The organism is Okeania sp. SIO2B3 (assembly GCF_010672525.1).
Lineage (GTDB): Bacteria > Cyanobacteriota > Cyanobacteriia > Cyanobacteriales > Microcoleaceae > Okeania.
In genome coordinates this window covers 269,431-327,101 of record NZ_JAAHGH010000008.1, presented here as the reverse complement: position 1 = coordinate 327,101, position 57,671 = coordinate 269,431, and the positions used below count along the sequence as shown (strand labels likewise).

At 35.2% G+C, this 57,671-nt stretch carries 45 protein-coding genes and 1 tRNA gene (2 of these 46 only partly in view); 29 read left to right on the top strand and 17 right to left on the bottom strand.

Going from position 1 to position 57,671, the window contains the following annotated elements; translation table 11 throughout:
* A protein-coding gene (locus tag F6K15_RS10620) for an SPFH domain-containing protein (RefSeq protein WP_293060543.1) crosses the window boundary here: on the top strand, positions 1–102 show its 3' portion. The gene continues 864 nt to the left of window position 1, outside the view; only the last 102 of its 966 coding nucleotides appear in the window; its start codon lies beyond the left edge, outside the window; it ends in the stop codon at positions 100–102.
* Between the two features lie 402 nt (positions 103–504).
* Here F6K15_RS10620 and F6K15_RS10615 read toward each other — a convergent pair whose 3' ends face one another.
* Positions 505–888, bottom strand: coding sequence for a Fur family transcriptional regulator (locus F6K15_RS10615; RefSeq protein WP_293060541.1), 384 nt, complete (start codon positions 886–888; stop codon positions 505–507).
* Positions 889–969: 81 nt separating this feature from the next.
* Between F6K15_RS10615 and purS the strand changes: the two genes are divergently transcribed.
* Both purS and purQ read left to right on the top strand, forming a co-directional pair.
* Positions 970–1,245, top strand: a complete 276-nt coding sequence (purS, locus tag F6K15_RS10610) for a phosphoribosylformylglycinamidine synthase subunit PurS (protein WP_293060539.1) — start codon at positions 970–972, stop codon at positions 1,243–1,245.
* A gap of 312 nt (positions 1,246–1,557) precedes the next feature.
* Positions 1,558–2,253 (top strand): phosphoribosylformylglycinamidine synthase subunit PurQ, encoded by a 696-nt coding sequence (purQ, locus tag F6K15_RS10605; RefSeq protein ID WP_293060537.1) that lies wholly within the window; start codon positions 1,558–1,560, stop codon positions 2,251–2,253.
* A 253-nt stretch (positions 2,254–2,506) separates the two neighbouring features.
* On the opposite strand, the gene F6K15_RS10600 is transcribed toward purQ, so the two are convergent.
* Positions 2,507–2,797 (bottom strand): Mo-dependent nitrogenase C-terminal domain-containing protein, encoded by a 291-nt coding sequence (locus tag F6K15_RS10600; RefSeq protein WP_293060837.1) that lies wholly within the window; start codon positions 2,795–2,797, stop codon positions 2,507–2,509.
* A gap of 216 nt (positions 2,798–3,013) precedes the next feature.
* Here F6K15_RS10600 and F6K15_RS10595 point away from each other — a divergent pair, with 216 nt between their 5' ends.
* Positions 3,014–3,187 (top strand): hypothetical protein, encoded by a 174-nt coding sequence (locus tag F6K15_RS10595; RefSeq protein WP_293060535.1) that lies wholly within the window; start codon positions 3,014–3,016, stop codon positions 3,185–3,187.
* A 68-nt stretch (positions 3,188–3,255) separates the two neighbouring features.
* Here F6K15_RS10595 and F6K15_RS10590 read toward each other — a convergent pair whose 3' ends face one another.
* Positions 3,256–3,453: a hypothetical protein gene (locus tag F6K15_RS10590; RefSeq protein WP_293060533.1), complete on the bottom strand. Its 198-nt coding sequence runs from the start codon at positions 3,451–3,453 to the stop codon at positions 3,256–3,258.
* Between the two features lie 1,687 nt (positions 3,454–5,140).
* On the opposite strand from F6K15_RS10590, the gene F6K15_RS10585 reads away from it, so the two are divergent.
* Positions 5,141–6,835: a tetratricopeptide repeat protein gene (locus tag F6K15_RS10585; RefSeq protein WP_293060531.1), complete on the top strand. Its 1,695-nt coding sequence runs from the start codon at positions 5,141–5,143 to the stop codon at positions 6,833–6,835.
* A gap of 298 nt (positions 6,836–7,133) precedes the next feature.
* On the opposite strand, the gene F6K15_RS10580 is transcribed toward F6K15_RS10585, so the two are convergent.
* On the bottom strand, positions 7,134–7,304 hold the full coding sequence (locus F6K15_RS10580; protein ID WP_293060529.1) for a hypothetical protein: 171 nt from the start codon (positions 7,302–7,304) through the stop codon (positions 7,134–7,136).
* A 367-nt stretch (positions 7,305–7,671) separates the two neighbouring features.
* Between F6K15_RS10580 and F6K15_RS10575 the strand changes: the two genes are divergently transcribed.
* The 8 genes from F6K15_RS10575 (at position 7,672) to F6K15_RS10540 (ending at position 17,991) form a co-directional block, all read left to right on the top strand.
* Positions 7,672–7,881, top strand: coding sequence for a hypothetical protein (locus F6K15_RS10575; RefSeq protein WP_293060527.1), 210 nt, complete (start codon positions 7,672–7,674; stop codon positions 7,879–7,881).
* A 934-nt stretch (positions 7,882–8,815) separates the two neighbouring features.
* Positions 8,816–10,555 carry an ATP-binding protein gene (locus tag F6K15_RS10570; RefSeq protein WP_293060525.1) on the top strand — a complete coding sequence of 580 codons (1,740 nt, stop codon included), beginning with the start codon at positions 8,816–8,818 and terminating at the stop codon, positions 10,553–10,555.
* Between the two features lie 412 nt (positions 10,556–10,967).
* Positions 10,968–11,363: a DUF1622 domain-containing protein gene (locus F6K15_RS10565; protein ID WP_293060523.1), complete on the top strand. Its 396-nt coding sequence runs from the start codon at positions 10,968–10,970 to the stop codon at positions 11,361–11,363.
* A 341-nt stretch (positions 11,364–11,704) separates the two neighbouring features.
* Positions 11,705–11,938, top strand: a complete 234-nt coding sequence (locus F6K15_RS10560; RefSeq protein WP_293060521.1) for a hypothetical protein — start codon at positions 11,705–11,707, stop codon at positions 11,936–11,938.
* Positions 11,925–12,350: a hypothetical protein gene (locus F6K15_RS10555; protein WP_293060519.1), complete on the top strand. Its 426-nt coding sequence runs from the start codon at positions 11,925–11,927 to the stop codon at positions 12,348–12,350. Before F6K15_RS10560 ends, F6K15_RS10555 begins: the two co-directional genes overlap by 14 nt.
* Before the next feature lie 119 nt (positions 12,351–12,469).
* Positions 12,470–12,634, top strand: a complete 165-nt coding sequence (locus tag F6K15_RS10550; protein ID WP_293060517.1) for a hypothetical protein — start codon at positions 12,470–12,472, stop codon at positions 12,632–12,634.
* A gap of 1,079 nt (positions 12,635–13,713) precedes the next feature.
* Positions 13,714–16,386: a glucosidase gene (locus tag F6K15_RS10545; protein WP_363267683.1), complete on the top strand. Its 2,673-nt coding sequence runs from the start codon at positions 13,714–13,716 to the stop codon at positions 16,384–16,386.
* Between the two features lie 1,161 nt (positions 16,387–17,547).
* Positions 17,548–17,991 carry a globin domain-containing protein gene (locus F6K15_RS10540; protein ID WP_293060515.1) on the top strand — a complete coding sequence of 148 codons (444 nt, stop codon included), beginning with the start codon at positions 17,548–17,550 and terminating at the stop codon, positions 17,989–17,991.
* 348 nt (positions 17,992–18,339) lie between these two features.
* Here the strand turns inward: F6K15_RS10540 and F6K15_RS10535 are convergent, their stop codons facing one another.
* A complete protein-coding gene (locus F6K15_RS10535) occupies positions 18,340–18,513 on the bottom strand; it encodes a hypothetical protein (protein ID WP_293060513.1) in 174 nt (57 codons plus the stop codon).
* Positions 18,514–19,351: 838 nt separating this feature from the next.
* Here F6K15_RS10535 and F6K15_RS10530 point away from each other — a divergent pair.
* From F6K15_RS10530 to F6K15_RS10490, 9 genes are all read left to right on the top strand, one after another.
* Positions 19,352–20,851 (top strand): cobyrinate a,c-diamide synthase, encoded by a 1,500-nt coding sequence (locus F6K15_RS10530; protein ID WP_293060511.1) that lies wholly within the window; start codon positions 19,352–19,354, stop codon positions 20,849–20,851.
* Positions 20,852–21,066: 215 nt separating this feature from the next.
* Positions 21,067–21,417: a photosystem II reaction center protein Psb28 gene (gene psb28 / locus F6K15_RS10525; RefSeq protein WP_124147349.1), complete on the top strand. Its 351-nt coding sequence runs from the start codon at positions 21,067–21,069 to the stop codon at positions 21,415–21,417.
* 281 nt (positions 21,418–21,698) lie between these two features.
* A complete protein-coding gene (locus F6K15_RS10520) occupies positions 21,699–22,190 on the top strand; it encodes an ureidoglycolate lyase (RefSeq protein ID WP_293060510.1) in 492 nt (163 codons plus the stop codon).
* 617 nt (positions 22,191–22,807) lie between these two features.
* A complete protein-coding gene (locus tag F6K15_RS10515) occupies positions 22,808–24,304 on the top strand; it encodes a bifunctional orotidine-5'-phosphate decarboxylase/orotate phosphoribosyltransferase (protein ID WP_293060509.1) in 1,497 nt (498 codons plus the stop codon).
* A gap of 451 nt (positions 24,305–24,755) precedes the next feature.
* Entirely contained in the window at positions 24,756–25,691 is a 936-nt protein-coding gene (locus tag F6K15_RS10510) for a hypothetical protein (protein WP_293060507.1), read from the top strand.
* A gap of 930 nt (positions 25,692–26,621) precedes the next feature.
* A complete protein-coding gene (locus F6K15_RS10505; protein ID WP_293060505.1) occupies positions 26,622–27,419 on the top strand; it encodes a pantothenate kinase in 798 nt (265 codons plus the stop codon).
* Between the two features lie 760 nt (positions 27,420–28,179).
* The gene (locus tag F6K15_RS10500) at positions 28,180–29,049 is read left to right on the top strand and encodes a DUF4231 domain-containing protein (RefSeq protein ID WP_293060503.1); all 870 of its coding nucleotides are present in this window, start codon (positions 28,180–28,182) and stop codon (positions 29,047–29,049) included.
* 282 nt (positions 29,050–29,331) lie between these two features.
* Entirely contained in the window at positions 29,332–30,765 is a 1,434-nt protein-coding gene (locus tag F6K15_RS10495) for an S-layer homology domain-containing protein (protein ID WP_293060501.1), read from the top strand.
* A gap of 98 nt (positions 30,766–30,863) precedes the next feature.
* Positions 30,864–30,936 (top strand) — tRNA-Glu (locus F6K15_RS10490).
* 180 nt (positions 30,937–31,116) lie between these two features.
* On the opposite strand, the gene F6K15_RS10485 is transcribed toward F6K15_RS10490, so the two are convergent.
* On the bottom strand, positions 31,117–31,299 hold the full coding sequence (locus tag F6K15_RS10485) for a hypothetical protein (protein ID WP_293060499.1): 183 nt from the start codon (positions 31,297–31,299) through the stop codon (positions 31,117–31,119).
* Positions 31,300–31,763: 464 nt separating this feature from the next.
* A complete protein-coding gene (locus tag F6K15_RS10480) occupies positions 31,764–31,910 on the bottom strand; it encodes a hypothetical protein (RefSeq protein ID WP_293060497.1) in 147 nt (48 codons plus the stop codon).
* 195 nt (positions 31,911–32,105) lie between these two features.
* On the opposite strand from F6K15_RS10480, the gene F6K15_RS10475 reads away from it, so the two are divergent.
* Positions 32,106–32,792, top strand: coding sequence for a PEP-CTERM sorting domain-containing protein (locus F6K15_RS10475; RefSeq protein ID WP_293060495.1), 687 nt, complete (start codon positions 32,106–32,108; stop codon positions 32,790–32,792).
* A gap of 154 nt (positions 32,793–32,946) precedes the next feature.
* On the opposite strand, the gene F6K15_RS10470 is transcribed toward F6K15_RS10475, so the two are convergent.
* The 4 genes from F6K15_RS10470 to F6K15_RS10455 all read right to left on the bottom strand — a co-directional run bounded on the left by F6K15_RS10470 (position 32,947) and on the right by F6K15_RS10455 (position 40,408).
* Positions 32,947–33,417, bottom strand: a complete 471-nt coding sequence (locus tag F6K15_RS10470) for a phosphate-starvation-inducible PsiE family protein (RefSeq protein WP_293060493.1) — start codon at positions 33,415–33,417, stop codon at positions 32,947–32,949.
* 175 nt (positions 33,418–33,592) lie between these two features.
* Positions 33,593–33,784 (bottom strand): hypothetical protein, encoded by a 192-nt coding sequence (locus F6K15_RS10465; protein ID WP_293060491.1) that lies wholly within the window; start codon positions 33,782–33,784, stop codon positions 33,593–33,595.
* Between the two features lie 805 nt (positions 33,785–34,589).
* Positions 34,590–36,548, bottom strand: a complete 1,959-nt coding sequence (locus tag F6K15_RS10460) for an ATP-binding protein (protein ID WP_293060489.1) — start codon at positions 36,546–36,548, stop codon at positions 34,590–34,592.
* 416 nt (positions 36,549–36,964) lie between these two features.
* Positions 36,965–40,408 carry a response regulator gene (locus F6K15_RS10455; RefSeq protein WP_293060488.1) on the bottom strand — a complete coding sequence of 1,148 codons (3,444 nt, stop codon included), beginning with the start codon at positions 40,406–40,408 and terminating at the stop codon, positions 36,965–36,967.
* Positions 40,409–41,781: 1,373 nt separating this feature from the next.
* Here F6K15_RS10455 and F6K15_RS10450 point away from each other — a divergent pair.
* Both F6K15_RS10450 and F6K15_RS10445 read left to right on the top strand, forming a co-directional pair.
* Positions 41,782–42,714 carry an NAD-dependent epimerase/dehydratase family protein gene (locus F6K15_RS10450; RefSeq protein ID WP_293060487.1) on the top strand — a complete coding sequence of 311 codons (933 nt, stop codon included), beginning with the start codon at positions 41,782–41,784 and terminating at the stop codon, positions 42,712–42,714.
* Between the two features lie 384 nt (positions 42,715–43,098).
* Positions 43,099–43,281, top strand: coding sequence for a hypothetical protein (locus tag F6K15_RS10445; protein ID WP_293060485.1), 183 nt, complete (start codon positions 43,099–43,101; stop codon positions 43,279–43,281).
* 448 nt (positions 43,282–43,729) lie between these two features.
* On the opposite strand, the gene F6K15_RS10440 is transcribed toward F6K15_RS10445, so the two are convergent.
* Together F6K15_RS10440 and F6K15_RS10435 are read right to left on the bottom strand one after the other, a co-directional pair.
* Entirely contained in the window at positions 43,730–44,761 is a 1,032-nt protein-coding gene (locus F6K15_RS10440) for an LD-carboxypeptidase (protein ID WP_293060484.1), read from the bottom strand.
* Positions 44,762–45,175: 414 nt separating this feature from the next.
* A complete protein-coding gene (locus F6K15_RS10435; RefSeq protein WP_293060482.1) occupies positions 45,176–45,574 on the bottom strand; it encodes a hypothetical protein in 399 nt (132 codons plus the stop codon).
* Positions 45,575–46,052: 478 nt separating this feature from the next.
* Between F6K15_RS10435 and F6K15_RS10430 the strand changes: the two genes are divergently transcribed.
* On the top strand, positions 46,053–46,370 hold the full coding sequence (locus F6K15_RS10430) for a hypothetical protein (protein ID WP_293060480.1): 318 nt from the start codon (positions 46,053–46,055) through the stop codon (positions 46,368–46,370).
* A gap of 173 nt (positions 46,371–46,543) precedes the next feature.
* On the opposite strand, the gene kaiC is transcribed toward F6K15_RS10430, so the two are convergent.
* From kaiC to F6K15_RS10410, 4 genes are all read right to left on the bottom strand, one after another.
* Positions 46,544–48,103, bottom strand: coding sequence for a circadian clock protein KaiC (gene kaiC / locus F6K15_RS10425; protein ID WP_293060478.1), 1,560 nt, complete (start codon positions 48,101–48,103; stop codon positions 46,544–46,546).
* A gap of 249 nt (positions 48,104–48,352) precedes the next feature.
* Positions 48,353–48,667 carry a circadian clock protein KaiB gene (kaiB, locus tag F6K15_RS10420; RefSeq protein ID WP_293060476.1) on the bottom strand — a complete coding sequence of 105 codons (315 nt, stop codon included), beginning with the start codon at positions 48,665–48,667 and terminating at the stop codon, positions 48,353–48,355.
* Between the two features lie 748 nt (positions 48,668–49,415).
* Positions 49,416–49,604, bottom strand: coding sequence for a hypothetical protein (locus F6K15_RS10415; RefSeq protein WP_293060474.1), 189 nt, complete (start codon positions 49,602–49,604; stop codon positions 49,416–49,418).
* Positions 49,605–50,265: 661 nt separating this feature from the next.
* Complete coding sequence (locus tag F6K15_RS10410) at positions 50,266–51,237, bottom strand: circadian clock protein KaiA (protein ID WP_293060472.1); 972 nt, start codon at positions 51,235–51,237, stop codon at positions 50,266–50,268.
* Positions 51,238–51,673: 436 nt separating this feature from the next.
* Between F6K15_RS10410 and F6K15_RS10405 the strand changes: the two genes are divergently transcribed.
* From F6K15_RS10405 to F6K15_RS10395, 3 genes are all read left to right on the top strand, one after another.
* Entirely contained in the window at positions 51,674–55,069 is a 3,396-nt protein-coding gene (locus tag F6K15_RS10405) for a hybrid sensor histidine kinase/response regulator (protein ID WP_293060470.1), read from the top strand.
* A 1,228-nt stretch (positions 55,070–56,297) separates the two neighbouring features.
* Complete coding sequence (locus F6K15_RS10400; protein WP_293060469.1) at positions 56,298–56,462, top strand: hypothetical protein; 165 nt, start codon at positions 56,298–56,300, stop codon at positions 56,460–56,462.
* 268 nt (positions 56,463–56,730) lie between these two features.
* Positions 56,731–57,671, top strand: partial view of a caspase family protein gene (locus F6K15_RS10395; protein WP_293060467.1) — the 5' portion only. It continues 556 nt past the right edge of the window; only the first 941 of its 1,497 coding nucleotides appear in the window; its start codon is at positions 56,731–56,733; the stop codon falls past the right edge of the window.

Here is a 57,671-nt window from a genome sequence, read left to right as displayed (position 1 = left end):
GACAGTAGTAAAGTTATGTTCATGGACCCCCGCAATATTCCAGCAACCTTAGAAGGTATGCGTTCTATTGTGGCAGATGGCAAAAATTCAGTTAATAGTTAAAGGAGCACTCAGCACTCAGCAACAAGGAGGCAGGAGGCAGAAGGCAGGAGGCAGAAGCGGTGCGACCCCGCGTCGGCGTCAGACGCAAGGGAATGCGCACCAAGAGAGGGAAGAAAGGTGATTGTACAAGCTTTTGAACCTTAGAATTTTTGGGCTTTGCTCATCGGAGCTGGCTCCTGGCTGGAAGCTTTATGGGGTATAAATCCCCACATCACCCGCAGTGTCTACAATTGTTTGGGGTTTAAATCTCCATGTAATTGATTTTGTCTACTGTCTTCTGACAAAAAAATAAGGTCAATAGCCTCCTATTTCAAGGGGACGGGTAAGAAATCAAGTTCAATATTTTAATCCCAATACTTTAGGCAGAGGTACTGATAACTGATAACTGAAATGACTCCTTCTTCAAGTTAAAGTGCATTGGTCACAAAGTCCAAAAAACTCTAAAGTGTGATAAAAAATCTTAAAGCTGTGGGACTTCTGTAATTTATTTTCTAAATTATGGACAGGACATTCATTAATCGGAATAGAAGTCCCACATTTTACACAGGTCAAATGATGTTGGGCTTGCTCTAAGGAACTATACACAGATTCGCCATTGGCCAAAGTCCGGACAATCACTACCCCTTCTTGTTTGAGGGCATCTAAAGAACGATAGACTGTTGCTAATCCCAGAGGTTGGTCACATCCGCGCAGTGCTGAATAAATATCCTGAGCAGATAGCGATCGCTTCTGGATTTTTAATAGCTTCAAAATACGCTCTTGAGACCGGGTACGATTGGATTTCATGGCCAATTTTGTTAACTATAAATATAACTTAACTGATAATATCTAAACGTGTTCAGTTGAAATCTAAAATTTTTTAATCACGTGACAAAACAATATCAGGCACATATATATGTTACCCTAAGACCATCTGTTTTAGACCCTGCTGGTACTGCAGTTAAATCTGGGTTGGCACAAATGGGATATGACAATGTAGAGCAAATTAGAATTGGTAAATATATTGAGTTGATGCTTCAGGCAACTGATGAAGCAACAGCTAAGGAACAACTAGAATTAATCTGCGATCGACTATTAGCTAATCCTGTCATTGAAAATTATCGTTTTGATTTAATGGAAACTATCAAAGAAGGTGTTCATTAATGGATAATGAATAATAGATAATTACCTCGGGTTTTAACCTTTACAGAATTGAATATCAGGAAATCTGATTTCTTTTTTCTCCTTAAAAGGAGAGGCTTTAAACTTTTGGGTATAAATTATAAATTATAAATTATCCATTGGTAAACATAATAATATAATAATTAATGCACTCTTAGGGTGCTAATTATCAAAAAGGCGATCCTGTTTGTGTTAATTACTTCATAATTGAAGTGCTATCTAAGTTAAGCATTAATGCATGGTAATTGGTATTACCCTTCGGAGTATAGAAACGATAATTGAAATTAAATTAATATGAAATTTGGTATTATTGTGTTTCCCGGTTCCAACTGCGATCGGGATGTAGCTTGGGTAACTCAAAGTTTATTAGATCAACCAACTCGCATGGTTTGGCATCAAGAAGAAGATATTTCCAGTCTAGATGTAATAGTTATCCCTGGAGGTTTCAGTTATGGCGACTATCTCAGATGCGGAGCGATCGCTCGTTTTTCTCCAGTCATGGCAGCAACTGTTGCTCATGCCCAAAAAGGTAAGTTAGTCTTAGGCATTTGTAATGGTTTCCAGATATTGACAGAAATAGGACTGTTGCCAGGAGCATTAGTCAGAAATCAGCAATTAAATTTTATTTGTGATCGAGTTCCGGTCAAAGTAGAAAACTCTGATACTCCTTGGACTTCTGATTATCAAAAAGGAGAAGTAATTCGTTTACCAATAGCTCATGGTGAAGGTCGTTATTATGCTGATGCAGAAACGTTGCAAGAATTAGACAATAATGGTCAAATTTTATTTCGTTACTGCACAGAGAATGGTGAAATTAGTCAAGTAGCTAATCCCAATGGTTCTGTTAATAATATTGCTGGAGTCTGCAACCGTCAAGGCAATGTGTTGGGAATGATGCCTCATCCAGAGAGAGCATCAGACCCAATGTTAGGCGATACAGATGGCATCAAATTATTTAAGGGATTATTAATGTCTGTAGTTGGAATTTAGCTACATTTAATAATTAATAATTAATAATTAATAATTATTAAAAAGAAGAGGATTGACTCAAAGGAAAAATCTTTCTTGTTTCTCCTTTAAAGGAGGGGTTTTAAACCTTAATTATTCGGTAATGTACCTCATAGCTTTCCCATAAAATAAAAGTTGATTTCAATTGATTAATTCTTAACTGGGAAAGCTTTACCTTTTGAGCTATCGCCAATATGAAAAGCAGTGGCAATGAGTCCCATTATTGTTCCCCAGACTAGCAGTATGAGGTTACATCTTCTCCACAAACATCCGCTAAATAACACAAAGCTCTAAATCTCAAACCAATTAATTCATCATAAAGAGGGTTGAGTTTGCACATGGGAGGAATATGAAACAAGATATGACCAAAAAAAGTGATATCACGCTCAAAGGGGCACTGACTGGGAATTAATTTACACAGAAATTTGGCTAATTTGGGGTTATTAATTTCTATATGGTCTAGCCATTGTCGCAAAGGTTTTAATGGCGTAAATTTAGGTACTGTAGTATACATACGAGTAGTCATAGCATTTAGAATGTTAATAGTTTGGGGTTTCATCCACGCCCCTGTTTTTACTAGATTTTGCATAGGTCTAAAGACTCTCTATAAGAGTTCTACAGTTTATTTTTTTACTTTACCGGAAAGGTAAGATGTGAATAGTCATTATCAACTGATGGGCAAAAGTCAAAAGTTATATCATGCCCGGTTGAGTAATTAGATTTTGGTAGAAGGAAGGCGCTTATGCTATTTGCGCAGCATGACAAACGAAAAGGCAGAAGGTTTTTTCCCATTGCTACCTTATTTTATACACGCTCTGATGCTACTGGATATGATATTAATTATCTTTTCCTTATGGGTTTAGTACCTCACTGTCTACAGGGTACAAATACTCTTGGTGGGGTGAGAATTCCATAGACCGCATTCTACTGACTTTTGTACCTCACCGATCCAACAACTTCTCTACCTGACTCCTGACTACTTCTTCAAGATATTAACTTTTGATTTTCCAGTACAAATTTTCCCCACACACTAATGTGGAGAGGTTTAAGCAACCAGAGAGGTTGATTGCAAATAGCCAGAGGATGCTGCAGGGGATTTTTACTGTCCTCAACAGCAGAAGTTTTCAGACTAACTTCTTTATTTATGGCATCAACAAGTTTGACATATTCCCGACGTTGCACTTACGCGACAACACGAGATTCTTCAGCCCGGAAAACCCTGACCGCAATTTTGACAGAGGTGATGTCCTACCCCTAGATTAAAATGAGCGGCATTGCTGAATTGAAGTATGAATCAGCGATTGTTTGGTTCTGGTCAAGCCCCCTAAATCCCCCAATTTTGGGGGACTTTTAGAGTTTTATTACACCCAAAATTGGGGGGCTAGGGGGGCAAAATTATATCCAGAATCAGCAACGCCAAATGAGCGACAGTAATATTTTTGAGAGACCTACTACTTAAAGTCTCTAGTTCCAATTTTCAGAACAACATAAAGGAACATCTAAGATTGCTGAGGCAAATAAATTTACCTAAAAATAGGTTAGTTATATTTTTAAGCTCTTTATTTAAAAGTGGATAATAACTAACCTGTTTTTGTCACCTATTTGATTGTTACACCAATTGAGCTAATTGTCGCGTCTTAACTATTCACAAGTATAAATATTATATATGAATTTGATTAGTTTTTCTGATGATAACCAGATTGAACAAAAATAATATATATAGTATGCTAAAGTGTTGGTTAAATAGTTACAGATGTTGTCCCTTGGCCAAGTATAGAATCGCAGGTAACATCATTATCATGTTTTTCTATAAAAATTTTATCACAATTTGATGGATGATACTACTGACGCAACGCTCCACATTAACGTAGTTGTGCCCTAGCAAACGCCATATCTAACCCTGTTTTTTTCTTTTGTAGTGAAACTTTGCTCAAATCCTCCTTTGTTTTCGATCTTGATGTTCTCAGTACTTATGCAGAAGATTAAATTATACACTATTTGTAGGGGTTAATGGTGGTTAACTCCTACCATAAGTGGTAGGTTGTGCGTAAGTTCTGTTATCTCAAATCCAGTTAAACAACTTCACTTCAATTCAAATTTAGTAGTCAGTAGAGCATACTAAACTCTTAAGGTTTTTTAGTATTGCTAGAAATTTTACTATTCCATATTGGTCTTGCATTGAATCTATAGCAGTCGCCATTAGACCATTTTGAAAAAAGAATGTTACGAATAATAAGCGTGAGAAAAAGACAAATGCAGGAGGTCTCCCTTTGACAAAGCGGTGCGACCCCGCGACGACGCCAGCTCGCTTGCGGTCAGACCCCGCGTCGGCGTCAGACGCAAGGGAATGCTGACCAAGAGAGGGAACGCGCACCAAGAGAAAAATAGAATTTATTAGCTCAAAACTGCTATTGAAACTATTCCCATACGACTCGGTCCTCCTGACTCCTGACTCCTAAGAAATAGCCTAGCTATTTGTAGCAAAAATTTATCTAATTGGTATTAGACCTCTCCAGAAAAGAGGGAGTAGGAAGCAGGGAGCAGGGAGAAAGAATTGATAATTTCTGTGGGATAATTGATTTGATTTTTTATTATTGGAAACTTCTATTACTGTAATTTGATATAAAATCCGGTTATACAGTATATGTTCATAATTCTATAATTATTTCAAGCCTTCAATCTCTCTACTTGCCTATCTCCCCATATTCCCCAAGTATATAATAAGTATTCAACCGGATTTGAACTGACATATCAAAAGCTTAAAACTCAGACAACGCCAGGATTTTTCTTTTTTGTTTCTTCCTTCTTCTTTCTGCATTATATAATACTATTTTCAGATAGACTCTATCAAGCTCAAGGGAAAAAAATTATGACCAAAACTGATTTTCAATCATCCCAAAAATTGACATTTTTAACAACATTAGACAATACTAATAGCCAAAGCATCTCCGTGTCTAACGGAATTTTTAGCATATTTTCTGCATTTCCAGAGTATGACCGTGGCAACAGAATGTATAACATGGGCAGATATGAGTCAGCTATATCCTACTACGAAAATGCCGTTAAAATTAAGCCAGACTGGGCTATAGGTTGGTTAAAACTCGCTCATAGTTTCTATAAACTACAAAAATATGAACAAGCAATAGAGGCTTATAAGCGATCGCTATCTATCAAGTCAAATGATGATGAAGCTTGGAATTGTTACGGTGTTGTATTATCTAATTTAAAGCAGTATGAAGAAGCGATAATTTGCTTTAACAAAGGAATAAAAGTCAACCAAAATAATTATGAACTCTGGTACAATAAAGGTATTATTTTAGCTGATTTTAAACAGTATCAAGCTGCTATCCACTGTTATAAAAAAGCACTGAAAATACAACCGATGATGGGAGAAATTTGGTATGCTCAAGGTCAAGCTTTATTAAATGTAAAAAAATATGCTGAAGCATTAGCTGCTTATGATTGTGCTGTAAAATTGCAACCTGATAATTACCATATTTGGTTAAATAGAGGATTAGCTTTAGTTGAAACTTTTCGTTATGCTGAAGCAGTAGCTAGTTACGACCATGCAATAGAATTACAACCTGATAATTATTTAGCTTGGTTTAACCGAGGAATTGCTCAAAGTAAACTACATAAATATCACGATTCTGTCTCTTCTTTTAATAAAGTAATTAAATTAAATCCAGATGATTATGAAGCTTGGTTTTATAAAGGATTAGCTTTAAAAAATCATTGGAAAGAAGGAGGAATTGCTTGTTTTGATAAAGCAATTAATCTTAATGCTAATTTACCGGAAGGTTGGATTAGTCGTGGTCATACTTTATTAGATTTATTTAAGTATGATGAGGCATTAGAATCTTTTAATCAGGCAATTACAATTAATCCTAATTATCCAGAATCTTGGTTGGGTCGAGGCAAAGCATTCATGGCACTTAGTAAGTACAATGAAGCTCTTATTGCTTATGGTAATGCTATTACTACCCAACCAGATTTTTTAGAAGCTTGGAATTGTCGAGGAGAAGCATTAGAAAAACTCCAGCAGTATGAAGCAGCATTAGCCGCTTATGACAAAGTAATAGAAATGAGTGTGAAACAAGGAGTTTCTGTTGCTAAAGTAGGTTTACAAAGAGGAGCTGCTTTAGAAAAGTTACAAAAATATTCTCAAGCAATAGCAGCTTATGATTTGGTCATAGCAAAACAGTCTCATAATTTTGATGCTTGGTTACAACGAGGATTATGTTTAGCAAAAATGGGAAATGATCGAGAGGCTGCTATGAGTTATAATCGAGCTATTAAGATTTGGCCTAATAATTATCAAGCTTGGTCAGAACTAGCTACGATTATGGAGAAATTAGAGCAGTATGAAGAAGCGATCGCTGCCTACGACCAAATAGTTTCTTTAAGACCAGGTAATCATCAAATATGGTTTAAAAGAGGATTAATTTTGGAAAAATTAGGATATATTCAAGAAGCAGTTAGTTCTTACAATATAGCTTTGGAAATTAAGCCTGATTACCAAGAAGCACTTAATAGAAAAGATCGGTTAAGGATGCAAGGCTAATTTAAAAAAATGTTGAGTATAGTCCCCACCTCAAAATAAGATTAGGTGGGTTATTCAATAATTAATAATTAATAATTAATAATTAATAATTACCTCTCCTTGAAAAGAAGAGGATTGACTCAAAGGAAGTTTTTTCTTTTTATCCCCCTTAAAATAGGGGTTTTAAGCCACAATTTTTTTTTCGATAAAACTAATTTGATTTGGCTTGTTTTGACTTCTGACATATTGTATTCATCTGTCTGAAAATACTTGCACTACTACTATGAGAAATATTTTTTTTACCAAAAAGAATATTTAGTTATGAAGCAGTTTTTCCAATAGTATTGTTGTTTTTATTCTTATTTTCCTGTAATAAATCTGCCCAAGACCAAGCAAAACTGACAATCATAGCTTGAGCGATGGCATTCATCTGTTCTTTGTTATAATTTTTGGAAGTTTGTTGTGCTTCTTTAGATGTATTATTATTCATTTTGATTAATCTCCTCACATTAAAATCCATACTTATAGATACAACTTCTATTAACTCTTGTCCGCAAAAATATAACTGTGACAAATAATAAACTGGATAGTGATATATATCATCAAAAATTTACCGAAATATCAGTTTATAGATTTTTACTATCAGAAAAATATTGAGATAAAAATGTGCTAACTGTATAAGATTATTAAAGTAGAGATTTTCCACAAGTGAAGTAGAGGAATTACGAACTTTTGAGTACTTGCATTATGCCAATTAAAAATCTGGTTAAATACGGTTTCACCATAAGCTAAATCCTGTTTAAATAGCTTATCTCAAATCCGGTAGCATCGGTGTAATTAGATGGGGAGATGGGGAGATGCGGGTTCTTGAGGACACGGAGATGGGGAGATGGGGAGATGGGGAGATGGGGAGATGGGGAGATGGGGAGATGGGGAGATGGGGAGATGGGGAGATGGGGAGATGGGGAGATGGGGAGATGGGGAGATGGGGAGATGGGGAGATGGGGAGATATTTGGTAATGGTTGGAGATGGAACATTTCGTTATACCGAACCCGAACGGATTTGATATTATTTATAGGTATTGCATAAATGTGGGATGATTTTAATAGTTTTGTGGAATGGGCAAGATGCCCATTCCTTATATTTTCACAGCAGGCAGGATGCCTACCCCACTTATACCATTTCTCAAAAACTTTTCTACATTTTGTTGAGCAGGTGAGTTACCCCTAACCCCTCCCAGGAGGGGAAGTGGGAGAGTGAGTGGGGGAGAAGCAAACATCAGAATAATGTAAGCATTCTAGCTGTCAGCTATTGCTTTTAGTTTTAGATAAAACTTTGCTAAGTAGTGCCAGAATTTATACTTACGCCTAAAAGCTTGAAACAGTCTATATTCTATTTAAACCTCCTTATGAGAGCTGACAACTGACTGCTAATAGCTGAATGCTTACAGAATAATTAATATCATGTCCGCTTGAACAGTGATAAATAAATAACTACGGAGTCCTGAGGAGTCAACCCACCCCTCGCCCCTCCCAGGAGGGGAAGTCAGGAGTCAGGGGGAAAGAGGGAAGAAAGAAGAAGAACTGGAGTTGAAGGAGAAAGTTTTTTTATAACTAATTATCCGGACATGATATAACACGTTTCGCAGGCTAAAATTAACAAAAAAGTGCTAACTGCTTGTGCTGATTAGTTGACAACTGAAGTATTGCCCAACTATAGCACTAATGCATGGGAATTGGTATTATATTCATCCCACCCCTCCGGTAGTAATTTTCATTTTCATCGGTAAGGAAAAATCTGGCGTTGTCTGAGACTGCTATAACTTGAAATTTTCAATCATTTCAAAAAGTTAAGTTCTTGTCGTTGGGAGTATAGTTTGGAGATTTGACAGTTTACCTTGAGTGGAGAATAGCAGATCTCTACTTTCATTTAATTACTCTCAATAGCTAATAAAAATGGTATAACTTGATATAGCATTCTAAAGTAATGAAGTAATTTATATGGATTTTGAACAACCATTAGGTTCAGTAATTCAAGGTTCTCTCAGTCAAGGATTAGAAGTACGACTACATCCAGACATATTAGTAGAAGATATGCGGGTTGGTAAATTTTTGGTAGTAAAAGGAGTACGCGTTCACTTTTTTTGTATGCTAACTGATGTTTTATTAGGAACATCCAGTGAACGAATAATGATTAATCCTCCTTTACCTACAGATGATTTTTTACAATCTGTTTTAGCTGGAGGTAGTACTTATGGCACTATCGAACTTGCACCAATGTTGATGTTAGTTATTTCTTCAGAAAAGTCCCCAGTATATTTCAACGCTAATAACGATAATGGCAATAACAAAAAATCTCAATCTATAGAAAATTTAGCATCTTTTGAAGCTCAAACCAGTGCTGAAATTAAATTAATGCCAGTGAAAACTATTCCTAGCCATTTTTCCCAAGTATTTGACGCAAGTGAGAGAGATTTTAGTCTGGTTTTTGGTAGGGAAGATGACCAGAGTCGGCGCAATTTTGCTGTAGGTAAACCTATTGATATGGATGTACCTGTTTGTTTAGATTTAGATAGATTTGTAGAACGAAGTAATGGCATTTTTGGTAAGTCAGGAACAGGTAAATCTTTTCTAACTCGTTTACTTTTATCTGGGATTATTCGTAAAGGAGCTGCTGTAAATTTAATTTTTGATATGCACTCTGAATATGGTTGGGAAGCAATGGCGGAAGGAAAACAAGTTAATACTGTAAAAGGTTTAAAACAATTGTTTCCAGAACGAGTGGAATTATGGACTCTCGATCCAGAAGCGACTAAACGTAGAGGTGTACGAGATGCACGAGAATTGTATTTAAGTTATAACCAAATTGAGGTAGAAGATATTGGGTTAGTGCAACGGGAATTAAATTTATCTGAGGCAAGTATTGATAGTGCAAATATTTTGAGAAGTGAATTTGGTAAGTCTTGGATTGCTCAATTACTGGAAATGACTAATGAAGATATCCAAACATTTTGTGATGAGAAAAGGGGTCACAAAGGTTCAATAATGTCTTTACAAAGAAAGTTATTGCGACTGGATAATCTGAAATATATGCAGACCAAAAATACTAATAATTATATTGAAGAAATTTTAGAATCTTTGGATGCTGGTAAACACGTTATTATTGAATTTGGTTCCCAGTCGAATATGCTTTCTTATATGTTAGCTGCTAATATGATTACTCGCAGAATTCATAATAGTTATGTACGGAAAGCTGATAAATTTTTGAGTTCTAAAAATCCAAGCGATCGCCCTCAACCATTAGTTATAACTATTGAGGAAGCTCACCGTTTTCTCGACCCTGCGATAGTACGTTCAACTATTTTTGGAACAATAGCTAGAGAAATGCGGAAATATTTTGTGACTTTATTGGTAGTAGACCAGCGACCTTCTGGGATAGATGCGGAAGTTATGTCTCAAATTGGTACAAGAATTACAGCTCTATTAAATGATGATAAGGATATAGATTCTATTTTTACAGGAGTTTCTGGCGGTCATAGTTTACGGTCTGTATTGGCAAAGTTGGATTCTAAACAACAAGCTTTGGTATTAGGTCATGCGGTACCAATGCCAGTAGTTATTCAAACTCGTGCTTATGACAAGACTTTTTATCAAGAAATTGGAGATACAGACTGGCGATATGTGTCTGATGAAGAGTTATATGAAGCAGCTCAGGTTGCTCTGGATGATATTGGGTTTTAAAGTGCGAAGTGCAGGCAATAAGGTAAGCATTCAGCCGTCAGCCATCAGCTATCAGCTATCAGCATTAATCCAAAATATCTTATGCCTTTGAACCCTACTCTCTACTCCCTATTCCCAAGGAGATGTAGCAAAACTTTTGAGAAATGGTATGACAGCTAATAGCTGTTTGCGCAGCAGTCCGCAGGAAATTCTTACACAATAAGGGGAATATAAATTAAACTTCAGTTATTAAGTAATAATAATACTTCAGCAATGTTTATAACTATTCTCGACATTAATTCAAAACATATTATGTTTTTTAAGCCTACTCCCTACTCTCAAGGGAATGTAGCAAGACTTTTAATTTCTGGCATGATATACTTAGAAAATTAAAATATTTACTCAATTTTAGAGGCAGTAGTAACGAATAATTATGACTTCTATTGTATGTTTTTATCTAGCTATAAATTTAATAGAATTAGCTGAGAATTTTTTAGATGAGTTTGTACTTATTCTGAAGATTTTTATTGAGGCAGTTGCAGTTTTTATTATTGCTTTTGCAGTGCTAAAAGCACTAGCACAAATGTGGAAAAGACGGAAAAACAAGAGGCTTTTTGCACAAGAGGGAACAATCAGACTTGACTTAGGTATCTCCCTAGTTCTAGCTTTAGAATTTCTGTTAGCTGCTGATATAGTAGGAACTGCCATATCTCCAAGTTGGAGTGATATTGGAAGGTTAGCAGCAGTTGCTGGAATTAGAACTTTTCTCAACTTTTTCCTAGAAAAAGAAGTGAAAGAACTGGAAGAAAAAAATAACCTCAATAGATAAAATTTTAAGAAGGAAAAAGGAAAAAAGAATGGGAATAGTGCTCGATAAGGAACAAGAATTAAATAGGGTTTGCTGAAAAAGTATTTTTTGAGGAGTAGGGGAGTAGGGAGTAGGGGAGAATTTTTTTGCCCAACTCTTGCTTGAAATGCGCTCCTTTTTGAGCATGAAGAGCTGAAAATCATATACTTTTTTAATAATTTACCCCTTCTTCCTTCTACCATTTGTAACAAGTATTTATCAAATTGGTATAATAGCAAAAGTTAAGAATAAACTATCTATCTCATATCAAATCTGGTTTATTGCTAAAATTCAATATTGTAATGGTTATGTAAAATGTAAAAATGGCTTACAGTGATTTTAAAACTATTAATCAAGCTCAAGCTACTTTTGACCTTAGTATTAATATGGTTAATTTGTTTCCTAATATAGAGTTAGTTGAACCGAGTGAATATTTGAAAATGACTCTGAAACGTAATCTCAAAGTTGCTTTTGATAATAATACTGAAAAAGCTCGTTTCCTGACGGAATGCTCCGCAAACGGAGTTAATTATTGCACCATTGTTGATAGAAATTAGAGAAATATTTGATGGTAAAATAAGTTTGTTTTCTGGCAGAGATTTTAATGTCGATATTACCAGCGGGCTAAATGGGTTTTGTGACTACATTTTGAGTGCTTCAGAGTTCACTTTAGAAATAGAAGCTCCAGTAATAACAATTGTTGAAGCTAAAAATGAAAGTACAAACGTAGGTTTAGGTCAATGTATTGCGGAAATGGTAGCAGCACAGAGGTTTAACCAAGCAAGAAATAGAACAACTGAAAGTATTTATGGTGCTGTTACAACTGGTCGCATCTGGCGTTTTCTGAGACTTTCTGGTCAAAATGTGGCTATTAATAATCAGGAGTTAGTTATTGAAAATGCAGAAGATATAAATGTGTCTAAGATTTTAGCAATTTTCAGTTTACCTATTAAACAATTGAACAGTTAATTTTTTTGATTCATCTATTGGTTTAGGTGCGTTATATTATGTTCGGTTGAATACTTATAAATAACTGTTGTGAGGAGTCAGGAGTCAGGAGGGAACAAAGGAGGAATACATAGAAAATATTGGAGAAAAGCATTTGTGAGGAGTCAGGAGTCAGTAGTCAGGAGTCAGGAGAAAAGAGGGAAGAAAGAATAACAACAGGAGAAGAAGGAGAAAGTTTTTTTATAACTAATTATCTGGACATGATATTATGTCTCAAATTGGTACAAGAATTACAGCTCTGTTAAATGATGATCAGGATATTGTCTTACAGAATAGTTGAGCAAAATTATCATAAATTGATATTTATATTTTAAACTGTTCCGAAACATTAATGATGATGAATGTTCAAAGTAATAACCTATCTGTTAAATGATGATCAGGATATTGTCTTACAGAATAGTTGAGCAAAATTATCATAAATTGATATTTATATTTTAAACTGTTCCGGAACATTAATTATGATGAATGCTCAAAACAATAACCTATCTGTTAAATGATGATCAGGATATTCTGTTACAGATAGTTGAGCAAAGTTATAATAAATTGATATTTATATTTTAAACTGTTCCGAAACATTAATTATGATGAATACTCAAAACAATAACCTATCTGTTAAATGATGATCAGGATATTGTCTTACAGAATAGTTGAGCAAAATTATCATAAATTGATATTTATATTTTAAACTGTTCCGAAACATTAATTATGATGAATACTCAAAACAATAACCTATCTGTTAAATGATGATCAGGATATTGTCTTACAGAATAGTTGAGCAAAATTATCATAAATTGATATTTATATTTTAAACTGTTCCGAAACATTAATTATGATGAATACTCAAAACAATAACCTATCTGTTAAATGATGATCAGGATATTGTCTTACAGAATAGTTGAGCAAAATTATCATAAATTGATATTTATATTTTAAACTGTTCCGAAACATTAATGATGATGAATGCTCAAAACAATAACCTATCTGTTAAATGATGATCAGGATATTGTCTTACAGAATAGTTGAGCAAAATTATCATAAATTGATATTTATATTTTAAACTGTTCCGAAACATTAATGATGATGAATGCTCAAAACAATAACCTATCTGTTAAATGATGATCAGGATATTGTCTTACAGAATAGTTGAGCAAAATTATCATAAATTGATATTTATATTTTAAACTGTTCCGAAACATTAATGATGATGAATGCTCAAAACAATAACCTATCTGTTAAATGATGATCAGGATATTCTGTTACAGATAGTTGAGCAAAGTTATAATAAATTGATATTTATATTTTAAACTGTTCCGAAACATTAATTATGATGAATACTCAAAACAATAACCTACCTACTCAAGAAGAACAAAGATTAGAAGCAGACCTCAACCATGAAGCATACTGGAGACGTTGGGGGCCATATTTGAGCGAAAGACAGTGGGGAACAGTACGAGAAGACTATAGCGAAGATGGTTCTGCTTGGGATTACTTTTCCCACGAACAATCTCTTTCTCGTGCTTATAGATGGGGAGAAGACGGTATTTGTGGTATTTCAGATAATCATCAACGACTGTGCTTTGCGATCGCTCTCTGGAATGGCGAAGATCCTATTATCAAGGAACGACTTTTTGGTTTAACGGGAAGTCAAGGAAATCATGGGGAAGATGTTAAAGAATATTATTTTTACTTAGATAATACCCCCAGTCATAGTTACATGAAGGCACTTTATAAATATCCTCAAAGTGCTTATCCTTACGCTGACTTAGTAGCAGAAAATCAACAGCGCGACCGCAAATCTTCAGAATACGAATTACTCGACACTGGAATATTTGCAGAAAATCGTTATTTTGATGTTTTGGTCGAATACGCTAAGGCAACAACAGAAGATATCTTAATTAAAATCACAGTAAATAATCGAGGTTCAGAAACTAAGACGTTACACTTATTACCCACTCTCTGGTTTAGAAATACTTGGTCTTGGGATAATCAATCAAAAAAACCTCTCCTCAAAAAAATTAATCCTGGTCTGATTGAAACAGACCACCCAACTTTAGGAAAAAGGTGGTTTTATTTTCCTCAGACAATGGAACTATTTTTCACAGAAAATGAAACTAATAAGCAAACTTTATTTGGAGAAAAAAATGATTCTCTTTATACCAAAGATGGCATCAATAATTATCTAGTTAATGGTCAAAAAGATGCCATTAATCCAGAAATGTATGGAACTAAATTTTCTCCACATTATCGTCTAGAACTAGAACCAGGTGAAACTAAAATTGTTAAATTAAGACTTGCTAACTCCCCAGAAATTAAACAGCCTTTCGAGACAGAATTTGAAGAAACTTTTCAAACAAGAATTCAAGAAGCAAATGAATTTTATCAGCGTCTTTCCCCTTGTAAAATGAAGGATGAATGGCGTAATATTCAGCGTCAAGCATTTGCCGGACTACTCTGGACCAAACAATATTATCATTATATTGTTGAAGAATGGCTAAAAGGCGACCCTACCCAACTGAAAATATCAGAAAACCGTAAATATATTAGAAATTATGAGTGGGTTCATCTATTTAATGATGATATAATTTCCATGCCTGATAAGTGGGAATATCCATGGTATGCTGTTTGGGATTTAGCATTTCATGCCGTACCTTTAGCAATAGTTGACCCTGATTTTGCTAAACGTCAATTAGACTTAATAACTAGAGAATGGTTTATGCATCCAAACGGTCAATTACCAGCTTATGAATGGAATTTTAGTGATGTAAACCCTCCCGTTCATGCTTGGGGAACTTGGCGAGTTTATCAAATAGAAAAAGAACTTTATGGTCGTAGCGATCGCAAGTTTCTTGAAAGAGTATTTCAAAAACTTTTACTCAACTTTACTTGGTGGGTAAATCAGAAAGATGTTGAGGGAAATAATGTGTTTGAAGGAGGTTTTTTAGGCTTAGATAATATTGGAGTATTTGACCGGAGTTCGGAACTACCAACCGGGGGTCATATTGAACAATCAGATGGTACAAGTTGGATGGCAATGTACTGTCTAGATATGTTAACTATTGCTCTGGAACTTGCTAAAGAAAATGATGTTTATGAAGATATTGCCTGTAAATTTTTCGAGCATTTTCTCTACATAGTTGATGCTATGAATCATTTAGGTTCAGATGGAACTCAACTCTGGGATGAAACTGATAATTTTTATTATGATGTTCTCCACCAACCGGAGAAAGAAGATATACATATAAAAATCCGTTCAATAGTAGGATTAATTCCATTATTTGCTGTGGCAATTATTGACTCAGAAACTTTACAACGATTACCTAAATTCCAGAAGCGGGTAAAATGGTTTATGGCAAATAGGATAGATCTTAGTGCTAATATTGCTTGTATGGAAGCTTGCGGTATTGACTCAGAACGTTTATTAGCAATTGTTAGTCCTGATCGCCTGCGAATAATCCTCGAAAAAATGTTAGATGAAAATGAATTTTTCAGCGATTATGGCATTCGTTCCTTATCTCATTTCCATACCGAAAATCCCTATATTTTTAATGCTAATGGAGAAGAATATAGAGTTGATTATGAACCTGCCGAATCTACCAGTCAAATGTTTGGAGGAAATTCTAATTGGCGGGGTCCAATCTGGTTTCCAATTAATCATTTAATGATAGAATCTCTACAAAAATTTCATAACTATTTAGGTGAAGATTTTCGAGTGGAATGTCCGACAGGTTCAGGTAGGATGATGAATTTATGGGAAGTATCATTAGAAATTGAAGCGAGACTAATTAAAATTTTCCTCAAAGATAAAGATGGAAAACGTCCGGTTTATGGTGAGACAGAAATATTTCAAAATAACTCCCACTGGCAAGATTTAATTTTGTTTTATGAATATTTTCACGGCGATAATGGCGCGGGTTTAGGAGCGAGTCATCAGACTGGTTGGACTGGTTTAGTAGCAAAGTTGATTCAGCAACGGAGCGAATATGTCTGTGAAATTTAGTCTTGGTTCTGATAGATATCTCCAGAAAAGAGGCAACAGACAACAGGGAGAAATAATATCAAATCCGGTTGTTATTATATAGTTGAGAGTGGGGGAGTGGGGGAGTGGGGGAGATTAAATAGACATCTTCAATAATAAAAAATCAAATCAATTATCGTACAGAAATTATCAATTATTTCCCTGTAGGGACGTTGCATGCAACGTCTCTACTCTTTTGGAGGAGATGTCTAATATTGAAGTAATATCATGTTCGGTTGAATACTTATAAATAACTTAGCGAGGAGTCAGGAGTCAGTCCTCAGGAGTCAGGAGGGAAGAAAGGAGAAAAATCAAGATAATTTCAGTATTTCAAGATAATTTTAGTATTTATTCGGTACTGTCAGTTCTGAAATTTTATTTATAACTGACCCGTCCGAACATGATATAATTTAAGAAATTATAAACAGATATTATATAACCGGATTCTATACATGATATTACATATTGATCACCTAAATTATCAAGCACTTTTTTTCAGATAGTTTATTAAAAATTTATCCTTTTGAAAGCTTGATATTTTCTGAATTTAATTCTCTAATAAACCTCATAATAATTATCTTTATAAAGCCTATTTTTATGACTTATATTATTTTACTTGATATGTTTAATTAATTAATAATTGATAATGAATAATTGATAATTACAAGAAAGTTAAAACCTTTCTTGATTGAATATAAGGAAATATTATTTCTTCTCTTGGTCGATGGTCGGACAGCTCCGAGACCTCGCCATCCTACCCTTCGGGAAGCTACGCAACGACCGCTGTCTTGGTCGATTGGATATGGCGAGGAGACCTCGCCATCCCTCGACCGCTTTTTTCCCCGATCAACCCGATCAAGGGGAGGCTTTAAACCAAAATTATTTAATTATTAATAATTAATAATTAATAATTCGGTAATTACAGAACTTTTGAGGATAGTGAGGTACAGTTATAAGATTATTTATTCCTATATTCCCTGTTGCCTTCCGGAGCTGTTGCCTAGAGCAATAAAACTTTGTACCTCATAAACTCGATAACTGCTGTAATTTTGTGTGACTACTTATAAAGAAAAAGTGGATTTAATTCCATAACAAATTATCGAAAGGTACAATTATTTTGGTATCAAGCTATTAACAAAATATATGGTTAGTCAACAAACAATCGATATTGTCAAATCCACCGCACCAGTACTGAAAAAACAGGGAAAGCAAATTACTACTCGGATGTATGAAATAATGTTTGAAAATCATCCTGAAATCAAATCTCAGTTTGATATGTCTGCTCAAGCTGATGGATCTCAACCTGCAAAGTTAGCTACTGCAGTTTATAGTTATGCTGCTCATATTGATAATTTGACTGGTCTAAAATCAATGGTTGAAAAAATTGCTCACCGCCATGTGCAAACTCATGTACTACCAGAACAATATCCAGTGGTGGGAGAATGTATGTTGCAAGCTATGCAGGATGTTTTGGGAGAGGTAGCTACGCCAGAAGTGATATCTGCTTGGACAGAAGCTTATCAGGCGTTGGCAGAAGTTTTTATTCAACGAGAGCATGAAATTTATGAAGAGGAAAGTGCTTCCTGATTTCATTTTTTTTGAGTTAAAGAAGCTGTCAGCGGTCGGCACTCAGTAGGATCATTTTTTTGAGGCTCTCCTTTACCGAAAAATTAAGGTTTAAAGCCTCTCACTCGCCGTGGAGAAACAAGCGGTCGATCTTCGGGGCTTCCCGAAGGGTGAGATGGCGCCATTCGGAGCGGGTCTGCAAGAACGGGTCTCCTCGCCATATCCATGAGACCAAGAGAGAAAAAATTTTCATGATTAGTCAATCAATTCCGTTTTCAAGGAGAGGTAATTATTAATTATTAATGGCTTTGTTGCATGAAAGTAGCGTTCTTAACATCCATTCCGCAGCTATATCGCTCTGTTTGGCGATTATTGATGTTCTATCGATACTATTGTCCAATAGTTATTGCTGTGCTGAGAAAGCGTAGGCTCTGTTTCACGATTATTGATGTTTGATCGATCTATTGCCCAATAGTTATTGCTATTGCGTTCAAAACTCAAAGCATTTACAGGTAAAAGTTTCAGCCTTTTTATGTCAAACATTGAGCTTCTATCGATCTATTGTCCAATAGTTACAGCAGTTTCCGCGCCTTATCAAGTACATATGTTTAATAGTTATTGCGGTGCACAGAAAGCGTAGGCTCTGTTTCACGATTATTGATGTTTGATAAATCTATTGTACAATAGTTATTGCTCTGGCGGTCGAAGCTCAAAGCATTTACAGGTAAAGACTTCAGCCTTTTTATGTCAAACATTGATCTTCTATCTATCTATTGTCCAATAGTTACAGCAGTTTCCGTGCGTTATCAAGTACATATGTTTAATAGTTATTGCGGTGCTCAGAAAGCGTAGGCTCTGTTTCACGATTATTGATGTTTGCTCGATCTATTGCCCAATAGTTATTGCTATTGCGTTCAAGACTCAAAGCATTTACAGGTAAAAGTTTCAGCCTTTTTATGTCAAACATTGAGCTTCTATTTATCTATTGTCCAATAGTTACAGCAGTTTCCGCGCCTTATCAAGTACATATGTTTAATAGTTATTGCGGTGCACAGAAAGCGTAGGCTCTTTTCGCGATTATTGATGTTCTATTGATCTATTGTCCAATAGTTATTGCTCTGGTGATTAAACATCAAAGCCTTTACAGGTAAAAGTTTCAGCCTTTTTATGTCAAACATTGATCTTCTATCGATCTATTGTCCAATAGTTACAGCAGTTTCCGTGCATTATCAAGTACATATGCGGAGCAAGTGCGGCAGCTATATACTTTCATGCAACAAAGCCATTATTAATTATTAATTATTAATTATTAATTATTGAAGGAGCATTCCGGTACGGAAATGCTAAAAGCTGATACCTAGTTAAAAAGACGGGGGGAATATTGAGTTTAATAGTTGCGGGAGAGCGTAGTGGGGTTGGCAAAACTACTGTTACGTTGGCTTTACTTTCTTATTCAAAGTGGCAAAATTTGCAGGTGCAATCATTTAAGGTGGGACCTGATTATATTGACCCGATGTTTCATCAGTATGTCACGGGTAAGTCTTGTCGGAATTTAGACCCGGTGTTGACTTCCGAGGTTTATGTGCAGCAATGTTTTGCACAAAATATTCAAGATGTTGATTTTGCCTTGGTTGAAGGGGTGATGGGTTTGTTTGATGGAGTGAGTTTTGATCCCCCCTCGCCTGCCTTACAAAGGGGGGTAAAAGATGAAAGTGGTAGGTGTTTTCCTGATTTTGCTTCTACTGCTCATATTTCTCGGTTGCTGAACGTACCTGTATTATTGGTGCTTGACTGTAGTCGTTTATCAGGTTCTGTGGCAGCGATCGCTCATGGTTTAATTTCTTTTGACCCTAATATTAATTTTGCTGGTTTGATACTCAACCGGGTCGGGAGCGATCGCCATTTACAGTTACTTCAAAATTCCCTTAAATTTATAAATTTACCTGTACTTGGGGTACTGCGACGACATCAAAATATTACTATTCCTGACCGACATTTGGGTTTACTTCCTACCGATGAAATGCCTGATTTAGATAATTTAATTAATGACTTAACCGATATGGCAAAAACTTGTTTTGATTGGGAGAAATTACTACCACTTTTAAAAATTCAGAATGAGGGGTCTCAGCACTTTTCATATAGCCAAGTTCCCCCTAATAACAGAATACATTTTTCACAATCAAATGTCAAGAATGTTGAGAAAAAAAAGTCGCAATTTTTGATAGGAGTAGCTCGCGATCGCGCATTTAATTTCTATTACCAAGACAACTTAGATATTCTGGAAGAGTTAGGAGCAAAAATAGTATTTTGGAGTCCCCTAAAGGATGACAATTTACCTGCGGGAGTGGAAGGTTTATATTTTGGTGGTGGATTTCCAGAAGTTTTTGCCCAACAGTTAAGCGAAAATATTTTAATGAGAAAAGCTATTCAGACAGCAATTATTTCTGGAATGCCAACTTATGCTGAATGTGGTGGGTTGATGTATTTATCTCAGGCAATTATTGACTTTAATAGCAAGTCTTGGGAGATGGTAGGAATTTTACCAACTACGGCAGTAATGGGTAAAAATTTAAAGTTAGGATATCGGCAAGCAATTACTAATATAGATACTCCTTTATTAGCAGCAAATACACAAGTTTATGGACATGAATTTCATCGTTCTGAATTAACTGAAGCTCCCGCAAGACATCTATATAAAATGTGGCGAATTGATGAGGATAAAAATCGGAACAAAGCAACTGTTGAAGGTTGGAATTTTTATCAACTTCATGCTTCCTATTTTCATATTCATTGGGGAAGTAGGGTAGATATTCCTCGACGATTTATTAATTATTTGGAAGAGGGAAGAAGGAAGAAGGAAGAGGGAAGAAGGAAAAACTGAAGTTGATTTTTCGGTACATTTAGAGACAACTGGAGTTTAGCTAATACCTAATAGCTTTTTGCTGATAGGAAGCATTAGTATAAAGGCAGAGAGGAAAATAGAAATCTCACAAATAAATTTATGAGTATGAGTAGGAAGACTTTTTTCTTCTACTCCTCACTTTCTGCTTTTTTTTGGTAAAATAATAACTGTTCAATATCAGCTTGAGAAATAAAATGACAGTATCTGTGGAATTTATTGAAGGATTGAATGAGAAAATTACAGAAGTTAGTCTGAGAAAACGTCGTAACTCTGACACAAAAATAGTTGTACTAATGTTTGACCGTCTCCAAGCTACAGAAAGCTTTCGTTCCTTCACTAATAAAATAAATAAATTATGGTTGAAAGACGAGGAAGGAAATATTGAAGTTGCTCCTAGTGGGATTAAATTTTTGTCTGCTGATGAAAGTGATTTTTCTCAAGTAGAATGTTCTTTTGAAGTTGAATCAGAGGAAAATTTTGAGAGAGTGATGCGATTTTTGCACCGTTACGCTGAGGCGAATGGTTTTGAGTTTAAGTCTAATTAAGTAACTTTGAAGAAGGAAAAAGGAAGAAGTGGATAGGGATAGTCATTTCAGTTATCAGTCTTTCAAATCAGAATTAGGAGGCAATAAAATACTGAAGTTGATTTTTTTCATACCCTTAAAAGGGGAGGTTTAAAACCTTAATTTTTGGTCAAGGGCACGCCACTTTGTGTCTTATAAACCCAAACAATTTTAAGCATCCCTTGTCAGGTGGAGTATTAGTATTAAACCCGCCACATAAAAGATCAAAAAACTTGTATAGCTAAATTTTAGAAAAATCAAAAATGAGTAAATCAATAGTAGTTAAACAACTGTTTACCCAAGAAATTACACCAGAGAATTTTCGACCTTTTGGGCAGGTAATTTGGGCTGCAAAAGATGGCAAAAAATATGACCAAGACGATGCTCTATTAAATTTAGAAAATGGTACGCCACGATTCTATATTATGCGGTTATTTGGAAAAGGTCGAAAATTTACTAAAATTACTCGTCATATAAAATGTACTCAATGTTTGGGTTCTCTAGAAGGTAAGGAATGGTTAATGGCAGTTGCTCCACCTTGCGTAGAGAATGCACCAAAATTAGAAGATATAGTTGCTTTTAAAATTCCCGGGAATTGCTTTATTAAATTAGAGGTGGGAACTTGGCACGCAGGACCATATTCAGATTATGAATTTGTAGATTTTTACAACTTAGAATTGAGTGATACAAATGAGGTAGATCATTTTTCTCACGACTTTGCTAAAAGTTATAATTTAGAGTTGGAAATTGTTTAAGATTATTCTCCTTTTTTGACCAAAAAATGGGGTCTCAAGCCTCCCCTTGGCTGCGCCGCGAGCTACCGCTCTACAAGGGGATGAAAAAAAATCAAGTTCAATATTTCAAGCCTCTGACTTTCTTGCGGAATGCTGCGCAAACAGACAGAGGTGCTGATAACTGATAACGCAGTTCCTCCGGAGGAGGCTAACTGATAACTGATAACTGAAATGACATCCTCCCGACGCTGCTCTACTAGACAGCGCGGGATTCCCGATCCATTGCTGATAGGGGATAGTTTCATCTAATCATAACTTGATCGTTTTTATTTCGCAACAAGTTTTATACCAATTTTATGAATGTTTGCTACAAATAGTTAGGCTATTTCTTAGGAGTAAACTCACCCCTAACCCCGACCGTGGAGGGGAGGGTAACTCAGGAGGACCGAGTCGTATGGGAATAGCTTCAATACCAGTTTTAAGCTAATAAATTCTATTTTTTGTCAAAGGGAGACCTCCTGTAAAATCTTTTTCTCATGCTTATTATTCAAACACATTCTTTTTTCAAAATGGTATTATGTATTGAAAATGAGTAGAGCAATAATATAAAAATCATCAAAGGATAGAGAGAAATTATTATGAACTTTTTTGATAAATTATTAATCAGTATAGAACGGAATCAAAGTTTACTCTACCTCGAATTAGACCCAGACCCAGAAAGTTTACCCAAAGAAGTTGCCCACCAAAATATTCCAGCAAAATCTTTATTTGCCAACCCTCCAGAAAAAGATGATCAAGAATTAATTCAAAATTGGAGTGAGTGGCTCTATTTTTTAATAACTCAAACAGAAAAATATGTATGTGCTTATAAACTTTCTCTAGGTTATTATCAATCTTTGGGTATACCAGGTTTAGAACTACTTCAGCAAACCATAAAAACTATTCCTTCTGAAATTCCAATTATTTTAGATGCGAAACACGGCGACCTTAATACAAGTACAGTATTTGCTAGGACTATTTTTCAAGATTTACAAGTAGATGCTTGTACAATTTCACCTTATACTGGTCTTGATTTAGTTGCACCTTTTTTACTTTATCCAGGCAAAACAGTCTTCCTGCTTTGTGCCACAGCAAATTCTTCAGCAGCAGTATTACAAGAATACCCAAATCAAGGGCAACCTCTTTATCTCAAATTAGTAGAAGAAGCTCAAAGTTGGGGAAGTATTGAACAGCTAGGTTTAGAAGTAGGAGTAATGCCGGATATTCTCGCTAGAATTAGAAAAATTGCTCCCGAAAGATTAATACTAATTCAGGGAGATATAGCGGAAGAAAATGATATTACTAATCCAGAAGAATTAGCTCAACTTTTAGCTGCTGGTTTGAATATTAATGGTGAAGGGTTATTATTACCAATCCCACCAAAATTATTTGGTACAGCACATCCTAATCAAGAAATTGAAACCTTAAGAAATAGGATTAATGAACAACGTCTACAAGTAGTTGAAGGTAGTCCGACCTGTGAATTGTGGTTGCCAGATGTTTGTTTTTTAAAGCATGAACCACATCGGGATTTAATCTTACAACTTTACGATATTGGCTGTATTATTTTTGGCGACCATGTACAAGCATCGGGGGCGACTTTTCCTTATTATATAGACTTACGAAAAATCATTTCTATTCCTCAAATATTCCATAAAATAGTCACTGCTTATGCAGAAATTCTCAAAGATTTGGAATTTGATAGAATTGCAGGTATTCCTTATGGTTCATTACCCACTGCAACAGGTTTAGCTTTGCGTCTAGAACGTCCGATGATATTTCCTCGGAAAGAGGTGAAAGCTCATGGTACTGGTCGATTAATTGAGGGACATTTTCAACCAGGGGAAAAAATTGTTGTTGTGGATGATATTATGATTAGCGGTAATAGTGTAATGAAGGGAGCAGATAAACTTAAATCAGTGGGATTAAATGTAGAAGATATTGTTGTTTTTATTGACCATGAACGGGGAGTAAAAGATAAGTTACAAGCAAATGGATATCGGAGTTATTCAGTATTGACTTTGACAGAAATTGCTCAAACTTTATATGAGTCTAGTAAGATTAATTCCGAACAATTTGAACTTCTGAAAAAGTAAGCATTTCCTGCGGAATGCTGCGCAAACAGCTATTAGCATTCAGCTATTCTTAGGTCATGCTGCCCAAACAGCAATAAAAATGAATGAAGCAAGCATTTGCTTAACTTATACTACATTTTTAAACAAAGAATTGAAGCACAAAAACAACAAGCTTAAATTGTCTACTAATACCAGTTTTATATGAGGTTGCATAGAATTATGAAATTCATTAAATCGATCTATCTCTATCTACTCCTTTCTGCAGTCAATTATGCTTGAAATATTATTCTATGCAGCTTCATTTCAATTTGGTATAAAGGTAATAAAGCTGATAGCTGTTAACGTTTGCGTAGCATGACCTAGGAAAGTTCCGACCATAGGAGGCTAGCTGACTGCTGTTAGCTCCGCATTCCGCAGGAAATGCTTACCTGAAAAATAATCATTAATATAGCAAATATTTTAGATAATTACTATGAAAAAGTTTTTCTTGGCAATATTTATTAGTGGTTTTCTATCTATCTTAAATATACAATTTCAACCTGCTCTAGCTAATCGAATTACCAGAGCTGATTATAACAATTTAAAAATTGGCATGACCTATCAAGAAGTTAAGCAAATATTGGGAAGAGAAGGTAAAGTTTATACAGAATATAATAGTCCGACACTTAAAGAATTTGGTGTAGCATATCGCTGGCTAAATAATGATAATACAGGTATAATTGCCATATTTAATTCAGAGAATAAACTGATTAAATTATCTGCTCAAAATTTGAACGCTACTAACTTCGGAGTTAATCGAAAACCTCCTGTAGTTACCAGTACAGATTTTGAAAATATTAAAGTTGGGATGACTTACGATGAAGTGAGAGAAATTATTGGTAATGAAGGAATAAAACAACCAACAAGAGATAATCCTTTAACTAATGCTAATACTGTTGTATATAATTGGGTTAATCCTGATGGTACAAGCATGAGTATAATTTTTGATTCTAATCAGAAAGTGGTTACTATTCGGACTAAAAATATGAATACTTATAATTTTGGTAATCCTTTCTGGAATCAACCAAAACCAGTCTATTCAATTACGCGACAAAAATATGAAAAATTGCAGCTAGGAATGACATACCGAGAAATAAGAAATATTCTGGGAAAAGAGGGAGAAATAGACCCAGAATTTGACTCAGAAGCTTTTGTACAATCTAGAGAAGCAAGGGAAATGCAAATTAATAATACTCTTGGTAGAGAACAAGAAGTTACATCAGATGAGTCACAAGCAGAAAATCAAATTAAGGGTGCTTATGAATGGAAAAATCCTGATAATACAGGTATAAAAATAGTTTTTAATATGCAAGACCAAGCAGTTGCCATATATACTTCTGGTTTAAATGTAGGACTTCCTTACAAATAGACATCTCCATCAAAAGAGGGAGTAGGGAGTAGGGAGTAGGGACGTTGCATGCAACGTCCGTACAGGGAAATAATTGATAATTTATTTGGGATAACTGATTTTATTTTTGATGATTAGAGATGGCTAATAGTGAAAATTTAGCCTAAAAACTGTGGTTTAAAGGCTCCCATTTTAAGGGGATAATAAAGAAAAAATTTCCTTTGAGTTAATTCTCTTCTTTTAAAGGAGAGGTAATTATTAATTATTAATTGTCGAACAGATTTATATAGGGTTTTCAAATGATATCTCAAACAATAGTTAGTAAATAACTAACAGTAAAAAAATCGGCCAACCTTCTTGCCGAAAAAATTGTGGGTATGCGCCTCCCCTTTTAAGGGGATAATCAAGAAAAATTTTCATCTCTTTGTCAATCCTCTTCTTTCAAGGAGAGGTAATTATTCATTATTCATTATTCATTATTCATTGTTGAACTGTTGCCTGTTGCCTGTTGCCTGTTGCCTAAAAGCGACCATTAGTGAAAATTTAACCTAAAAATTGTGGTTTAAAGCCTCCCATTTTAAGGGGATAATCAAGAAAAATTTTCCTTTGAGTTAATTCTCTTCTTTTAAAGGAGAGGTAATTATTAATTATTAATTGTCGAACAGATTTATATAGGGTTTTCAAATGATATGTCAAACAAGAGTTAGTAAATAACTAACAGTAAAAAGTTCGGCCAACCTTCTTACCGAAAAAATTGTGGGTATGCGCCTCCCCTTTTAAGGGGATAATCAAGAAAAATTTTCATCTCTTTGTCAATCCTCTTCTTTCAAGGAGAGGTAATTATTCATTATTCATTATTCATTATTCATTGTTGAACTGTTGCCTGTTGCCTGTTGCCTGTTGCCTAAAAGCGACCATGTTTTTTACGCAACTCAAATGAAATTACTATATATGTCTGAAAATCAAGAATGGCTCGCTTTAATGATTGGAAATACCCGGTTACACTGGGGATATTTTGTGGGTACAGTACTTCAGAAAACCTGGGATATAGATCGTCTTCAAAAATTGGAAAATCAGGGAAATATTAATGGAGAAACAGTAGTAATAACACTACTCAAAAGTATATTAGAAACTCAGAATATAAAATTCAATCATCAGATGCCTTTATTAATAGCATCAGTAGTTCCTCAACAAACAGCACTTTGGCAAACTTATCCTTGGTCTGATATGATTACTTTAGAAAAACTGCCACTGCAAGGACTTTATCCTACCTTAGGAATAGATAGAGCTTTAGCAGTTTTGGGTGCAGGCACAAAGTTGGGTTGGCCTGTGCTAGTAATAGATGCTGGAACAGCAATTACTTTTACTGGTGCTGATGTCCAAAAAAAAATAGTGGGGGGGTCTATTTTACCAGGGTTAAGGTTGCAATTATCATCTTTGATAGCAGGAACAGCTATGTTACCTTTGGTTGATATACCAGTAGAGTTACCTCCACGGTGGGCAAAAGAAACAGCAACAGCCATTCAAAGCGGGATAATATATACAGTATTAGCTGGTATAAAAGATTATATTGTCGCCTGGTTAGAAGAATTTCCTGAAGGGAAAATAGTATTTACAGGAGGCGATCGCACCTTATTATTAAGTCATTTCACAAAACTTTTTCCTGAGTTAGGTGCAACTATTATTGATGCACCGGAAGTAATTTTTTTGGGTATGGCAAAAATTTGGGGTTTGCACATTATGAAATGATATTGTAAGCATTTCCTGCGGAATGCTGCGCAAACAGCTATTAGCTGTCAGCTAGCCTCCTCCGGAGGAACTGCGGACTTCAGCAACAATACTCTCTCATATAGGACAGGACAGTGTTTAAATTAATATAGACTTTAAGGGCAAAGGAGCCAACTTTTCTAGTAAGACAATTAAATATTGCTTTTATCGTAAACTAAAAGCAATAGCTGTTAACGTAGTTCCTCCGATAGGAGGCTAGCTGATGGCTGACGGCTGAATGCTTACATGATATTGCCAAAAATTAGTTTAGATTTTGACTAAAAAAACCTAATATTAATCATTCTAGCAATTGATTAATCCAACATCCTGTTCATCAAAAATCTAACATTATTCGTCACTATGCAACGCCAAAATTTAGCATCAAATATACTAATTTAAAATATAAAAATAAGGTGTTGGTGAATTTAGCTATGATTTTCGTGGCTGTAAGAATAGGTAGGGACGTGATATGCAACGTCCGTACAGTACAGATTAGTTCGTTCAGTATGTTGTTCGGGAACAAGTAATGAAAGGGGTATTAATAATTCTTATGTTGATTATGGTTAGTCCAAATATTTTAATTCTTATGTTGATTCACCAACGCCAAAAATAAATATAAGTAATTTGCTCGGTAAAATAATATATTAATAATAGATTAAGGTAATTCTGTCCTTACTTTCTCATTAGCAAGAGAATATTTTAGTCCACTTATCAAATCACAAATCAAAGGAATAAACAGAATATGACAAGTTTGGAAACCCTAGATTCTCAGTTAAACATCAAGGCCGATAATTATAAATCTCCACCATCCAGTCCTGGCATCTTATCATTTTTGAGAATACTTGAATATCTATCTTTTGCCACTACTATTGGCTCAGGAATTAGTGTTTATTTATTTCGAGATTTGATTCAATTGCCGATAGTTTTAGTAGTTTCTATTGCTCTGTTTATTTTTTTGTATCTCCTAAATCGGCAATTACAAATCAACTACACTCAAAAAATAAAGGATTCTAATGTACTTAAAAAAGCAACCTTATACGGTAATGTTTTACAACTAGAAAATTCTCCAGAAAATATTCAGATAACTCAAGAAGTAGAAAAAGCTTTACGTTATACTCAAGAGTTAATAGACGATTACAAAAAGACCAGGCAAAAAGCTAGAAATATCTACTATATTTTGCAGTTAGGCACAATAGTTTTTTCCGGAGTTACCCCCATTTTAGTCCTTGTTGATAAATTAGAAACTGGTCAGGCTTGGTTAAAATGGTTGCCTGTAATTTGTCCAGCGATCGCTTCTATAGTTGCTAGTGTTGTAACTTCATTTCCTTTCCAAGAAAATTGGATTTCTGCTAATCGAGTTGTGGAACTCCTAGAAGCAGAACAGGAGAAATTTATCTTAGGGGCAAATTTATCTTATAGAATTTATGATGTAGAAGATACAACTGAACGTGGCAAAAAAGCAAGAAATTCTATAGCTAATTTTATTACTAAGGTAAATACTATTCATCTCAAACAAGTAGAAGGACAGGAATCAACACAACAGGAAGAAAAAAAGGAAGAAAAAAACAACTTATCTACTGAACAGGCAAAATCCTTGTTAAAGAATACCTGAAAAATATAGTTTTAAGAATTAAGGGAGGAAACAAAAACCTCCCTGAAAAATAGCATAAGCATTTCCTTCGGAATGCTGCGCAAACAGCTATTAGCTGTCAGCTCTCTGCAACAATACTCTCTCCTTAAGGACAGTATTTAAATTAAAATAGACTTTAAGGCTAAGGGAGCCAACTTTTGTAGTAAGACAATTAATAAGGCTTTTATAGTAAACTAAAAGCAATAGCTGATTGCTGATGGCTGACGGCTGAATGCTTACAAAATAGCAACTAAATTTATATTAATGAATATGTTATTAAATAGACCTTCTATATTTACCAGCTTAACTATTTGTTTATTAATGTCAGTCAGTGCTTGTGCAAATAATCCCGCAAGTAAAGAGCTAGAAAAAGTTTTTGCAGCAGACCCCCAGTTAAAAAATAACCCTCCTTTTAACCAATTAATTCAAACCTCCAGTCAAAACAACCAACAACCTGAACAACCAACACAAATTCCGGCTAATTTTCCCTCAGAAATATCCCCATATCCCAACTCTCAATTAATTGAAAAATCCGAACAAGAGCAAAAAACAGTTTGGAGTAGTTCAGACCCTACTAACGTAGTCCAAAATTTCTATCAAAAAGAATTTCGAGACAAGAATTGGGAAATTATTAGCAACCCTACCGAAGAGGGTATTGGATCTCTGGTAGCAGAAAAAAATGATTTGCAAGTAGAGATATCCCTTAAACCAAGCCAAACTCCAGGAATAGCCACAGAATATGAGATAGATTATCAACTCAAGAATCAAGAAACTGCTAATGTCCCCTCGTATCCTGTTATCCCAGTTTCTCCATCAACTACCCAGCTAGAAACTCAGCCATCTCCCAATTTCACAGCATCACCCATTACTGAGCCATCTCCAACTACATCATTATCGACACCTTTGCCCACTCCCGGAGTAGCGGCATTACCGACTCCCACAACATTCCCTCCCAATAACATCCCCCCAATGTCCATCCCCACTTCTCCAGACTCCCCTGTCTTAAAAAAAGCTCTCAGAGATGTGCCTTCAGGATTACGTCAATACATCGCAGATTTGTCCAAACTGGGAATATTTCAGCAGTCACAGCCCAAAAATCAAAATAACCCAGATGCTACTATTCTTTTAGTCGATCCTCAGAATCTTGTCACTAGGCGGGAATATGTTCGGTGGTTGGTAAATACTAATAATCAGATTTTTACTAATAATTCTGCTCAACATATTAGACTAGCAGGGGTCAATGAAACACCAATTTTTGAAGATGTCCCGAAAAACGACCCAGACTTTGCTATAATTCAAGGTTTGGCAGAAGCTGGTTTAATTCCTAGTCCTTTGTCTGGAGATATTAATGTAGTTAAATTTCGTCCAAATGATTTTTTAACCCGTGAGGATTTGATTCTTTGGAAAGTACCTCTAGATTTTCGCAAGGCATTGCCAGAGGCTACAGTAGAGAAAGTTAAAGAAGCTTGGGATTTTCAAGATGCTTCTAGGATTGACCCTGCTGCTTTGAGAGCTGTATTGGCAGATGCTCAGAATGATTTTTCTAATATTAGGCGGGTTTTTGGTTATACTAAGTTATTTAGGCCAGATAAAACAGTGAGTCGGGCTGAAGCTGCTGCTGTTTTATGGTATTTTGGGGACCAAAAAGAGGGTATATCGGCTCAGATGGCTTTACAACAAAGCCAAAATCTTCAGTAGTCAAGAGAACCAAACAGTTTAGCGAATTTTTTTTTTCATACCCCTTGACATTTATTTAGGAATTCGCTAAGTTAGTAAGAGTGAAAAGAAACAAACAAGCCCCCATCGTCTAGAGGCCTAGGACACCTCCCTTTCACGGAGGCGACAGGGATTCGAATTCCCTTGGGGGTATTTTTAATAATTAATAATTAATAATTACCTCTTCTTTATAATAAGAGGATTGGCTAAAAGGGTTTTTTTTATTTTTCTCCATGAATGGAGAGGCTTTGTACCTTAATTTTGAGGTAAATTCAGGTTAATGGTTTGCGATACAAAGCTACTAATTATCCTATAATTTGACAAGCTGAATAGTTAGGGGTGCAAAATCAGACCACCCTTGTGGCAGCCATCCTGATAAGTCAATGCTAGTCTGGTTACGCAACGCCAGAAGCTATAATAGTTAAGGTCATTTTCAACAATTATAGCAGTCGCCACTATAGCTAGGACATCGGGTAATACATAAAATGATTTATGACGCGAGCAAGATGCTTGCACTAATAGTTTTCACCAACTTGGTGGTCGCTATAATAATTAGGGTTTGCGTATGGAAAGTCTTTTTGCTGGGGTAAGAGACAGGAGACAGGAGATAACCCACCCCTAACCCCGACCAGGAGGGGAAGATAGGAGATAACCCACCCCTAACCCCGACCAGGAGGGGAAGATAGGAGACAACCCACCCCTAACCCCGACCGTGGAGGGGAGAAATGGGAATAAGTGAGGAGGTAGGAGTAAGAATTGTCTCTAAATTTTTCTGCCATAATCATCCCAAAATACTACCTTTATGCAGCTCTTACCACCGAAAAGCTGGTACTTTTTTCAATTCTAAAACGCTAAAACCTTTATCAGTCAATACTTTTAGAATTAATCAGCAGAGCAATAATTAACAATTAATAATTATAGCAGTGGAAGGAAAGGACGCGGACAAATCAAAAGCTTATAGCGGTTTTAATTTCAGTAGATTATAGTAGGGGCGAATGGCCATTCGCCCCTAAACTATTTTTGTTGTGATGAGCTGGTTCAGAGATCGGCAAAAGTGCTGTAAAACTCAGACAACGTAAAGTTTTTCCTTCTTCCTTCTTCACTTCTGCTATACCTGTGAGTTTCATATTTTTAATTCAAATATCAGTTATTAAAAAGTCAGTAAAATTGATAATAACTCAACAATAAATTATACTTTTTAATTAACTAGAAAAAGTATGACATTTTGTCATAGATAAAAATCAGATCAAAGCAGTTGTAATTTCAGAAATTCAGTGCTATTATCTCCATGATTAATTTACTGAAATTTAGGCATTAATAATATGATCTTCAAAAGATTAAAAACTACGGGTATTAGCTGTTGTGCAACTTTAGCGATACTATTTGTTGGTAGTGGGCAAACTAACGCAGCAACAATTACTTATGATTTTGAAATATATGATAATTCCAATCCCAATACTTGTACTTCTCCATTGAGTGCGGGTAAATGTTTCATGGAAAATGGGTTTAATGTAGCAGCATTTTCAGCACAGGAAATAGGCAGTTCATCAGCTTATTTTAGTGATAGTTCACATTTTCATCCTAGCGAGAGTTATGAAGCTCAACATTTTACTAATGAATTCGGACTTTTAGGTTCATTTATAACTTTAAAAAATGGTGGCATCTTCTCTTTAGAAAGTTTAGATTATCAATTGCGGAATAATGTAAATGCAATTACTGGTTATACAACAGATGATACTAAAATCTTAATTTCCACAACATTTGATCCGACAATGCAAGTTTCTGGTCAATTTATAGAATATTCCATTGGTGACGATATATCTTCACCTTTTCAAACTTTATCAATAGATGGTTTTGAAAATATTACTCAAGTTTATATTGCTAGTTCTGGTGATGTAAATTTTGATAATATCATGTTAACTCCTGTTCCCGAACCTACTTCAATATTAGGTTTATTAGCTTTCGCAACATTTGGCGCTACTTCTATACTGAAGCGCCAAGATAATTGAAGTAGGTTGTAGGTTGTAGGTTCAATCTTAAATTTTGGTTGTTCTCAAATACGGTAGGATTGGCATTATTAAGTATTTGAGAAATAAGTGTTGTTAGGGTTTTTCGACCGTTTCGTAAAACCCAAAACCCTAGGACAGAGTAGCGACGACAATATTAATGATTAGATGGTCTATTTTTTTGCGATCGAATAATCCAGAAACTAATTGATAGAGCAATAATAGCAATTCCTAATCCGATTAAATCTTCTCCTGTTTTTTTATCAATATCAAAAATAATAATTTTCCTAGCTACAGCAATTAAAGAAGTAGAAATTACTAATTCTACTTGAAAGACGTGCCTGCGGAGATAAGCTGTAATATTTTCTAAAATTTCTAGGGCAATTAAAATATTTAAAAATAGTCCAAATATTTCAAATAATGTATCTTTAAATAAAGGATGGGATGTAAAAAAAAGTTGTTGAGAGATAAAAACTATCACGTCAAAGACGGCAAAAAGAATTACAGCGATCAATGCTAAAGATAGAATTTTAGATACTACGAGTTCTATATTTTCAACAAATGCTAGAAAAATATCATCTTTTTCAGGAAAAAAAATATTTTTGATAGTTTTAAGGAAATTATTCATTTTTAGATTTAGTTATACTATTTGAATCAATATTCTATTTTCTTTCTATTCCCTATTTCTGATCGTCACAGTTTTGAAATATTCTTCGATCTAATTGGTATTAGGGACTTGAGTTAGAATTCGGAAACTGAGAGAATGTTATTTTTTGTTTTTAACTTTTTGAGTATGGAGCAGTCTATTTTCCTTCTGTTGTTTCAATGTCATTAACATTGTTTTGACTAGCAGCAATAATCAAAGAACTTACTCCAACAAAAGCTATTATTCCTACCAAGGAAGCAATTGATAAATTTTTGATGAAAGAAGATAATTCGGAGGTATTAGGTACCACCGAATCTTGTTCTGGTAAATTATCGGAATTGGATGGCATATTTTCACTCTAGATTTTAGTTTTGTCTAATTAGGGTTTGCTTATGGAAGTCTTTTAGTAGAGACAGGAGACAGAAGACAGGAGACAGGAGACAGGAGAAAACCCACCCCTCGCCCCTCCCCCTCCCCTCCTGGGAGGGGAAGACAGGAGAAATGGGAATTTACAGGAGGTAGGAGCGGGCGTTTTGTCCCTTAATTTTTCGGCCCAAATATTGACCAAAATCCGCTCCTAATTGAACAATTACCACTTAAAACCTCGAACTTTTTGATACTTAAAAAGGCACTTACCTTTATCTATAAAGACTTTTAGATTAGATCGGTAAGCCCTAATTAGAATAAGGTTACATCAAGTTGGTAATTTGTTATATAGCAGTGGAAAGAAAGGATACGGAAATATCAAAAGCTTAAAACTCAGACAACGCTAGATTTTGCCTTATTCCTTCTTCCTTCTGCTGTAAAAAAAACCATATCTTCCCTCTTATGGAAAAATTGGCGTTGGTGATTTGAGGTATGATATTATGTCTGGATAAGAGCACGATAGAACTCCGTTCTGTGCTCCGCGTTTTCGGTGCAGAATGCTGCGCTTGACCTGTCGCGTAGCGTTAACGTGCGTTGTGCACCAGCAAACAAAAAGCTTTCTCCTTATATTCCTTCTTCTTCCTTCCCCTCCTGGGAGGGGTTAGGGGTGGGTTGACTCCTGAGGACTGACTTCTGAGGACTGACTCCTAAGTAATGCGCGATTAATATCATACACGCGCTTCAGCAACGCCGAAAAATTTAGCTACTATCGCCACTTTCCCTATCCCTTATTCCGTAGTTTTGAGAGTAATGGGTAAAGAGATAGAAACTGTAGTACCTTGATTTTTTCCAGCACTTTCTAGAGCAATATTACCTCCCATCAATTCCATCAAACTACGAGAAATTGATAATCCTAAACCACAACCACTATAAGCACGAGTAGTCGAACCATCTACCATTACAAAAGATTGAAATAGTTTATACTGTTCGCTTGGTTCTACCCCAATTCCTGTATCTTTAATAGTTACTACTACAATGGGTACTTGATCTATATCATAAGTATTAACACCTGGTTTAATCTGAGCATCAATAGTAATACTACCAGTTTCAGTAAATTTAATTGCATTATCAATAACGTTTAAGAATACTTGCTTTAGCTTATTGGCGTCAGCTTCTACAAATATAGATTTAGAGATATTAGATTTATATAGTTGCAGATTTTTTTGTTGAATTATAGGTTGCTGAGAATCAATTATTTCATTTAAACAATCATACAAATTTACTGACTTTTTGTTGACCGGAAGTTTGCCTTGTTTAATTTGCACCAAATCTAAAAGTTCATTAATTAGATTCAGTAAATGAATGGCAGATTTATCAGCTTGACTTAATAATTCTATTTCTTCTTCTTGACTATCACAAAAGCCATCAAGAATTAATTTTATAGAACAAATAATACTATTCAGTGGAGTCCTCAGTTCATGGGAAATATTCTTCATAAATTCATCCTTAAACTGATCTGCCTGTTGTAAAGCAGAGTTGTTGTTCTCCAATTCAACAAATGATTTTTGTAATTGTTCGGTCATTTGATTAAATGCTTGAGCTAATACTGCTAGTTCTTCAATGGGAACTTCTTTTACTCTTTGCTCCCACTTTCCAATTGATACAGAAGTTGCTGCTTGCTTTAAATTTTTTACTGGTTTAATAATCAATTCACAACTGAATAAACCAAAAATAATTGCTATTATTAATGCAATCAAACATAGAACAATAGTAATTCGGGTATTGGTATTAATACGTTCTGTAAAATCTGCTTCAGGAATTACTACCAAAATCAACCAATCTAAACCATATTTATCACTAAAAGGTACGACTTGTAAAAATTGTTGTTGACCATTAATATCAAAGTTCAGTAATAAATTGCTTTGGATTTGATTGAGGTCCTCAAACCTGTCTTTTAGATGTTGACTTGCGGAATTAACTAAAGGATCGTTACTGTTGGCAGCGTCAATTAATTCTAGATTCCCATTTTCTTGAATAAAAGACTCAGAAGTAGCGGAACTAGCTATTAATTGTCCATAACGATTTAAAATGAAAGCTTCCCCAGATTTACTAATTTTTAGCTGTTTGAGAAAGTCATGAAGTTGAGAGAAAGTGAGAGTAGCAGAAACTAAGGCGATCGCATTATCATCATTATTAACGACAGGTTGAGTTGCCATAATTTCTACTCTTTCATCAATTAGCGATCTAAACATTTCACCCCAACCTGCTTTACCTGTAGCAATGCCATCTTGATACCATGGTCGTATACGGGGATCGTACTCCGGAACGACTTTTGTGAGATTAGTCCGTACCCCTTGAGGGTTGGTAGCATATTCCTGCAGTTCTCCTTCTGTAGATTCATCTGTAATGATGATATTAAATGTATTATTCTGTTGGCGACTGACTGCAATCATAGATCCTGATGTAGATGTAATACCAATAACACCAATGGAATCAAAAGAATGAATTTGTTGCCATAAATGACGCTCTAAATCATTAATTTCTTGAATATTAAGTTGATTAAGACGAATAGCATTTACATTCAGTTGATTAACCAAATGAGGAGTATCTAAAAAAATATTCAGTTTCTGCTGAATGCGAGCTGTAATTTCGCCTTGTAACTGATTAGCTAGGTCGTTGATAGCGCGCTTACCATTTGTAAATGAAAGATACCCCACTAATCCTACTGTTGCTATGATTTGCAGCACAAATGGGACAATAACTATGAATCGTAAGGGGAGTTTTGGTGAGGGTTGGCAAAATAGAGGGTTTAGTGGTAACTTTGGCATAATAGCGATCGCTAATTTATTCAATTATACAGATACAATTTGCTCAAGTTTTTGATTATTGGGCGTTGGTGATTTAAGGTATGATATCATGCCTGGATTAGAGAGCGATAAAACTCCGTTCTGCTTACAGGTTTTCGGTGCGGAATGCTGCGCTTGACCTATTGCGCAGGGTTAACGTGCGTTGTACGCCAGCTAAACAAAAAACTGTCTTCTTCTATTCCTCTTTTTTCTTCTTTCTTCCCTCCTGACTCCCCCTCCCAGGAGGGGAGGGGTTAGGGGTGGGTTGACTCCTCGGTAATTAAGATAATATCATACACGCGCTTCAGTAAAGCCGATTATTTTTTATTCCAGATTGTAACTCCTTGCCAGTTTGTAGGTGTGCCCTCTGATAAAAAATTATTCACTCGTTCTAAATAAATTTCTGCGACTCGATCGCTTGGATTTACTGTTAATACTTTCTGGAAATATTCCTTTGCCATGGTAAATTCTTGTTGTTGATAATGTAAAATTCCTTGGGCAAAATTTGATTGAACCTGTCTTTTTAAGTTTAGCAAAGATTCGGTTTCTCCATCCATAACTTCATAAATTTTAATGGGATGATTCCGCCCTTTCACCTGGACTCGGTCTAAAAATCTAATTTGATATTGATTTGCATCTACTAAATTATCAAATACTGCTTCACTAATAATTATAGAAACGCCATAAAATTTTGTTAATCCTTCTAAACGAGCAGCTAAATTTACACTATCTGAAAAAGCATCACCTTGCATTCTTGCTTGCTCTCCTACTATACCTACCATCATTTGTCCAAAGTGAATGCCGATGCCAATGGAAATAGGTTTATTGCCTTGATTTTTCCTAATAATATTGTATTCTGCAACTTCTTTGATTTTAGAAATACCTGCCTTGACAGCATCATCTGCTCTATTAGGAAATACAGCCATCATTCCATCTCCTAAATATTTAACTATAAATCCAGAATTGTCTCTAATTTTTGGACTGACACGCCCTAAATATGAATTAATAAAGTTAAAGTTTTCTTGGGGTGTCATTGTTTCTGAAAGAGCGGTAAAGGAGCGAATATCAGAAAACATTACTGCCATTTCTTTACTTACATGATTGCCTAATTCCACATCAATTATAGAGTCTTTTTTGAGGAATTTTAGAAATTCATAAGGCACAAATCTACTATAAGAACTATTGATTTGAGATAGTCTCAAATGAGTTTTAAGTCTGGCATTTAGTTCATTTTTAGAAATTGGTTTAGTCAGATAATCATTAGCACCAACATTCAATCCTTCTACTAGATCGTAAACTTGATTTTTAGCAGTTAACATTAGAATTGGTAACTCACTAGGTAAGAAATTTTGTCGCAATTTTTGTGTAACTTCATAACCAGTCATTTTTGGCATCATTACGTCTAATAAAACTAGATCTGGCTGAAAACCTTGTTCAATTATTTTTAAAGCTTCTATACCATTCATTGCTTGAACTATGGAATAATTTTCGAGGGATAAAATATTGACGAGTACCTGTAAGTTTACTGGTTCATCATCGACAATCATAATTTTAAATTTTTTTTCTGTTTCTAGGGAATTTATAGAATCATCTTTTGACTCTTCTTGAATAACAATCTCTTCTTCTTTTTCTTCAGTTATAGCTAGATTATTAGCATTTGTAAATCTTGATATAACGGAATTATTACTAATAGCAAGTTCTGTCGATATTGGCAGAGTAAAAGTAAATTGAGAACCTATGTCAATTTGAGATTTTACCCAAATATTTCCTCCGTGTAATTCCACCAGTTTTTTAGTAACAGCTAAACCCAAACCAGTACCTCCATATTGACGTGCTGTGGAACCATCAGCTTGTTCAAATGATTCAAATATTCTGTCTAGTTTATCTTCTGCAATACCAATACCAGTATCAGAAATAGTAATTGCTAATTGTTGGTTTTGGAGAATTGGATGCTGACTATTGAACTGCGAATTTTCTTGTCGATCAATAATCTCTACCGATATTTCTACTTTCCCAGTATCTGTAAATTTAATCCCATTACCAATCAGGTTATATAAAATTTGATGCAGACGATTTTCATCAGCATAAACCGCAGGTAAATCAACAGGAATATAATTAACTAACTCTAAATTTTTAGAACCTACTAAAGATTGACAGAGAGTGACAACTACCTCTGTTATTTCTCTGATTCCTATAGGTTTTAACTGCAACTCCAGATTTTGATGTTTTAGTTTAGAAAAATCAAGAATATCATTGACTAAATCTGTAAGTCGATGACCACTTTGAGCAATCATTAATAAGTTTTTTTGCTGTGTTTTTGATAATTTTCCTGTTGCTCCATCTAACATTGATTCAGCAATTCCAATCATTCCATTCAGAGGAGTACGAAGTTCGTGAGATGTATTTGCCAAAAACTCATCTTTAAGTTTATCTAATCTTTGTAAGTCATAATTTTTAGTTTCTAGGGTACTAAATGATTCTTGTAATTGCACAGCCATTGTATTAAATGAATTGGCTAATTCTCCTAGTTCGTCAGAGTGTTTAATATCTACTTTTTGTTGCCAATCTCCTTCAGCAAAACCCCTAGCTGCTTTATTTAAACTGATAATTGGTTTAATTACCCATCTAGAGGTTAAAACTCCACCAAGTATTGCTAATCCCAAAGCTGCTAACCATAATAAAATTGTATTACGTCTTTGAATATTAATTTCCTCCATAAAATCTGCTTCTGGAACTACTACCACAATAATCCAGTCAATACCTAAACCATATTTTACGGGTTTGATTTCTAGGAAGTGACGTTGATGATTAAATTCAAAACTTAGCTGTTGACTTTGATTTATTTTAGTCAGACCAAGGAAGGTTTTTTGTAAGTATTGAGCTGAAGCTTTAATTACAGGTACACTACTTTCTAATGCTGGCAGTCGTTGTAAATTTTGTTCATTATCTGGAGTCATAAATAGCTCTTCTGAAATGGATGTGGCCACTATTAATCCAGAGCGTTCGACAATAAATACTTTTCCTGATTTACCTATCTTTAGTTTACTTAAAAATTGACTAATTTTATCAAGAGTTAAATGTACATTAAGTATACCTTGACGAATACCTTGTTCATCATAATAAGGTAATCCATTAGAAATGCCAAAATTGACAGTGGAACCATTGCCATCTATCCAAGGATAAATTTTACTCCAGGTAGGATTTCCTGCTTCGATAACAGCTTGATACCAAGGTTGACTTTTGGGGTCGTATGGAAAACTTTTAATAGGTGGTTCAATAATCTTTCCCTGTTGATCGATAGTATATTGTTCTATATTTCCTGCTGTTAAATAATCGCTAATTCCTAATTGTAATCTTCGATCTTCTAATCTAAATAACCATACTGCTTCTCCTTTTGTAGAGCCAAAACTAATACTACTAATATTTGGAAATAGTTGCATTTGTTTCAATAAATATGGTTGCCAACTCCAGAGATTTTCTATATCTAAATTATTGAGACGAATAGCATCTCTATTAACTTGATTAATCAAAGGAGAAATTGCTAGATAGCTTTCTAAATGTTCATCAACACGGGTTGTCACTCCATTGAGTAATTGACTAGCAACATTATTGACCGCTTTTTGTCCATTGCGTAACGATAGCCATCCGGTTAAACCTACAGCAAACATAATTTGCAGCACAATAGGTAATACAAAAACTTTGCGTAGAGAAGTTTTTCGAGATGTTTTTTGATTTGAATTCTCTAAATCTTGAGTAGACATAAGTAAGTTAACCCTGGTATTACTATAAATTTTAAATCGTCGAAACAAAAATTAAAATATAATACTTACCATAGCAATTTTGAAATTAATTTGATAAATTTCTTGATGATTCAATTGAATTGCCTTGAATAAATATGCATTGAAAACTCTACTTATTAGTTTATTTCATTTTCCATCTTCCCTATTCTCTAAATTTTAATATTTATCTCGAATTTAAGTCATTTGGACAAAACAATTCATACCAATTCCCATGGATTAATGCTATACTTAGGTCGCACTTCAGCTATTAATTAATTAACACAATTTGAATAGCTTTTTTGCTAATTAGTAGCTCAGTTAATGTTAATTATTATTATGTTTAATTCCCCTCCTGGGAGGGGTTAGGGGTCGGTTAACTCCCTGTACAGACGTTGCATGCAACTTCCTGTAAGGGCAAACGGCCGTTTTCCCCTACTACCCCTTCTGGGAGGGGTTAGGGGTCGCTCTCCTAATAAAGCTTTTATCGTAATACCATTTCTCTGTAAAAATGCGCTTAATAATTATTGCTCAGACCTTATTAAACTGACTATTCTCATCTTTATATTAAGTGCAACTTCATGGAGAAATGGTATAAACTAAAAGCAATAGCTGATGGCTAATAGCTGACAGCTGTTTGCGCAGCATGACAAACGGAAATGCTTACGTCGGAACTGCGGACTTCAGCAATTAATTTTGTGGAATATAAAAGCAACCTTTGAAATTGAGAAAGAATAAAAAGTGTAAGCATTCAGCCATCAGCTATCAGCTATGAGTTGTTAGCTCATTATCAGCCCAAAATAGGAATTAGTCTCCAAGGAGAATTAAAACTTATAAAAAAAATGTCTTCAGCTAACCTTAGTAATTTCTTGAATATGTTCATGTATCTGTTTGCGCAGCATGACAAACGGAAATGCTGAATGCTGAATGCTTACTAAAAAGTTACAGCTAAAGTACCCTTCCTAAACCTTAGAAGTAATGATTAATTACTAATTGCTGTCTGCGTAGCATCCCGCAGGGAAGTGCTAAATGCTAATAGCTAAATGCTTACCTGTATTGAGAGATTTAATCAAGTTAAAAAATCAAAATTCAAGGTTGTTTATGTATTCAAAATTAACTATGGAATCTAACTTTTGACTTTTGGCTTGGTAAATGGGTATGATGAAATCTATTGAATAAGGCAGAAGGCAGGTGGCAGAAGGCAGAAGGAACTTCGCAGAAGGCAATTCAGACCCCTCCTGAGAAGGAGCTACTTAACTCCCTTTAGTGGGGTCGCAAGAAGTCCCAGGCAGATTGCCTTCTGCCCTTTGCCTTCGTACTTCTGCCTTCTCGTTAACTGTTGCTGAAAAAGAGGAAAAATGCGAATACTGATTATGGGTGGGACTCGATTTATTGGAGTCTATTTAACTAAAATTCTAGTAGAACAAGGACATGAAGTGGTGCTATTTAACCGCGGTAATAAACCAAGTCCAGTTCCAGAAGTTAAAGAAATTCATGGCGATCGCACGGATGCCACTCAACTCAAAGAAAAATTAGCACCAGAAAAATTTGATGCTATTTTTGATAATAATGGCAGAAAATTAACTGATACAAAACCCTTAGCTGAAATCTTCAAAGACCAGGTACAACATTTCGTTTATATGAGTTCTGCGGGGGTTTATTTAAAGTCTGACCAAATGCCTCATATTGAGGGAGATGCTGTAGACCCAAAAAGCCGTCATTTAGGAAAATATGAAACAGAAACAGAATTAACAAATCAAGGTTTACCCTGGACTTCAATTCGCCCTACTTATATTTATGGACCACAAAACTATAACGATCTAGAAGCATGGTTTTTTGACAGAATTGTACGCGATCGCCCGATTCCTATTCCGGGAAATGGACTCCATATTACCCAATTAGGTCATGTCAAAGATTTAGCAATGGCAATGGCAAATGTATTAGGAAATAATCAAGCAATTGGGCAAATTTATAATGTTTCTGGAGAGCGTTATGTGACTTTTGATGGTTTAGCTCATGCCTGTGCTGAAGCTGCTGGAAAATCTCCTGATTCTATTAAGTTAGTACATTATGACCCGAAGCAATTTGACTTTGGAAAAAAGAAAGCCTTTCCATTACGAACTCAACATTTTTTTGCCAGTATAAATAAAGCCATAACTGAACTAAATTGGCAGCCAAAATTTGATTTAGTTTCTGGGTTAAAAGATTCATTGGAAAATGATTTTATTGCCTCTGGTCGTGACAAAAAAGAAGTAGATTTTTCAATTGATGATGAAATTTTGAAGGTGTAAGTTGATAGTAACTAAAGGCTTGTCAGCAGAATATTGAACTTATCCGGAATGCTCCGTCAAAGAGGGTATCTCAAAAAAAATCTGCTGATTGCTGATACCAATTCACTTTAAAAATGCCACAAATAGTTTCAAATTTTAAATGTTCAATAATTTCCTGAAATTACTGTATCATCAAAGTTTTGTGGCTCTATAAAATCTTACTTTTGACTGTCTTGAGTGCGTCTTACATTTTGAGGTTTCCTCAGAATTACGCACTCGATACCTGACTTTTGACTTATATAGCAATGAGCGCTGGTATATTTACAAATTGCAGGAGGGCCAAATAGCTAAAAGTCTTATATTCAGGACTTACGCAAAGACACTATATATAGCGTATTCTAAACAGTGGAAACAATTGCTTTTTCTGCGATCGGTACGGGTGTATTGGGCTGTCCTGCCGATGTGTCAGCCAAAGTTGCTATCGAACAGGTTGCTACTTTTTTGTATCGCGATCGCTCCATCCAAAAGGCGATTTTTGTCTGCTTTAATCCCAAAATTTATCAAAGCTATTTGAATGCAGTTTCTTAGAGGTTGTCTGAGAAGTCTCATTTGCTACATCACGCGCCCCCGCGCATCCCCCGCGCATTGGGGGACTTTTACCAGCTAATGGATTCTTGTTCCCCCCAGAATTGGGGGGCTAGGGGGGCAAAATTCATTATTAAACAACTTTTCAGATATCCTGTTAATGGTACAAAATCTGGGGATTTTTAGACACGAAAGTTGCTTGTCGAAGACTATCCCCATCAGGAATTACGCATATTCTTAGACAATACGCTATCCGTCAGCGCTTTTCAAGTTGATGAACCATATCTTCACAAATAAAACCTTTTAGAGACATTCCATGGAACGTCCCTACTGTGCTTTACCCAAATGAAAACCGCTGCGTAGAGGGCGAATGCAATTCGCTAGATATAGCGGTTATGCGCTATGCAATTTTCTATTCTGCCTTCTGCCTTCTTCAATCCAACTCCGTTCCCTAAACCACAGCAGTTTCCAACATCTGAATCGTGCCGCGATCGCTATCTATCTCTACCTCTACTCCCAATGGCACCGTAAACTTATTCCGAATATGACCGATCGCTGTACCATACCAAGCAGGAATACCTAGAGGTCGAATAAGGTCTACCAAAACTTGCCATAAAGTTAATGTGGGAAAATCATCCTCCTCATCCAGACATCTAGTACATTGCGCAAACACAAAACCCTCTAACTGTTGCAATACACCTGCCAAACTCAAATGAGTCAACATCCTGTCTACCCGATAAATATCTTCTCTTATCTCCTCCACAAACAAAATTTTCCCTCGCCAGTCTGGCAAAAAATTAGACCCCACCATTGCCGTTAATACAGACAAGTTTCCTCCCACCAGTTGCCCCCGTGCTTTTCCACTTGTAATAGTTTCCACAATATTTGTGGGAGGTTGCAAGGTCATCGCTTTTCCTTCAAACAGGATATCTTTGAGATAACCAACAGAAAATTTATTCCAGGTAGATGTACCAAAGAGACCGTGAAATGTCACCAGACCACTGCGTGCGTATATCGCTAATAACAGAGCAGTAATATCACTGTAACCAATGATAATTTTGGGATTTTTCCGAATTAAGTCATAGTCTAATAATGGCAAGATGCGACTACTACCCCAACCACCTGTAGTTGTTACCAATGCTTTTACTTCGTCATCTGCAAACATGGCATTGATATCTGCTGCACGGTCTATATCTTTACCTGCTAAATATCCATATCTATCGAGAACGTGGGTACCAACTTTTACTTTAAACCCTTGTTGCCCTAAAACAAAATTGATATATTTGAGTTGATTTTTATAAATCATAGTTGCAGGACTAACTACTGCTACGGTATCGCCTACTTTGAGGCGGGGTGGTTTGAGGATAGGTTGGGGGGATACTGCTGAGGCAACCCGGAGCGATCGCTTATTTGTAGCAGCGAGTTGGGTTGTCAATAAACTTAGACCTAGAAATTTTAAAAAGTAACGGCGATCGCTCATCATTAAAATAGGAATAAAAAATATAACTTTCTTGATGATATTCTATAGTAAAAAGGAAAATTCAGAGTTTGACAAAGGTATGAGAATTTGAAAATCTCTAATACCATTTTGAAAAAAGAATGTTACAAATACTTGGATGCGATCACTTTTGAAATATTGGATACTGACAGGCGATCGCTACCTAAATATTGGCCATGGATAAAGCATTAATATCATGTCCGGTTGAACAGTGATAAATAAATAACTACGGAGTCCTCAGGAGTCAGGAGTCAGGAGGGAAGAAAGAAGGAGGGAAGAAAGAAGGAGGTTGAATGCAAATCGCTCCACCACCCGACAGCAGCTCTAACCCAAATAAGTACTCTTTTGCTCATAGAAGTTGTAGTGTTTGCTAGCCGCCAATTTCTGTACACTTCAGCATCATCGATACAAAACTGACCAGGAATCCATCTTTATAATAGTGTTCTTTAGATAAAGAGAGGTTGAATCCTTCCATCTGTAGCGATTAGCTTTTAAGAATTCTTCCCAGACAAATATTATTAAAGGGGATTTCACGATCGCCTCTGTTGGCACTTGCAAAGTGGGGCGATATCTTTCCAGGCTGAAATCAAATTTCCCAGCAGAGATATCAGCGTTGATTAAGGCCAAGACAGATTTTGCTTGAGGATAATTATCTAGAGAGTCGGCCAGCCTTAAGGCCATTACCTTATCTTGGCCGAATATCTGTTTAGAAAACCTTATTTCTAGTCGGCCTTTTTTGCTTTGTATTTTGGCCTTTCCTCGTCCACCGCTCTCAATTATATTGTTGGCCTTTTTCATTATATTGTTGCCTTTTCTGGGGTCTTACACTTTTATATTCTTAGCCCCGTCTGAAAAGCCCTAGGGCGTGTCATCAATTAAAGAGGTTGACATTAAATGTATAGTATGCTTATGAAGAATAACTACAGGAACAACATGCTAAGGACTGCTCTAAATGACTAGGGCGTGTCATCAATTAAAAAATTGACAAAATTGGTATTGTATGAGCTAGGTCAATGGCGATCGCTATGCTAATAAAATGACTGAGGCTACCTGTAGGAATTCCTCCGGTGAAAGTTTACTCTATCCTTGTCATATCTTGTAGCTATCGCTCTATATTGTTTGAGTTTGGCGAAGAAATTTTCTATGAGATGGCGTGCTTTGTACAATATCTCATCGTAGTTGCGGAGTTCACGCGCGGTTTTTTTTCGGGGGAATTACTACTTCTATTCCTCCCTCAGTTAAAGGCGATTGGCACCCGCTCTTGAGCATCATAGGCTTGATCAGCCAAAACTGCTTGTCGCTTCTACCATCGGTAATAAAACATCTGCTCCATCTAAGTCGCATCCTTGGCCTGGGGTTAAAAATGCTAGGGGTGGGATTACCCAGAGCATCTACTACCCCATGTATTTTCGTAATTATTGAAAATGAATATATTTGTATAGGTACTTACTTGCTTTTGATTGGCAAAAAGGCGATCGCCATCTCAAGTTTGATTTTACTGGACAATCAACATTTAAAGCCTCTGCCTGTCTACACTCTACAAGTAGAAGCAAGAAAAATTTTTCCTTTTAGTCAATCCTCTCCTGGAAAATAAGAGGTAATAGTTAATTAGCTGTTAGACATCTCCCCACCCCCACTTCCTATCAGAAAGGGGGGCCTTAAAATTTTCTGGGGTTTAAGACACGAAGTGGCCTTTCGGAGACTATCCCGATGCAATTTTGCCTTCTTCCTTCTTCCTTCTTCCTTCTTCCTTCTTCAAATTCTATCCTATTCTTCTGGTGTCTTCTCTTGAACTCCCTGTATAATTCTAGATAATTCACTTTTTTCATTAACTGTAATTCTAGTGGGAGAACCACTAATAATTCTTTCATAGCTACGGAAAGAATCCTTTATCTCTGGACCATTTGATGTTATTGTATATTCTCTAATTCCTTTATCATGCCATGAACCACGCATTTTGAAGACATTAATAGCGCGGGACATTTCACCACGAATTTCTACATACTGCAACATGATAATAGTATCAGTAATAGTAGAAATATGAGTATTCGTAATAGAATGAGACCCCATAAATTGATCGGTCGTATTAGTAAAAAAGCCTGTTATTTCTTCTTGCTTGGCAAAACCAGTTACCCCAATCACAAATTGTCTAAAGGCATTATTACTTACTCCTCTTGCTAAAGCAGATAGAGAATCAATAGCTATTCTAGAGGGTTTAAAGTTCGCAATTTCTGATTTAATAATTTGTAAGTGGTCTTCTAAACCTGCTGATTCTGGGTAGCTACACAAGATTCTTAATAATCCCTTTTTTTCTAATTCTTCAAAATCTATACCCCAAGAATAGGCATTACGAAATAATTGAGCGCGAGATTCTTCATAAGCAAAAAGCATCGCAGGTTCATTATTTGTACAACCATTTTCTAAGAATTTACTTACTAAAAGAGTTTTTCCTGTACCTGTAGCTCCAGTTGCTAATATGATTGAATCTTTAAAGAAACCACCTCCACACATTGTATCTAGAATATCATCTCCAGAGGAAACTCTAACATTTGAAGAACGTTGAGTTAGTCGCATTGCTCCTAGTGGGAATATATTTACACCATCATTAGTAATCGTAAATGGATATTCCCCCTTCATGTGGGTTGTACCCCTCAGTTTTAATATTTCCATGGTTCGCCTTCTACGCTCGCCTTCTAGAGCATTACGAACTATAACAACATTATCTGAGACAAATTCTTCAACTCCAAATCTGGCTACTGGACCATACTCTTCTACTCTTTCAGTGGTCATAATTGTAGTTGCACCAACTTGTTTGAGTCGCGCAACTAAACGAAATATTTCTCTTCTGACTACAGAAGCAGCATCATATTGTTGAAATACAGCAGTTACTGAATCAATAGAAACTCTTCTTGCTTTGTACTTACGAATAGCATATTGAATTCTTTCTATTAAGGCAGATAAGTCAAAGTTTCCGACTATATCTTGCCCCTCTGGATCGGGAGAAGCGTCTAGTATAAATAATTTCCCATCATTAACTAATTTCTGTAAATTCCAACCAAAACTATAGGCGTTTTTAATAATATCGTGGGGAGATTCTTCGAAGGTGACAAATACTCCTGGTTCATCAAAATAGATAATTCCATTATAAAGAAACTGAATAGCAAGCAATGTTTTACCAGTTCCAGATGTACCACTTACTAATGTGGTTCTGCCAACTGGCATACCCCCATGACTGATGTCGTCAAACCCCTCAATCATAGTCCGAATCTTCTCAACTCCTACTGTTGCTATTCCATCTCTTTTAATAGGTTCACTATTTTCATTCATATTTTTATCTTTGGAATGTTAAAAAAATTTAGCTATCCGCAAATATATAAGTATATCTACATATATCAGGATTGTCGCATCATAATGTACGGCGTTTTAATTTTGGTAGAATACAGATAAATCTGCTCTCTGGCTTTTGCTTGAAGGCAAAAGTCTACATACCATACCTAAATGAAAATCGCGACTATGTCCAGAGTATTTATATCACAAAATACTAAAATTTATGTTAATTGTATTAATAAGTTCATTTTAGAGATTAAATTCGTCTTCATTGAGTTCCTCATAAAGTAGATCTAATCCAATTAATACCTTTTCTCTATCTGAAAGATCCCCAATGATTTTTCTCACAGGTGGGGGCAATATTTTTGATAAAGTTGGTGTGGCCAATATCTTATCCTCTTCTGCTAATTGAGGATTTTTTAGTACATCTATTACTTTAAGGGCATAAACTCCTTGAAATTCTTGCTCAAGAATATCTTTGAGTGTCTTTAGTGCCCGCACAGAATTAGGAGTATTTCCAGCAACGTACAATTTTAAAACGTAGGTTTTCTTCAGGGGACTCATAGTTATTCTCTAGTGATTTTTTGCTGTTTGAGGAGTTTTTTCTTGATGAAAAGAGGTTTTAACTATGTTTAAATTTTACAAAATTTACAAAAAAAATTATATTTTTTATTCATCTAAGGCGGACAGTAGCAAGGAGTAAGGAGTAAGAGATATTTTCTGTTGTGTACTCCCGTTAACTATTGGGTTTAATATTCCACATATTAATCAATCTGGGTGGAGTTTAATTCCTACCTCAATTGCCCCAACTACTATATGTCCCTAATCCGACAGTTCATCTACCTGATTCTTTTCTACAATTTGAAGGTTCATATATTCATTAAAATATATTTAATAATTTGATGTTTTCTCTGGCCTCAAGGCAGGGAGATTATTGGAATAACTTCCAAGGTTTCCTCTTTCTTCGACAAACCTTAAAATCAGCTATCTCTTATGAGCAATGTTTAAACTGTTTCCACCGTTCAATAGAACCAATGAACAAGCTTAATTTAGCTAATCCCAGAGGGCTATATCTCCAGCAAGATACGATAATGTGTTGCCAGATATCAACTTTTTTGGTGTGGACTTTATGAAGTCTACTAGCTGCTTTAAGTGCGATCGCCACCACTTTAGCTAGACTTTATTATTTTCCGGATGTTGTGCGAAACTGTAGCATCTCCGTTCTACTAAACTTAACCAAACTTACCCAAAACGATATTTTGATCTTTGGAGCTAGCTTCCTGCTTCTGTGAGAATCACCGACCGCAGTCTGTCACCTTCTTCTCTCCACAGGCTTAAAATCGGTGGGGACTCCACCTACTGATACACATAGTTTTTCAGGTTGACAGCTTGGTAATTGTATGTAGTTCCCTTGAATAATCTTAATACTTCCTTGTTTAGGAATAGTTAGAAAGTTTTTAAATGCCCGTTCTAAATCTGTTAAGGCTTGACCTTGGCGCACATTTAGATACCTCATAATACCAGGGATTAATTGATTTGACTTCAGCTACTAAAGGTTTATGCAAGGTAATTGCATTCGGACGTTTCTTGGTTGATTCGTACTCTTTGGTAGAAGTTGTCACTCCCCGGTTATCATCATAACGAGCAACTCGGGGGGTGTTTATCAAGTATTGTTTTTTGCTGATTATTAACTTTTAACTTAGTTTTAAAGGATTTCATTGTCAGCGATCAGTTACCTCCTATCATCAAGTTAGATATCGACCCAATTATATCACAATAAACATATAATTATGTATAATTATGTCTAACTTTTAACTTCTGTAGTTAGCCCCTAGCCAAGCAAATTTTGATGGTCACACTCCGGCGGTTTTGCCACAATAATCTATTGTCTATTATACCATAATCAATTTGAAAGCTTTCCTAAAAGGACAGGGCTTTAAACCCAACTTTCCAGTAAAAGTATTAAACTTTAATTAAAGGTAAATTATTTATTTGCAATATAAAATTTTACACCTAGGATACTTTACCTGATATGTATCTTGAAAGTTCTTAAGCTTACCTATATATTTATGTACTTTATACTTACTTTTGATAAATATTTAAGGTATCATTGCAGTGCCATAATATTGAGCTAGTTAATTTTTATTTTATAATTTAAAATTTTAAGATTCTCTAGGAATAGAACGTCGGTACATTTCACATAGGTGTGCTATTGTATCTATAAGAGTTAATCGGTAATCTAGTAAGATTTCCTCACTACGTCCTTCTAACTGTAATTGTTTGGAAAATTCATCCATTAAGTCCATGTGAATTTCTACAATTTGTGTTACAGGAACATCTGAGAAAAAACATAAGTTGACAAACTCATCTATTTGATTGTTGAGGGAATTATCTTTAGAAAAATATTTGAGCACAATGTGACGGTACTCTAAGTTAAGTTTATCTAAAAACGTACGCCGCTCTTCTGGAGGCATATTCCTAATGAAATTTATGGGATTCCTTTTGTAATACACACCTAGGTATCCTAATCTTTCTCTTAATTTTTCAGACAGTCTACGTTGCTGTTGATTGAGTAAATTTTTGGTATTCTCATCGGCAATTTGACTAGACTTTTGAGATTTATCTGTTGAGGAATTACTTGGAGAAAGTTTCAGAAATTTTTGAATTGACTGCCCAATATAAAAATCAATTTGGCTTAGTTGTTCAATGAGTAATGAAACTTCTGCCTCATGGTAAATAAAACTTGAATCGTTATGCTGTTCCTGAGATTTAGTAAAATTAGTATTAGCTAAATTCGGATTTTCCTGATCGCGTTCAGATTCAAGTTGTTTGATAATTACAGCAGGTAGTAAAATTGATTTATCTTGTAACTTCTCAATCAAAGAAATTAGTTGAGAATACTCTTGGAATATCAGACAATCTATGTTAGTATTTTCCTCAACAAGCTGAAAAAATTCTCTGGAAGAATTAGTCAGTGCGACAAGATAGCGATCGCTACTCAGTAATTTCGTTACTGAATTAGCAAATTGATCGTCATATAGGTATACACAGACAGATATTTGAGTAGACAAAGTTTTAGGTAAAGTAGCTAAATCTTGGTTAGGGTTAGAATCTGTAATCTGAGAAATCTCCATTACAAAATTATTATTATATTAAACATCTAAAAACAAATTTTAACAAATATTAACATAGACTGCCTCTATATTTTCTTTGTCAGGAAGATAGCATAAGGAATAAGGAATATAGATTAACGATGAATAATATTTCTCAAATTATATTTAATTTCCCAACCCAAGAATATCTCTAACATAGTGGCAGCTTAACGGAATGGTATCCGTTTACAAGGCATTTATTTCTGTTGTTCTCACCAATCAGTATTAAGATTATAACAAACCATAAATTATAGAGAAGTTTTCTAGCAAGTGTTAACGTAGCTATTTTGAATAATCTTGTAGATACAATGTGGGGATAATTGGGTTTGGTAATAATGGCCTAAATTATAGTTAGGTTAGTCAAAATACACTCATCGCTAATGAACTTACTCTCAGCATATAATATGCTCTAACTGTCATGTCAATGGCCTACACTACTTTAAAAAAATTTATATCTTCTATACCAATCTGCTTACACACAGAAAACTTGCAGGTAGTATGGTCAATTCTCTGTAAAGAAAAATACAATGAGTTAGTAGTAGTAAATCATCAGCACCAACCACTAGGACTAATTTACTTACATAATTTAATTCCCGATATAGATTTAAAGTCTGAAACTCAATCTTCTCAAAATCATGCTCTAATTTTGAATTGGCAACAACCTCTATCTGAAGTAAGTTCTTTCACACTCAATAGTCTGAGAGTTTTATCAGCAGATTTACCTATTACTAAGCTATGGCCATATCTCCAGGCACAATCAGAAGGGCAAATTAATCAAGAATCTGATACTTTAGACCTTGCATCTCCTAGTACACCTATTGCAGTGGTAGACAAGGAAGGTCAATTTTTAGGGTTGCTAAATACCTTGCGTCTACTAGAATTTATTGCCATAAATCAAGATCGAGAGGCAGAATTAAGTAGAAAAAGTTGTATCTCTGCTCCAGAAAATGTTCTAAAAACATCTGGGAAGTTTTTACCTACACCTACTCCCAAGGAAAATTTGCAACTCCAGACAACAGCAGAGACTTCTCCCTACCTCTATTCACTAATAGAGCTCTTAGAAAAACTGCCTCTACCTTTAATGTTACAGAGCAATGACGGCGAAATTATTAAGCAAAATCTGGCATGGCGTTCTCAGATAACAAAAGAATCTGATTTGATGGAAATTGCAGATGCTGTTGTAAGTTTATCTACTAAAAATATTCAACAACAGCCCAGAAGAGTAGAAATGCCAGACTCTTTAGCAGTAGTGAAAGATATGATTACATTGTCATGTCCAGCTACAACTAATTGGAGATTTTCTCCTGCAACGCTTCTACAAGAACGAGCAAAATTGCCAGAGTCAAATTCTGCTTCTAGCTTTTGTTATTACACTCAACCAGATACCTATATTTGTACTTGTCCTCAAGAAAATGGCCAGGAACGAGTATGGCAGTTTAGTAGTCAACCATTATTTGACTTGACATTAATTTTAGCTCAGGATGTCACGGAGCAACGCTTGATAGCAAAAGAGTTGGAAGCTAAAAATGCTGATTTGATTCAGCTTAATCGACTTAAGGACGAATTTTTGGCTTGTATTAGCCATGAACTGAAAACGCCTTTAACTGCTGTATTGGGTTTATCTAGTTTATTGAAGGAGCAAGCTCTGGGGAGTCTTAATGAACGTCAAGCTCGTTATGCTCAACTAATTCATCAAAGTGGTCGTCATTTAATGGCTGTAGTTAATGATATTCTAGATTTGACTCGCATGGAAACAGGTCAGATGGAGTTGAACTCTGAACCTGTGAAAATTCAGAAAGTTTGCGATCGCGCTTTTCAAGAGGCTTTACAACTTCAGTATAAAAATACTCAAGATTCATCTTCTTCCTCACTACCTGATTCTTTAAAAGCAAAGTATACATTGGAAATAGAATCTGGTCTAAATACTTTTATTGCAGATGAATTGCGTTTGCGTCAGATGTTGGTAAATTTGTTATCCAATGCTTTGAAGTTTACTCCAGCAGATGGCAAGATGGGATTGAAAGTAGCTAAATGGGAAAAGTGGATAACTTTTACAGTTTGGGACTGTGGCATTGGTATTTCAGCAGACAAGCAACATTTGATTTTTCAGAAGTTTCAACAATTAGAAAATCCTCTAACTCGTCAGTTTGAAGGAACTGGTTTAGGTTTGGTATTAACTCAACGTTTAGCTCGTTTACATGGTGGGGATGTTACGTTTATTTCTCAGGAAGGTAAAGGAAGTGAGTTTACGTTAATTTTGCCGCCAAGTCCGCCTCAAAAAGATTTAGGAACTGAAGGATGGGAAACAAATGATTATCTCAAAGAACAAGGATTAATTCCTACTCAGCAAAGTGAAGTTGGTACAAAAAAATATAGTAAATTACCTGTTAACAATTACCAAGTACCTGTTATTAATTATTCATCTCGCTTAGTTTTGATTGTTGAAGCAGCGCCACTATTTATTGAAGATTTAACGAGTAAATTAACAGTTTTAGGTTATCGAGTTGTTATTGCACGTTCTGGCACAGAAGCGGTAGAAAAGGCGCGAAAATTACAACCAAAATTTATATTTCTTAATCCATTACTGCCTCTTTTATCGGGTTGGGATGTATTAACTCTGCTGAAAACGGATGTTGATACTTGTCAGATTCCTGTAGTAATAACTGCAACTAGAGGGGATAAAGAACGAGCGATAAATAATGGTGCAAATAAGTTTTTAAGTTTACCTGTGGAACAATTAGAATTAGAAGAAATACTGGCAGAATTTCCTGATTCAAAAGCACAAAATCATTATCAAAAGTTAGTAATTATGCACTTAGTTCCAGGTAAATATGAGTTTCAGCAGTCTACAGAAGAAAATTATATTTATGAGGATAAGTTCCCTTCGCTGCCGGGAGAATACACAGTAATAGAAGCAGATGATTTAGCTCAAGCAAATTTACTTGCTAAGATTTGGCAACCTAATGTCATTCTCATAGAAAAAATTAGTAATTCAGTAAGTCCAGTTAAATTTATTAATAAACTCAGTCAATATTCTGCTTTAACAGCTATTCCTTTAGTAACTCTAGATTCTGAAACTACTCAAGTGGCTAATCAAGTGAAAGAATTGTCTGTGTTTCCTTGTTTGGCTTTTGAGAAAAATGACAATAATTTAACAGAAACAAAACTTGATTATGAATATTTAACTTCTGCGTTGTGTCAAGTAATTTCTATTGCTGCGGGTATGAGTTGGCTGCCAACTATATTAGTTATGGATGTGGCAAATATTGAGGATTTTACAGTACCTTTAACGGATGTTTTGTCTAAGGAAGCTGTTGTTAATTTTTCCGATTTTACTCCTGAACAAAAGGGGAGAGATTTAGGAAATAATACTTTTAATTCTCCGATTTTTCCTGCTTTGAGTTCTGATTTAGAGGTGGCTAATCAAAGTTGGAAATATTGTGAACAAACAAAATTACCAATTGATAGTACACAGGTATTAGTCCAGTATATTCAAACTTCTGGGTTTAAAGGTTTAATTGCTAAATCTTGGGTTGAAGTTTTGTCACAATTGAAAAATCAGAGTGTGGATTTATTATTAATTTGTTTACGGAGAAATTTACCACCTGGTTTGGATAAGGCATTATCTGATTTAGAGCAAATAGTTATAAAACCTCCTATATTAGTGTTGGAATATTATGATTATAAATTACCCAAAAATATGACTGTAGAAAGTTTAAATTTAGTCTTGAGCAAGGTAGCTACAAAAATTTTGCCTTCTGATTTATCAATAGTAGATTTATTGGAGGAAATTAAGGGTCAGTTGATATTTTAGGGAGTAGGGAGTAGGGAGTAGGGAGTAGGGAGTAATTCTTGACTTAGTTTGAGCATTTACAAATATTCGTGGCCTATTTGCGTAGTGCTATATCTAGAATTCGATAACTAAGACGTTGTAGTTAGAGAAATTTTCCACCACAGGCAAAGCTCAATATTCTCGGTGACTTTAAAATCTAATAACTAAGACGTTGTAGTTATTAGTTATAGAAATTTTCAACTCAAAGAAAGCTCAAAAATTCTCGGTGACTCTAAAATCTAATAACTAAGACGTTGTAGTTATTAGTTATAGAAATTTTCAATCACACAGAAAGCTCAATATTCTCAGTTCCTCTAAAATCTGATAACTAAGACGTTGTAGTTAGGGAAATTTCCCACCACAGGCAAAGCTCAATTTTCTCGGTGACTCTAAAATCTGATAACTAAGACGTTGTAGTTATTAGTTATAGAAATTTTCCACCACAGGCAAAGCTCAATATTCTCAGTTCCTCTAAAATCTGATAACTAAGACGTTGCAGTTAGGGAAATTTTTCACCACAGGCAAAGCTCTTAATTCTGAGTTCCTCTACAATCTAATAACTAAGACGTTGTAGTTAGAGAAATTTTCAACGACTCAGAAAGTTCCTCATTCTCGGTGTCTCTACAATCTAATAACTAAGACGTTGTAGTTATTAGTTATAGAAATTTCCAATCACACAGAAAGCTCAATATTTTCAGTTCCTCTAAAATCTGATAACTAAGACGTTGTAGTTAGGGAAATTTTCCACCACAGGCAAAGCTCAATTTTCTCGGTGACTCTAAAATCTGATAACTAAGACGTTGTAGTTATTAGTTATAGAAATTTTCCACCACAGGCAAAGCTCAATTTTCTCGGTGACTTTAAAATCTAATAACTAAGACGTTGTAGTTATCAGTTATAGAAATTTTCAATCACACAGAAAGCTCAATATTTTCAGTTCCTCTAAAATCTGATAACTAAGACGTTGTAGTTAGGGAAATTTTCCACCACAGGCAAAGCTCAATTTTCTCGGTGACTCTAAAATCTGATAACTAAGACGTTGTAGTTATTAGTTATAGAAATTTTCCACCACAGGCAAAGCTCAATTTTCTCAGTTCCTCTAAAATCTGATAACTAAGACGTTGTAGTTAGGGAAATTTTCCACCACAGGCAAAGCTCAATTTTCTCGGTGACTCTAAAATCTCATAACTAAGATGTTTTTGAGCGTTTGTTGAGTAGAGCAGAAAAACAAACTCAGACTGAAATTCAACTAGATGAGATAGAACTTTCTGTTGAAGTTAATGGAGAAGGAAAAGTTAGTCTTTTCGGAAGCGGTGGAAAAGCTGGTGGAAAAGGTGCTATCAAACTTAAATTCAAGCGACAGCTACAAAACTGAAATTCAACTAGATGAGATAGAACTTTCTGTTGAAGTTGATGGAGAAGGAAAAGAAAGTCTTTTTGGAAGTGGTTTCAGCAATTAACAATTAAAAATTAACAATTAATAATTACCTCTCCCTTTGAGGGAGAGGATTGACGTTTAAGAAAAAAAGAAATTTTTCCCTTTACAGGGGAGGCTTTAAACCTGAATTATTTAATTATTAATTATTCGGTAAAAGCTGCTAGAAAGGGTGCTATAAAACTTAAATTCAAGGGACATTAACCAAATGGCTAATAAGTTTGCAATGACTATTGGAGTTCAGGAATATCAGTTTGTTCTTCCTCTCAAGTGTGCTGCAAATGATGCTGAAAAAATGCGAAATTTTTTACTTAAGAAAGCAGGTTTTGATGAAGTTTGGCACTACTCAGATGATTCTTCTAATAGTGATGAATATCCAGGACGTTCTAATATAGAAATAAAATTAGAACAGATTGGAAATTTATCAATGGGGTCTGAGGATTACTTTTGGTTTTTTTTCAGTGGCCATGGTTCCAGACATGATTGTATTGAGTACCTCATACTTTCTGATACCCATAAAGATATTCAAAAAAGTGGAATTTCAGTTAACTATGTCATTCAGCAGCTTAAAAAATGTGGAGCGGGGAATATTGTATTGTTTCTGGATATGTGCAGATACCAGGGTATTAAAAATATCAAAGGGGTGGGAGACCAAACTGAAGAAAAAGTTCATCAAAAGGGAGTGATTAGTATCTACTCTTGTAGTTCTTATGAATATTCTTGGGAACTACCCGAACTGCAACATGGAGCTTTTACTTATGCGTTGTTAGAACTATTGGGTACAGAGAAGGGGGAAACTGTTGAAAAGTTAAATAAATCTCTGCAAGAAAGGGTGAAACAATTAACTCAAGACAAAGGACGACAAACTCCTTATGTTGTAGTTGACCCAATTGAAATGTCTGATTCTATTTTGATGCCAAAGTATGCACCTATAAACAATTCTCAAAATGAAATAGAAGAGGACTTCCTGACGCCTATTGGCGAAAAAATTGCATCACCAAAACTGCCAAAAGATTCAATTTGCGTAGAAAAAAATATCGATCTGGAGAATGTTGAGGAATTTCCTAGTGAACCTCAAACAGATAATCTTAATTGGCAGACTACAGATAATCAAGCTCAAGTAAAGACTCTCCAAGAGTTATTGCAAGA

What these genes read in the sequence shown, in the direction of transcription:
- F6K15_RS10475 (WP_293060495.1), top strand. Translation starts at nt 32,106, where the DNA reads ATGATCTTCAAAAGATTAAAAACTACGGGTATTAGCTGTTGTGCAACT.
- F6K15_RS10455 (WP_293060488.1), bottom strand. Translation starts at nt 40,408, where the DNA reads ATGTCTACTCAAGATTTAGAGAATTCAAATCAAAAAACATCTCGAAAA.
- F6K15_RS10405 (WP_293060470.1), top strand. Translation starts at nt 51,674, where the DNA reads ATGTCAATGGCCTACACTACTTTAAAAAAATTTATATCTTCTATACCA.
- F6K15_RS10435 (WP_293060482.1), bottom strand. Translation starts at nt 45,574, where the DNA reads ATGAAAAAGGCCAACAATATAATTGAGAGCGGTGGACGAGGAAAGGCC.
- F6K15_RS10545 (WP_363267683.1), top strand. Translation starts at nt 13,714, where the DNA reads ATGATGAATACTCAAAACAATAACCTACCTACTCAAGAAGAACAAAGA.
- F6K15_RS10515 (WP_293060509.1), top strand. Translation starts at nt 22,808, where the DNA reads ATGAACTTTTTTGATAAATTATTAATCAGTATAGAACGGAATCAAAGT.
- F6K15_RS10470 (WP_293060493.1), bottom strand. Translation starts at nt 33,417, where the DNA reads ATGAATAATTTCCTTAAAACTATCAAAAATATTTTTTTTCCTGAAAAA.
- F6K15_RS10600 (WP_293060837.1), bottom strand. Translation starts at nt 2,797, where the DNA reads ATGACTACTCGTATGTATACTACAGTACCTAAATTTACGCCATTAAAA.
- purQ (WP_293060537.1), top strand. Translation starts at nt 1,558, where the DNA reads ATGAAATTTGGTATTATTGTGTTTCCCGGTTCCAACTGCGATCGGGAT.
- kaiB (WP_293060476.1), bottom strand. Translation starts at nt 48,667, where the DNA reads ATGAGTCCCCTGAAGAAAACCTACGTTTTAAAATTGTACGTTGCTGGA.
- F6K15_RS10500 (WP_293060503.1), top strand. Translation starts at nt 28,180, where the DNA reads ATGACAAGTTTGGAAACCCTAGATTCTCAGTTAAACATCAAGGCCGAT.
- F6K15_RS10410 (WP_293060472.1), bottom strand. Translation starts at nt 51,237, where the DNA reads ATGGAGATTTCTCAGATTACAGATTCTAACCCTAACCAAGATTTAGCT.
- F6K15_RS10565 (WP_293060523.1), top strand. Translation starts at nt 10,968, where the DNA reads ATGACTTCTATTGTATGTTTTTATCTAGCTATAAATTTAATAGAATTA.
- psb28 (WP_124147349.1), top strand. Translation starts at nt 21,067, where the DNA reads ATGACAGTATCTGTGGAATTTATTGAAGGATTGAATGAGAAAATTACA.
- F6K15_RS10505 (WP_293060505.1), top strand. Translation starts at nt 26,622, where the DNA reads ATGTCTGAAAATCAAGAATGGCTCGCTTTAATGATTGGAAATACCCGG.
- F6K15_RS10585 (WP_293060531.1), top strand. Translation starts at nt 5,141, where the DNA reads ATGACCAAAACTGATTTTCAATCATCCCAAAAATTGACATTTTTAACA.
- F6K15_RS10535 (WP_293060513.1), bottom strand. Translation starts at nt 18,513, where the DNA reads ATGTTTGACATAAAAAGGCTGAAACTTTTACCTGTAAATGCTTTGAGT.
- F6K15_RS10575 (WP_293060527.1), top strand. Translation starts at nt 7,672, where the DNA reads ATGCGGGTTCTTGAGGACACGGAGATGGGGAGATGGGGAGATGGGGAG.
- F6K15_RS10440 (WP_293060484.1), bottom strand. Translation starts at nt 44,761, where the DNA reads ATGATGAGCGATCGCCGTTACTTTTTAAAATTTCTAGGTCTAAGTTTA.
- F6K15_RS10540 (WP_293060515.1), top strand. Translation starts at nt 17,548, where the DNA reads ATGGTTAGTCAACAAACAATCGATATTGTCAAATCCACCGCACCAGTA.
- F6K15_RS10510 (WP_293060507.1), top strand. Translation starts at nt 24,756, where the DNA reads ATGAAAAAGTTTTTCTTGGCAATATTTATTAGTGGTTTTCTATCTATC.
- F6K15_RS10495 (WP_293060501.1), top strand. Translation starts at nt 29,332, where the DNA reads ATGAATATGTTATTAAATAGACCTTCTATATTTACCAGCTTAACTATT.
- F6K15_RS10560 (WP_293060521.1), top strand. Translation starts at nt 11,705, where the DNA reads ATGGCTTACAGTGATTTTAAAACTATTAATCAAGCTCAAGCTACTTTT.
- F6K15_RS10570 (WP_293060525.1), top strand. Translation starts at nt 8,816, where the DNA reads ATGGATTTTGAACAACCATTAGGTTCAGTAATTCAAGGTTCTCTCAGT.
- F6K15_RS10595 (WP_293060535.1), top strand. Translation starts at nt 3,014, where the DNA reads ATGCTATTTGCGCAGCATGACAAACGAAAAGGCAGAAGGTTTTTTCCC.
- F6K15_RS10580 (WP_293060529.1), bottom strand. Translation starts at nt 7,304, where the DNA reads ATGAATAATAATACATCTAAAGAAGCACAACAAACTTCCAAAAATTAT.
- F6K15_RS10480 (WP_293060497.1), bottom strand. Translation starts at nt 31,910, where the DNA reads ATGAAACTCACAGGTATAGCAGAAGTGAAGAAGGAAGAAGGAAAAACT.
- F6K15_RS10520 (WP_293060510.1), top strand. Translation starts at nt 21,699, where the DNA reads ATGAGTAAATCAATAGTAGTTAAACAACTGTTTACCCAAGAAATTACA.
- F6K15_RS10615 (WP_293060541.1), bottom strand. Translation starts at nt 888, where the DNA reads ATGAAATCCAATCGTACCCGGTCTCAAGAGCGTATTTTGAAGCTATTA.
- F6K15_RS10465 (WP_293060491.1), bottom strand. Translation starts at nt 33,784, where the DNA reads ATGCCATCCAATTCCGATAATTTACCAGAACAAGATTCGGTGGTACCT.
- kaiC (WP_293060478.1), bottom strand. Translation starts at nt 48,103, where the DNA reads ATGAATGAAAATAGTGAACCTATTAAAAGAGATGGAATAGCAACAGTA.
- F6K15_RS10450 (WP_293060487.1), top strand. Translation starts at nt 41,782, where the DNA reads ATGCGAATACTGATTATGGGTGGGACTCGATTTATTGGAGTCTATTTA.